Genomic DNA, 42,261 nt, shown 5'->3' with positions numbered 1-42,261 from the left:
TTTGGAGCGGGAAACGAGACTCGAACTCGCGACCCCGACCTTGGCAAGGTCGTGCTCTACCAACTGAGCTATTCCCGCATCACCAAGTAACTTTGTTAATCACATGATTTTGTTATCGTCTGGCAATCAGTGCTGCCGTTCGATGCGTTGCATTCTACTTACCTGACGCAATGAGTCAACGATATTTTTCACCACTTACGATCGTTTGCTGAAATTTGCGTCGAAACGATCACTGATCAAGCAAATCTCCACGTGCAGCGCTCAAATACTGGAACATTGACCACAAAGTCAGTATCGCAGCAACGAAGAAAAGTGCGATCCCAGCATACTCTACCCAGATATTTGGACGCCAAAGCAGCCAGGCCAGTGCAGCCATTTGCGATGTGGTTTTCACTTTACCGATCCAGGATACGGCTACGCTACTGCGTTTACCCAGTTCGGCCATCCATTCACGTAGTGCAGAGATGATAATTTCACGCGCGATCATTGTTGCGGCAGGGAGCGTCACCCACCAGCTGTGGTAATGCTCGGTCACCAGGACCATCGCGATAGCCACCAGCACCTTATCAGCGACCGGATCGAGGAAGGCGCCAAAACGCGTGCTTTGGTTCCAGCGGCGTGCCAGAAAACCGTCAAACCAGTCAGTGACCGCTGCGATACAGAAGATCAGCGCACAAACAAAGGGAGCCCAGGTGAATGGCAGGTAAAAAGCCAATACAAAGAATGGGATCAGGATGACGCGAAACAGCGTGAGCAACGTAGGGATATTAAATCGCATATGACGGATAACTATCTGTTGTCAGTGAAATTACCCCTATGTTGCTACAGAGGGCCTAATGTTTCAACGAGTAGAAGATCTTTTCTGCCAGAGCTTGCGAAATACCCGGCACTTTTGCAATTTCTTCGATACTTGCGTTACGAAGACCTTGCAAACCTCCCATATATTTCAACAACGTCTGGCGACGCTTTGGCCCGACACCTTCGATGGTCTCAAGCGTGCTGGTGCTTTTCACTTTCGCCCGCTTTTTACGATGCCCGCTAATCGCATGATCGTGAGATTCATCGCGGATATGCTGGATAACGTGCAATGCAGGCGAATCCGGTGGCAGGCTAAAGCCCTCACCTTCCGGCTCAAAGAACAGCGTTTCCAGACCGGCTTTACGATCGGCCCCTTTTGCCACCCCCAGCAAGAGTGGGTGCTGCTTGTCCCAGGGAACGTCCAGCTCAGCAAAAACGGCTTTCGCCTGCCCTAACTGACCTTTCCCGCCGTCGATCAATATGACGTCCGGAATCTTACTTTCTTCAATCGCCTTCCCGTAACGCCGACGTAAGACCTGATTCATCGCCGCATAATCATCTCCCGGCGTAATACCGGTAATGTTGTAGCGGCGATACTCTGCACGCAGCGGACCATTGTCATCAAAGACCACGCAGGAGGCTACCGTCTGCTCACCCATCGTATGGCTGATGTCGAAGCACTCCATACGCTTCACCGCAGGTAACTTCAATACGGAGGCCAGCGCCGTCAGACGTTGTGTAATCGTCGACTGCTGAGAAAGTTTCGTGGTGAGTGCCACTGCCGCGTTGGTTCGCGCCAGCTTCAGATAACGCGCGCGATCCCCTCGCGGTTTCGTCTGCACGTTAATCTTCCTGCCGGCCAGTTCAGACAGAGAGTCTGCCAGCAGAGTTTTATCGCTAAGATTAAAATCGAGCAGGATCTCCCCGGGTAAGGTACGCATCTGGCTCCCCTGCAGATAAAACTGCCCGACAAAGGTTTCGACGACCTCGCCGAGTTCCGTGCCACCGGGTACTTTCGGGAAATAGCTGCGGCTGCCCAGCACTTTACCCTGGCGAATAAACAGAACGTGCACACAGGCCATACCGGCGTCAAACGCCACGCCAATGACGTCCAGATCGTCTCCGGTATTAGAGACAAACTGTTTTTCTGTCACGCGGCGTACGGCCTGGATTTGGTCACGAATGCGCGCAGCCTCTTCAAACTCGAGATTTTGGCTGGCCTTTTCCATACGGGCGATCAGCTGCGTTAATACCTGATCGTCTTTTCCGGACAGGAACAGACGAACATACTCGACCTGCTGAGCATACTCTTCCTCACTCACCAGACCCGCAACACACGGACCGAGACAGCGGCCAATCTGATATTGCAGACAAGGTCGAGAACGGTTGCGATAAACGCTGTTTTCGCACTGGCGGATAGGGAATATTTTCTGCAACAGCGCCAGCGTTTCACGCACCGCATAACCGTTCGGGAACGGTCCAAAGTACTCGCCTTTGGCATGCTTTGCCCCACGATGCATCGCCAGACGCGGGTGGGTATCGCCGCTAAGGAATATAAAAGGGTAGGATTTATCATCGCGCAGCAATACGTTATAGCGCGGCTGATACAGCTTGATGTAGTTGTGCTCAAGCAATAACGCTTCGGTTTCGGTGTGCGTTACCGTGACATCAATCTGCTGGATTTGCACGACCAGCGCTTCGGTCTTGCGCGACGCAAGATTACTACGGAAGTAGCTGGAAAGCCTTTTTTTCAGATCTTTCGCTTTCCCGACATAGATAACCGTCCCGGCGGTATCGTACATACGATAGACGCCGGGCTGACTGGTCACGGTTTTCAGGAACGCTTTGGCATCAAACTGATCGGTCACTGGCTTGTTAATGTCTCCGCATTACACAGGCCATGGCGAATTGCCAAGTGAGTCAGCTCTACATCGCCATGAATGTTTAATTTACTGAACATTCGATAGCGATAGCTGTTCACCGTTTTAGGACTAAGATTCAGTTGCTCTGAGATCTCATTGACCTTCTGACCTTTGGTGATCATCAGCATAATCTGCAACTCGCGCTCAGACAAACTGGCAAACGGGGTTTCCGTTTTCTCAGGCTCAATCTGGCTGAGCGCCATTTGCTGAGCGATATCGGAGGCAATATAACGCTGCCCGGAAAAAACCGAACGAATCGCACTCACTACTTCCTGGGGGGCGGCGCCTTTGCTGAGATACCCTGCGGCCCCTGCCTGCATAACTTTTGCAGGTAATGGGTTTTCGGTGTGTACCGTCAGCATGATCACTTTAATGTCTGCCGTGGAACGCGCAATTTTGCGGGTTGCTTCCAGACCGCCAATACCGGGCATATTCATATCCATCAGCACAACGTCAACGGAATTTGAGCGGCACCATTTTACCGCATCTTCACCGCAGCACGCTTCGCCGACAACTTTTATGCCTTTTATATCTTCCAGAATGCGTCGTATCCCTGCGCGCACCAGTTCGTGGTCATCAACAAGAAAAACGTTGATCAAAGGAATATCTCCAGAATAGGGATAACGCTACCGATAGTTAATCGGTCCTATGTTAACGGGTTTTATCTCAACTTTGAAATGTAAAAAACGCCCGACTTTCGATTTTGCTCTCGTTTTCGGAAATTAGATTGTACGACGAGTGGAAACTTGCAGTCCTGACAGCCTTCTGCCACGGTTATATCTGCATAGCTGTTTCAGAATAGTGACAAAAAATTCATATTCCCCCGCTGAATGCAAAATAGGCAGTCAAAGTTGTAACAATAATTAACGAGGAAAATACTCGAAATAAACAACATGTGAAGAAAATATATGCACTGCAACATGTTGTTTATTTTAATGTCCACAACATTAGTCCGCGCAAAAAACAACCACAGATATTTTTAGCCTCGCTTATGGTATACTCCGCCGCCTTAGATTTGACATCGCACTTTTTCATTGAAACATAACGAGGAAAATAAATGAGTACGCCTGACTTTTCCACTGCTGAGAATAACCAGGAACTGGCCAATGAAGTCACCTGCCTGAAAGCCATGTTAACGCTGATGCTGCAGGCAATGGGCCAAGCCGATGCAGGCCGCGTGATTCTTAAAATGGAAAAACAGCTCGCGCTGATTGAAGATCAATCACAGGCTGCGGTATTTTCCAACACGGTTAAGCAAATTAAACAAGCTTACCGCCAGTAATAAGAAACCGGCTGATAGCAATGCTCTCAGCCGGTTTTGCGTCTGACACTCAGAACGATAATTTACTCAGATAAGCCCGGTTGCCGCGGCATAACAGGCTATCTGCGTTTTGTTTGGCGCATTGAATTTCTTTTGCATATTCTTCTGGTGGAAGTTCACTGTATTTTCGGAAATCGACAGAATGATGGCTATCTCTGAAGAGGTCTTCCCCTCTGCCGTCCATTTCAATATTTCCTTTTCCCGCTTGCTAAAACGCATCTCTGGCGCCATAACCATGTCATCTTCCAGCCGCGTCAGTACAGACAGACTTTCCCGTACCAGAAGCTGCATCCTGAGCTCCACTTCATCGTTTGCAAAGCGACTATTACGGATACTCGCCCGCGATACCGATAAAAAACCCAACGCCCGATTAGGCAACATTAGGCATTGCGTCATCCCTTTGCGTAAACCGTGATTGCGTGCGGCGTCCCACAAAGGTTGCGCATCGCGAAACAGAGTATCGTTCCAGGGTAAATGCCCCTGACTGAAGTTTTCAGGTTTCAGCACCGGATCAATGGCGAAATAATTTTCGGACTGATAATGCGCCACCCATGCTTTGGGATAGGTCGTATGAAGTGACGTTTTAGGTCGGGTAAAAGGTACCGGATGACGAACACAAAGCGCGTAAAAATCAAACTCTAAGTGCTGCGTCTGCTGCTGTAATTCATTATAGACATCCTCTGCCGCCGCCATTTCCTGAAAGCGTAACAGCATGCTCCGTCGCCAGGTGAAGAAATCATGATCCTGCATACTAAGTGGTAATGCCCCTGAGATTGATAATCATCCAAACATATGAAACAAGCTAACACATAAATGTATTTTATATATGCAAATTATCGGACAAATGAACAATTACTTGAGTATTACTCAACAGCGGAAGGAAGTAACAGAATCAAATGCTAATAATAAAGCAATAATTATAAATAGTTATGCGAAGAGCACTCGCCAGAAACAATCCCGGCGAGCGCTATATGCACTATTTATTGCATCAAAAACTTTTCAAGAAACTGACGGGTACGCGGCTGCTGCGGATGCGTGAATAAGGATTTTGCGGGTCCCTGCTCTACAATCCGTCCTTGATCCATAAATATCGCTCTATCGGCAACATCGCGAGCAAAGCTCATTTCATGCGTCACAATTACCATGGTGCGTTTTTCCTGCGCCAGTTGGCGGATGGTATTAAGTACCTCACCAACCAGTTCAGGATCAAGTGCGGAGGTCGGTTCATCAAAAAGAATAACCTCAGGTCGCATCGCCAGCGCCCGGGCAATCGCTACGCGCTGCTGCTGTCCACCCGATAAACGCCGCGGATAGCTGGTTTCTTTGCCCGCCAGCCCGACTTTCGCCAGCAGCTCACGCGCACGAGCTGTCGCTTCAGCTTTTGGTTCACCTTTGACTATCACCGGCCCTTCAATAATGTTTTCCAGCACCGTCCGATGGGGGAACAAATTAAAGTTCTGGAATACAAAACCGACGTGCTGACGTAACTGACGAATCAGCCCTTTCTGCTGAGTCAACGAACGCGCGGTATCAATGGTAATCTCACCCACTTTAATGGTGCCCGCCTCCGGTTGCTCCAGCAAATTAATGCTACGCAGCAGCGTGGTTTTGCCCGATCCGCTCGGCCCGATAATGGCTACTACTTCACCAGGTTTGACGTCAAGATCGATCCCATGCAGCACCGTTTGCCCATGAAATTTTTTGACCAGGTTTCTGACTTCGATAGCACTCATTTCGGCTCTCTCTCCTGGCGGTTCAGTTGTTCTTCAAAATAGTTTTGCAGCGCAGAAAGCACCGTCGCCATCACCCAGTAAATCAACGAGGCCGCCAGATACATCGTAAAGACTTCCAGCGTACGCGAGGTAATCAGCTGCGCCTGACGGAACAGTTCCGGAACCTGGATAGTAGCGGCCAAAGAGGTATCTTTCACCAGACTGATAAAGCTGTTGCTCAACGGCGGTAGCGCAACGCGTGCAGCCTGCGGCAGGATTGCCCGGCGCATGGTCTGCCAGCGAGTCATACCAATACTGGCCCCCGCCTCCCACTGCCCTTTGTCGATGGAAGATATTGCCGCACGCAGGGTTTCCGCAGCGTAGGCTGCCGTATTCAGCGACAAGCCAATCATCGCTGCCGGGATGGGATCTAGCTCAATACCAAACTGCGGCAGACCGTAATAGATCATGAACAGTTGGGCAATCAGCGGTGTTCCGCGAAAAATAGAGATATAAAAACGCGCCAGCCAGCGCACAGGCAGCAGCGGCGACAGACGCATCAGCGCCAGGATAAACCCCAGCACGAGGCCAAAAAACATCCCGCCGATACTCAGTTGCAGCGTAAAAACCGCGCCTTTGAGCAGATACGGCAGAGAATCAATTACCAGTTGGATACTTTCATGCATTAGCGTTTTTCGACCTGGTTGTTACACATGAGGATGGTAGGCAAACAGTGCAGGTGCCCCACCGGTATGAATAAAGAGGATTGGCCCTTCGTCTTTGAAGCGTTTCTGGCTGATACCGTCAATCAAACCCGCCATCGCCTTACCGGTATACACCGGATCCAACAAAATGCCTTCCAGGCGCGCCAGCAGTTTTACTGCCTCCATGCCTTCTTCGTTTGGCGTACCGTAGCCCGGCGCAAAATAATCGTCCCATAACAGAATATCCGCTGAGGCCGTCAGTTCCAGTTCACGGGCAATATCCTGCTGCAACGTTACAACTTTAGGCTTTTGATCGGCGACGCTGCGCGAGACGGTCACGCCGATAAGCTCGATATCTGGCATCAGTTGTTCCAGGCCCACGGCAAGTCCGGCATGCGTTCCCGCACTGCCCGACGCCACTACTACGGAAGAAAGCGCAACGGCCCCTTCACACTGCTGGGCAATTTCCAGCGCGCTTTCCACATAACCCAATGCGCCCAACGCGTTAGAGCCACCAACAGGGATCACATACGGGCGGAACCCCTGTGCTTCAATGCGCGTCGCCAGTTCCTGAAGTTGCGCATTCGGGTCGGTCAGCGCATCGCACATTTCGATCTGCGTATTAAACAGGTCCAGCAGCAGACGATTGCCATTGGTGAGATAGTTTTCCGCCGTGGTGCCAATCGGATTTTCCAACAGCGCCACGCAATGCAGGCCAAGCTTAGCCGCTACCGCCGCCGTCTGACGAACGTGGTTAGACTGGATGGCACCTGCGGTTATCAGCGTATCAGCGCCTTCACGCAGCGCATCAGCGGCCAGGAACTCCAGCTTACGCAGCTTATTGCCGCCCATGGCCATCGGCGTGACATCATCGCGCTTGATGAAAATATCGCGCCCGAGGTAGTCGGAGAAGCGTGGAAGATATTCGAGCGGCGTTGGCGCGCCAATAAATTCCAGACGTGGAAAGCGCGTTAAGTTATGCAGCGGCATACAGCCTCCGGTATTCGTTGTTGTGATGTTCTTTTTATTATGCACGTTCAGGCGCAATGAAATAAAAAAAGGCGCTGTTAAAGGCGCCTTTTTTTCAGCGGAAGACGATTATTTCGTCACATCCGCTCCAAACCATTTTTCAGACAGGGCTTTCAGCGTACCGTCTTTCTGCATTTCAGCAATGGCCGCATCAACCGCTTTCAGCAGATCTTCATTGCCTTTGCGCAGCGCCACGCCGGACTCCTGGCGCGAGAATGCTTCACCGGTTACAGCCAGCGTATCCTTGGTTTTCTTGACCAGATCCAGCGCCGCCAGACGGTCAACGAGAATGGCGTCGATACGGCCTACACGCAGATCCTGGTATTTAGTCGGGTCATCATCATAGGTACGAATATCCACGCCCTGCACGTTCTGGCGCAGCCACTCTTCATAGTTGGTGCCCAGGCCAACGCCGACTTTTTTACCTTTCAGATCGGCAGCAGTCTTAATAACACCTTCATTACCTTTTTTCACCAGCGCCTGAATACCAGAAACCGTATACGGGGTGGAGAAATCGTATTTTTTCTTACGTTCGTCAGAGATGGTCACCTGGTTGATGACCACGTCAATGCGCCTGGAATCAAGAGAGGCCAGCATACCGTCCCACTTGGTCGGCTTCAGGTTAGCTTTCACCCCAAGGTGCTTGGCCAGTTCCTCAGCGAACTCCACTTCGAAACCGGTCAGCTTGCCATCATCGCCCTGAAAACTAAACGGGGGATAGGTCCCTTCCAGGCCCACCAGCAGCGTGCCACGCTCTTTAACTTTATTTAACAGACCTTCATCTGCATAAGTTTTTACGCTCATTCCAGCGACAAGTGCAACAGCCATTACACCCATCAGAGCCTGACGTCCCAGAAGTGCTAATTTCATAGTTACCCCGAATATTGTCATTAGTGACTGCTATTTATGAGCATAGTGTAGAGCGCTTGTCGTGATCCACAAACACCACTCTGTTACACCTTATTCTTTTTTAATATATATCAGAACTGGCTGTCCAGGAGGATTTCTGCATATGTCCCATATGGGTATGGGCTTTGAACTGCTCATACTTACGCAAGGCGATGCGGTAATTGTTGGTGCTGGTTTCCGGCAGCCACGGGGCAAGGTTTTCGTCGAGGAACCCTTCCTGCAGCAGATCGTGAGAGATATTTTGTTCGGTCAGGTGATTCCCAAGGCGACGCAGGCGGACAACGTATTCACGTACCGTGCCGTGACTCATTTCGGTCTGCTCAAATAAAAACTGTTTAAAACCTATAATATCGAAAAAGTCGCTCTGCTCTTTGCAATGCAAATCACCGCAAAAACGACACAGTGCCACCCACTCTTTTTTCTCCTGCTCCCACTCGGCTTCATCCAACAAAGTGTCCAGGCGGGCGATGGCGATTTTATTCACAATTTGCCCGTGACGAACCAGCGTGATCCGGTCGAGCAACTTAAAGCAGTGGGCGCAATGCGTCTGGCTGTGTTTGAAATCTTTGAGGTAGCGGCTTAGAGGCCGTCTTTTTGATTGCTGCACCGTCATGAGAACTCCTGGTAGTCAATTCGTAATGCGGCATTGTTCAGGGGTAATGATGTACCCCTATAGCTTACCCAGCTTGGTGCGTAGACGTTTGATGGCCTGACTGTGCAACTGGCTAACCCGTGACTCCCCGACTTCCAGTACCGCGCCAATCTCTTTCAGATTGAGCTCTTCCTGGTAGTACAGCGTTAACACCAGCTTTTCACGCTCCGGCAACGCCTCGATCGCGTCCATCACGCGCTGGCGGAGGTTACCCTCAAGAAGCTGTTGTAACGGGTTTTCCTGCTGATGTTCTTCTGTCACCAGCTCAATACTATCGCCATGCTCTTCCCGCCACTCGTCATAAGAGAAGAGCTGGCTGTTATTGGTATCGAGCAACATCTGACGATACTCTTGCACAGGAATAGCCAGACGCGCCGCCACTTCTGTTTCCGTCGCGTTGCGCCCTAATTCCTGCTCCAGTTGTCCCATCGCCTGTGCCACTTCGCGAGCATTGCGCCGAACGCTACGCGGCACCCAATCCCGGCTACGTAGTTCGTCCAGCATTGCTCCACGAATACGCTGCACTGCGTAAGTGGTAAATGCCGTTCCTTGCAAAGCGTCATATCGGTCAACGGCATTCAATAACCCGATGCCGCCCGCTTGTAGCAGGTCATCCAGTTCTACGCTCGCCGGCAAACGCACCTGAAGGCGCAATGCTTCGTGACGCACCAACGGTACATAACGCTGCCACAGCGAGTGTTTATCCATTACACCTTCAGCGGTATACAGTGAATTCACGATAAACAGCCCTGCGTTAAATGAGTTATCGGCATGATTATCCGTTTCTGCAGGGGTTTTAATCGGGTGAATAGTGGGTGAAATGAGGGGTTATTTGGGGGTTACGGGTAAAGCTAAATATAAAAAACCCCGCCGGAGCGGGGTTTGTGTAGTAAGCGTAAATTAACGCAGCAGAGACAGAACGTTCTGCGGAACCTGGTTGGCCTGTGCCAGTACAGAAGTACCTGCTTGTTGCAGGATCTGTGCTTTAGACATGTTGGACACTTCGGTCGCGTAGTCAGCATCTTCGATACGGCTACGTGCAGAAGTCAGGTTGTTAACGGTGTTACCCAGGTTGGTGATGGTAGAGTCGAAACGGTTCTGTACCGCACCGAGGTCACCACGTAAGGTATCAACCTGAGCCAGCGCGGTATCAATCAATTTCAACTGGTTACGTGTTGCTTCGCTTGCCTGGCTTTGTTTAACCAGAGAAGCATTTGCAGTGCCTGCATTTTTAACGAAAGTGGTTTCGCCGCCTTCACTAACAACACCGTTAGCGTCAACTGTGTAATTGGTAGCACCGATAGCTAAAGCCCCACCCGTTTTAGTTGCTTTTGCCGCAACCAGGTCAGACTCTTTTGCTGCAACGTTGGTTGCATGAGTGGTCAGTTTGTTACTACCCGCAGCGCCCTGCTCATAAATGCTGCCACCAGAAAGCGTCATGGTACCACCGGTACCAGTTGTCGCTCCAGAAATGTCCATAGTAATGGTGGTACCATCAATAGTAGCGGTGAACTTACCGTTACCGTCAGTATTTGCTGTGTTTGTTGCAGCAGCAGTCCATTCGGTACCTTTAAAGGTAAATTTAGCGTTAGGACCGCCTGCAGTTACTGCAGAAGCGGCAGTAGCAGCTGCGTCAGCAGTAGCTGCTGTTCCTGGGTTAACTTGCGTGTTTGTAGAGCTAGCGGTCAATTTACCATCCGCAGCCCCAACAAAAGCCGCAGCAAATGTACCAGTGGTACCAACATCAATTTTGACAGCGCCCGATTTTACATCAACAGAATAGCTGTCAGCAGCCAGCTTATAGTTCATGGTACCCGTCGCGCCGAAATCTTTAACCATTTGGTCAGCAGTAACCGCTTTGTCGCCTGTTACGCTGAAAGTATTCAGGCCCAGCGTGCTGCTGGTGATTTCTTTCAGGTTAATGGAGATAGTTTCGTTATCGTTAGCACCAACCTGGATTTTCAGGGTGTTATCACCCGCCAGTACTTTCACGCCGTTGAACTGAGTCTGGCCGGATACGCGGTCGATTTCGCTCAGACGCTGAGTGATTTCAGCCTGGATGGAGCTCAGGTCGCTATCAGAGTTGGTGCCGTTAGATGCCTGAACGGACAGTTCACGTACACGCTGCAGGTTGTTGTTGATTTCGTTCAGCGCACCTTCAGTGGTCTGCGCGATGGAGATACCGTCGTTGGCGTTACGGGAAGCCTGAGTCAAACCTTTGATGTTAGAGGTAAAGCGGTTTGCGATCGCCTGACCGGCAGCATCGTCTTTCGCGCTGTTGATACGCAGACCAGAGGACAGACGCTCGATAGCGGAGCTCAGAGTAGACTGAGATTTGTTCAGGTTGTTCTGGGTCAACAGCGACAGGCTGTTTGTATTGATGACTTGTGCCATGATCTTTTCCTTATCAATTACAACTTGATGTTATTGGGCTGTTGCCCACGGTTTCTCACCGTAACCCATGTATCGGCACCTTAATTTCGAACTTTAGAAAATTTTTACTTTCTGTCGTTTTTTTTCTTAGCCCCTGAAATACCCTCTTTATATGCCATTATTCTGCGCATTATTTTTACAAAACTATCATTAAACTTTGCGCGCAGATTGCCGATAACCCGCTTAACTACTGTTTGCAATCACAAGGAATTAGGCATGCCTTCATTTACTTCATTGGGCGTCGGCTCAAACTTACCACTGGACACATTGCTAACAAACCTGACTACTGCTGAAAAAAAACGCTTAAACCCAATTACCCAACAGCAGAGTACGAATACGGCCAGATTAACCGCCTACGGCACGCTAAAAAGCGCGCTGGAAAAATTCCAGACGGCAAATACAGCGCTCAACAGCGCCGATCTGTTTAAAAGCACCACCGTAACCAGCAGTACAGAAGACCTTAAAGTATCGACCTCTGCCGGTGCCGCACCAGGGATCTATACCGTTAGCGTTACGCAACTGGCGCAGGCGCAATCATTAAGTACGAAAAGTGGAATCAGCTCAACGAAGGAAGCGTTGGGTGATACCTCCTCCGAAAGCCGCACCATTAAAATTGAGCAAAAAGGCCGTGAAAAACCGCTGGAAATTAAACTCAGCAAAGACCAAACGTCGCTGGAAGGGATCCGTGATGCCATTAACGACGCCGACAGCGGTATTTCCGCCAGTATCGTTAAAGTAAAGGAGAATGATTATCAGCTGGTATTAACTGCCGACAGCGGTGTCGATAATAAGATGACCATTTCCGTCAGCGGCGACAGCAAGCTTAATGACTTACTGGCCTACGACAGCACCGCCGGCAGCGGAAATATGAAACAGCTGGTGGAAGCCAAAAATGCACTGTTGAAAGTTAACGGCATTGATATTGAACGCCCAAGCAACACCATTACCGATGCCCCGCAGGGCGTAACGCTGAATCTGACTAAAGAAGTAACCGATGCGCGGATCACCGTCACCAAGAGCAATGATAAAGCAACAGAAGCGATCAAAGGTTGGGTGGACGCCTATAACTCGCTGCTGGATACATTCTCAACGCTGACCAAATACACTGAAGTTGATCCAGGAGCCGAAGCGCAAGATAAAAATAACGGCGCACTGATCGGCGACAGCGCGGTACGTACTATTCAGATAGGCATTCGCGCCCAGTTTTCCAACGGTGCCAGCGACGGTGCATTCAAAACGTTGGGTGAAATCGGTATTACCACCGACGGTACCTCTGGCAAGCTGAAAATTGACGATACTAAGCTCGAAAAAGCGCTGAAAGATAATACCGCGGCGACTCGCCAATTACTGGTTGGTGATGGTAAAGAAACCGGTATTACCACCAAAATCGCCACCGAAGTAAAAGGCTACCTGGCCGATGACGGCATTATTGACGTTGCCCAGGACAATATTAACGCCACGCTGAAAAAACTGACCAAACAGTATCTGGCCGTAAGCAACAGCATCGACGATACCGTCGCGCGCTATAAAGCGCAGTTTACGCAGTTGGACACCATGATGAGCAAGCTGAACAGCACCAGTAACTATCTGGGCCAGCAATTTACGGCGATGAGTAATTCCTGATAACACGAGGTAAGCATGTATACCGCGAGCGGTACCAAAGCCTATGCACAGGTCAGCATAGAGAGTGGCGTGATGAGCGCCAGCCCACATCAGCTGATTGAAATGTTGTTTGATGGCGCGAACAGCGCCCTCGTGCGCGCTCGCCTGTTTATGCAGCAGGGTGATATCGTCGCCAAAGGCGAGGCCATCAGTAAAGCCATTAACATTATCGACAATGGTCTGAAGGCTGGGCTGGATCAAGAGAATGGCGGCGAAATCGCCGCTAACCTGTCTTCGCTGTATGACTATATGATTCGCCGTTTACTGCAAGCTAACTTGCGTAATGATTGTCAGGCTATTGAAGAAGTCGAAGGGTTGCTCGGCAACATTGCAGAAGCCTGGAAACAGATCTCACCGAAAGCATCTTCCCAGGAGTCTCGTTAATGACCTCAGCCGTGGAGTTTATCAACCGTTGGCAGCGCATTGCGCTGCTCAGTCACTCACTGCTGGAACTGGCGCAGCGCGGTGAATGGGACCTTTTACTGGAACAGGAAGTTACCTATCTGCAAAGTATTGAAGTGGTCATGGAAGAGCAAACTCCACCAGGCATTACGCGAAGTATTCAGGACTTAGTGGCCGGGTACATTAAACAGACGCTGGATAACGAACAGTTACTGAAAACATTGTTGCAGCAGCGTCTGGATGAACTCAGCAACCTCATCGGTCAGTCGACGCGTCAAAAGACGTTGAACAACGCCTATGGCCGTCTTTCCGGCATGCTGTTAGTCCCCGACGCCCCCACTGCCCCATAATAATTTCCCGTCTCGTCTGAATAATCTTCCATACTCCAGAGGTCGGCCAAACGACTTCTGGAGCACGGAAGATGAAAAATCCCACGTTATTGCAGTACTTCCACTGGTATTACCCTGATGGCGGTCAACTCTGGCCCGAACTTGCCGAACGTGCAGGCGGACTGAATGACATCGGCATCAATATGGTGTGGTTGCCTCCCGCCTATAAAGGTGCGTCCGGCGGCTATTCCGTTGGCTATGATTCCTACGATCTGTTTGATTTGGGCGAATTCGACCAAAAGGGAACCGTCGCCACCAAATACGGCGATAAAAACCAGCTGCTGGCGGCGATAGACGCGCTGAAACACAATGATATTGCCGTACTGCTGGACGTGGTGGTTAACCACAAAATGGGCGCAGATGAGAAAGAAAAGATCCGCGTCCAGCGGGTTAACGCCGAGGATCGTACGCAAATAGATGATGAGATTGTCGAGTGCGAGGGCTGGACGCGCTACACCTTCCCTGCCCGCGCAGGCCAGTATTCACAATTCATTTGGGATTTTAAATGTTTCAGCGGCATTGACCATATCGAGAATCCCACCGAAGACGGCATTTTCAAAATCGTTAACGACTACACCGGCGAAGGCTGGAACGATCAGGTTGATGATGAGTTGGGTAATTTTGATTATCTGATGGGCGAAAACATCGATTTCCGCAATCACGCGGTGACTGAGGAGCTCAAATACTGGGCGCGTTGGGTAATGGAGCAAACCCAGTGCGACGGCTTTCGTTTAGATGCCGTGAAACATATTCCGGCATGGTTTTACAAAGAGTGGATTGAACACGTGCAGGAAGTCGCCCCCAAGCCACTGTTTATCGTTGCGGAATACTGGTCCCATGAAGTCGACAAGCTGCAAACCTACATTAATCAGGTGGAGGGGAAAACCATGCTGTTCGACGCCCCTTTGCAGATGAAATTCCACGAAGCCTCCCGTCAGGGCCGCGATTATGACATGAGCCAGATTTTCACCGACACGTTAGTGGAGGCCGATCCGTTTCATGCCGTCACGCTGGTGGCCAATCACGACACCCAGCCCTTGCAGGCACTCGAAGCCCCAGTCGAACCGTGGTTTAAGCCGCTGGCCTATGCGCTAATCCTGTTACGCGAAAATGGCGTACCGTCGGTGTTTTACCCTGACCTCTACGGAGCGCATTACGAAGACACCGGCGGCGATGGCGAAACCTATCCTATCGACATGCCGATCATTGAGCAGCTTGATGAACTGATCCTCGCGCGCCAGCGCTTCGCGCACGGGGTACAGACGCTCTTTTTCGATCACCCTAACTGTATCGCTTTTAGTCGCAGCGGAACGGACGAAGATCCCGGCTGCGTGGTGGTGTTGTCTAACGGCGATGACGGGGAAAAGACCATCAATCTCGGCGCCAATTATGGCAATAAAACCTGGCGTGACTATCTGGGAAATCGTGCAGAAAGTGTGGTCACCGATGAAAACGGTGAAGCGACGTTTTATTGTAACGGCGGGAGCGTCAGCGTGTGGGTGATTGAAGACGTGTTGTAATGTTCAACCCCGGTGGCCGGTGGCTACCGGGGCGTACAGTTTATGGCAGCGGTGTGGCCAGAGGCGTTTTCTTTAACGCGTCGGCACATTCCTGCGTCGGGCGATCCACCCGCTGCAGCGTCATACCGTCATATTCCAGCGTATTGCCTTCGCGCTCAATCTCGTACAGCTCCCGTTTCACCGTCACGTTGGTGAGATCGCCAGAGAGCATCGTCAGTTTCCCCGGCAGCGCGATCACCCGCTGCCACTGGCGACAATCCAGCGTATCGCCCTCTTTCGTTATTACCAGGCTGGCAATGGCTTCCGGGCTTACCAGACTGCGTTGTGGACCTTTTGACTGCCAGTATCCTTCCAGACCGGCTGGCGCTGGCGTTTTCACCACGTCGTTATAATTTTCTACTTCGGCGCATCCGGTAAGCGCCAGAAATACACCAACGATTGCTAATTTTTTCATCATTCATCCTGCATGCGAAGAAAATGGGATTGTGGCATTAAAGGCCTGATGTCGCCAGCCTTTCGGCAGCGTTGAGAAAGATTGATCCAGACGGTGTTACCTCTTATTACTCATAGTCAAAAATTCTGAACGGTGTAGTATCCACACTTCTTGTTACATACCTTCTGAGTTCAGAGGCACAACGCATGTCATGGCAACACTTCAAACAGGCCTGGTTAATTAAATTTTGGGCCCCCACCCCTGCGGTCATCGCAGCGGGTATTCTCTCCACTTATTATTTCGGCATTACGGGAACCTTCTGGGCCGTTACCGGTGAATTCACTCGTTGGGGTGGGCAAATCCTACAACTGTTTGGCGTGCACGCCGAAGAGTGGGGATACTACAAGCTGATCCATCTCGAAGGTTCGCCCCTGACCCGCATCGACGGCATGATGATCCTCGGTATGTTCGGCGGCTGTTTTGCTGCCGCACTGTGGGCCAACAACGTCAAATTGCGCATGCCGCGCAGTCGGGTGCGCATTATGCAGGCGATAGTCGGCGGGGCGATCGCCGGATTCGGTGCCCGGCTGGCAATGGGCTGTAACCTGGCCGCATTCTTCACCGGCATTCCGCAGTTCTCATTACACGCCTGGTTTTTTGCGCTGGCCACGGCCATTGGCTCATGGTTTGGCGCACGCTTTACCCTGCTGCCAATGTTTCGTATTCCGGTCAAAATGCAGAAAGTCTCTGCCGCTTCGCCGTTAACGCAAAAGCCGGATCAGGCCCGTCGCCGTTTCCGCCTTGGTATGCTGGTGTTTATCGGCATGATCGGCTGGGCGCTGCTCACCGCGATGGATAAACCCAAACTCGGTCTGGCGATGCTGTTCGGCGTTGGGTTCGGGCTGCTGATCGAACGGGCGCAAATCTGCTTCACCTCCGCCTTCCGCGACCTGTGGATTTCCGGTCGCACCCATATGGCAAAAGCGATCATCTTCGGGATGGCGGTCAGCGCCATCGGTATCTTTAGCTATGTGCAACTGGGCGTCGAGCCTAAAATCATGTGGGCGGGTCCAAATGCGGTGATCGGCGGCTTACTGTTTGGCTTTGGCATCGTTTTAGCGGGCGGATGTGAAACCGGCTGGATGTACCGCGCCGTTGAAGGCCAGGTGCATTACTGGTGGGTTGGTCTGGGCAACGTTATTGGCTCAACCATTCTGGCTTACTACTGGGATGATTTTGCTCCCGCGCTTGCCACCAACTGGGACAAAGTGAATCTGCTCAACACCTTCGGTCCGCTCGGCGGTCTGCTGGTGACCTATGTGCTGTTGTTTGCCGCGCTGATGCTGATTATCGGCTGGGAAAAACGTTTCTTCCGTCGCGCAGGGCTGACGCCTGCCAAGGAGTCTGTATGAAAAATATCGTACCTGATTATCGCCTCGATATGGTCGGCGAACCGTGTCCATACCCGGCTGTAGCCACGCTGGAAGCGATGCCGCAATTGAAGAAAGGTGAAATTCTGGAAGTGGTGAGCGATTGCCCGCAGTCAATCAACAATATTCCACTGGATGCGCGTAATCACGGCTATACGGTGCTGGATATTCAGCAGGATGGCCCAACGATCCGCTATTTGATTCAGAAGTAACTGGTTGCCGGATGACGCTACGCTTATCCGGCAAACATTCTCTGCACGTTGTCCCTACACCTGCATCGACATCACTTCCTGATACGCCGACACCAGTTTGTTACGCACCTGAATACCCATCTGCATCGATACCGACGCTTTTTGCATATCGGTCATCACATCGTTCAGCGCAATACCCGGCTCACCGAGGGTAAATTTCTCAGCCTGGGTACGGGACGCGGTTTGCACATCGCTAATCCTGTCTAACGCCGCATGCAGTTGTCCGGCAAAACTCACGGTCGGTTGTGGCTGCATATCCTGCATTTTTGCTGACATCGCCGTGGCCTGTAACTGGCTGATGACCCCTTCAATCCCCTGTATTGCCGACATTCTGATCCCCTGGATGATTTTTTACGTAGCTGAGATTACCAGTTAGTCAATAAGATAAAGGCGTTAAATAACGATAAAAAACCACGGTTTTTAACGCATAGAAAAATTCGAAACCGCAAATAATGAGACCGTCAATTTTTCGAGTTTGCTGACCCGGGAGTGAGTCTTGTTCCACTTTGCAAAAAACGCCGTCCACGATAAGCCACGAGGTGCGAGATGAGTGCGACAGCATCGACTGCAACCCAGCTTAAACCTCTCGAGTGGTTAAACCGCCTGCGCGCGAATCCCAGAATTCCTTTGATTGTGGCGGGAGCCGCTGCCGTCGCTATCATCGTGGCGATGGTCCTGTGGGCCAAAGCGCCTGACTATCGCACGCTGTTCAGCAATCTTTCCGATCAGGATGGTGGCGCGATTGTCACCCAACTGACGCAGATGAACGTTCCCTATCGTTTTACTGAGGGAAGCGGTGCTATAGAAGTTCCTGCCGATAAAGTCCACGAACTGCGCTTACGTCTGGCACAACAAGGCCTGCCGAAAGGCGGCGCCGTTGGTTTTGAACTGCTGGATCAGGAAAAGTTTGGTATCAGCCAGTTTAGCGAGCAGGTCAACTACCAGCGTGCGCTGGAAGGTGAATTAGCCCGTACCATTGAAACCCTGGGACCGGTAAAACGCGCCCGCGTGCATCTGGCAATGCCGAAACCGTCGCTGTTTGTGCGTGAGCAAAAAGCGCCTTCGGCCTCCGTGACCGTGAATCTTGAGCCGGGTCGCGCACTGGATGAAGGTCAGATCAGTGCAGTTACGCATCTGGTTTCCAGCGCTGTCGCCGGGTTACCGCCGGGCAACGTTACGCTGGTCGACCAGGCGGGTCATCTGTTAACTCAGTCAAACACCAGCAGCCGCGATCTTAACGATGCGCAGTTGAAATACGCCAGCGATGTCGAAGGCCGCGTTCAGCGTCGTATCGAATCGATCCTGTCGCCGATTGTCGGCAACGGTAACGTACATGCACAGGTCACCGCGCAGCTGGATTTTGCTAATAAAGAGCAAACCGAAGAACAGTACCGTCCAAACGGTGATGAGTCCCAGGCCGTGCTGCGTTCACGCCAGTTAAACGTCAGCGAGCAGATCGGGAGCGGAGCGCCGGGCGGTGTACCGGGCGCGTTGTCCAATCAGCCAGCACCGGCTAATACCGCGCCAATCGCTAACCCACCGGCTAATCAGCAAAATGCGCAAACCACGCAGACGGCAAATAACAACAATAATGCCGGTCCGCGCAGTACGCAGCGCAATGAAACCAGCAACTATGAAGTCGACCGTACCATTCGCCACACCAAAATGAACGTCGGCGATGTGCAGCGTCTCTCGGTGGCTGTGGTGGTCAACTATAAAACGTTGCCGGACGGCAAACCGCTGCCGTTAACCGCCGATCAGATGAAACAGATTGAGGACCTGACCCGCGAAGCGATGGGTTTCTCCGACAAACGTGGCGATACCCTGAACGTGGTGAACTCGCCCTTCACGGCGACCGACGATTCCATTGGCGAGCTGCCGTTCTGGAAACAGCAGGCCTTTATTGAACAGTTGATGACCGCTGGCCGTTGGTTACTGGTTCTGCTTGTTGCCTGGATCCTGTGGCGTAAGGTTGTTCGCCCGCAGTTGGTTCGCCGCAGCGAAGAAGCAAAAGCGGTACAAGAACAAACGCGTATCCGTCAGGAAACCGAAGAAGCGGTAGAAGTTCGCCTCAGCAAAGACGAGCAGACCCAGCAGCGTCGTACGAATCAGCGTCTGGGTGCAGAAGTGATGAGCCAGCGTATTCGTGAAATGTCAGATAACGATCCGCGCGTCGTGGCGCTGGTCATTCGCCAGTGGATGAGTAACGACCATGAGTAATCTTAGCGGTACCGATAAAAGCGTCATCCTGTTGATGACCATTGGCGAAGATCGCGCGGCGGAGGTGTTTAAGCACCTTTCCACGCGCGAAGTTCAGGCGCTCAGTACAGCGATGGCGAACGTACGCCAGATCTCCAACAAACAGTTGACGGAAGTGCTGGCCGAGTTTGAGCAGGAAGCAGAACAGTTTGCCGCGCTGAATATCAACGCCAACGAATATCTGCGCTCCGTGCTGGTGAAAGCGCTGGGCGAGGAACGCGCCTCCAGCCTGCTGGAAGATATTCTGGAAACCCGCGATACCACCAGCGGCATTGAAACACTCAACTTTATGGAGCCGCAAAGCGCCGCCGACCTTATCCGCGACGAGCATCCGCAGATTATCGCCACCATTCTGGTGCACCTCAAACGGGGCCAGGCTGCCGATATCCTGGCGCTGTTCGACGAGCGTTTACGTCACGACGTGATGCTGCGTATCGCCACCTTCGGCGGCGTGCAGCCTGCCGCGCTGGCAGAACTGACCGAGGTACTGAACGGCCTGCTCGATGGCCAGAACCTCAAGCGCAGCAAAATGGGCGGCGTGAGAACGGCGGCCGAAATTATCAACCTGATGAAAACCCAGCAGGAAGAAGCAGTTATTACCGCCGTACGCGAATTCGACGGCGAACTGGCGCAGAAAATTATCGACGAAATGTTCCTGTTCGAAAACCTGGTGGACGTCGACGATCGCAGTATCCAGCGCCTGCTGCAGGAAGTGGATTCCGAATCGCTGCTGATTGCCCTGAAAGGTGCCGAACAGCCGCTACGCGAGAAGTTCCTGCGCAACATGTCGCAACGTGCTGCCGATATTCTGCGCGACGACCTTGCCAACCGCGGCCCGGTGCGTTTGTCGCAGGTGGAAAACGAACAGAAAGCAATTCTGCTTATTGTGCGTCGTCTGGCGGAAACCGGCGAGATGGTGATCGGCAGCGGCGAGGATACCTATGTCTAACGAACTGCCGTGGAAAGTCTGGACCCCGGACGACCTCGCCCCACCGATGGCAGAGTTCGTGCTGGCCGACCACAGCGAAACGCCGCTGTCAGAAGAGACGGAAGAGCCCGAGCTTTCCGCAGAGCAACAGCTTGAACAACAGCTTGCGCAGCTGCAAATGCAGGCCCATGAGCAAGGGTATAACGCGGGGCTGGCAGAAGGTCGACAAAAAGGTCACGAGCAAGGTTATCAGGAAGGTCTGAGCCAGGGACTGGAGCAAGGCCAGAACCAGGCGCGCGCGCAGCATGCGCCGATCCATGCCCGCATGCAGCAGCTGGTGAGCGAGTTTCAGAATACGCTGGACGCACTGGACAGCGTCATTGCCTCACGCCTGATGCAAATGGCGCTGGAGGCGGCGCGTCAGGTGATTGGTCAGACGCCTATCGTGGATAACGCTGCGCTGATTAAGCAGATCCAACAGTTATTGCAACAGGAACCGCTGTTTAGCGGTAAACCGCAGCTACGCGTCCATCCGGACGATCTCCAGCGTGTGGAGGAGATGCTCGGTGCCACTCTCAGCCTGCACGGCTGGCGGCTGCGCGGCGATCCGACGCTGCATCACGGCGGTTGTAAAGTCTCAGCCGACGAAGGCGATCTGGATGCCAGCGTCGCCACACGCTGGCAAGAACTCTGCCGTCTGGCAGCGCCGGGAGTCGTGTAATGACCACTCGCCTGACTCGCTGGCTCAATACGCTGGACAACTTCGAAGAGAAAATGTCGCTGCTGCCTGCAGTGCGTCGTTACGGTCGCCTGACCCGCGCAACCGGGCTGGTGCTGGAGGCTACGGGATTACAGCTGCCGCTGGGTGCCACCTGCGTCATTGAACGCCAGGATGGCAACGAAACCCAGGAAGTTGAAAGCGAAGTCGTGGGTTTTAACGGTCAACGTCTGTTTCTGATGCCGCTCGAAGAGGTCGAAGGCGTTCTGCCCGGCGCGCGAGTTTACGCAAAAAACATTGCCGGAGAAGGTCTGCAAAGCGGGAAGCAATTACCGCTTGGCCCTGCTCTGCTGGGTCGGGTGCTGGACGGTAGCGGCAAACCGCTCGACGGACTGCCCGCCCCGGATACCACCGAAACCGGCGCGCTGATTACACCGCCGTTTAACCCGCTGCAACGTACCGCAATAGAACACGTCCTGGATACCGGCGTACGTCCCATCAACGCGTTGTTAACCGTAGGTCGCGGCCAGCGTATGGGACTTTTCGCAGGTTCCGGCGTCGGTAAAAGCGTCCTGCTCGGCATGATGGCGCGCTATACCCAGGCCGATGTTATCGTCGTGGGCCTGATTGGCGAACGTGGCCGCGAAGTTAAAGATTTTATCGAAAACATTCTCGGTGCTGACGGTCGCGCACGCTCGGTAGTGATTGCCGCTCCGGCGGACGTCTCGCCGCTGCTGCGTATGCAAGGCGCGGCCTATGCCACGCGCATCGCCGAAGATTTCCGCGATCGCGGGCAGCACGTATTGCTGATTATGGATTCCCTCACCCGCTATGCGATGGCGCAACGTGAGATAGCCCTGGCGATCGGCGAGCCACCGGCAACCAAAGGTTATCCGCCGTCAGTATTCGCCAAATTACCGGCGCTGGTTGAACGGGCCGGAAACGGTATCCACGGCGGCGGTTCAGTCACCGCGTTTTATACGGTACTGACCGAGGGCGACGACCAGCAGGACCCGATTGCCGATTCCGCGCGCGCGATTCTTGACGGCCACATTGTGCTGTCTCGTCATTTAGCCGAGGCGGGTCACTATCCGGCCATCGATATTGAAGCCTCGATCAGCCGCGCCATGACCGCGCTCATTAGTGAAAAACACTACGCACGGGTGCGCAACTTTAAACAGTTGCTATCCAGCTTCCAGCGTAACCGCGATCTGGTCAGCGTGGGGGCGTATGCTAAAGGCAGCGATCCGATGCTGGATAAAGCCATCGCCTTATGGCCACAGCTGGAAGCATTCTTACAGCAAGGCATTTTTGAACGGGCTGACTGGGAAGATTCTCTACAAGCTTTGGAACTGATTTTCCCTGGTGTGTGATTAAGCAGGAGAGCATAGGTCATGGCACAACATGGTGCGTTAGCAACACTGAAAGACCTGGCTGAAAAAGAGGTAGATGACGCCGCTGTCTTATTAGGAGAGATGCGTCGTGGCTGTCAGCAGGCGGAAGAACAGTTAAAAATGCTGATCGATTATCAGCATGAGTATCGCAACAATCTGAATGCCGATATGGGCCAGGGTATTACCAGCAATCGCTGGATTAACTACCAGCAATTTATTCAGACGCTGGAAAAAGCGATTGAGCAACACCGCCAACAGCTCAATCAGTGGACGCAAAAAGTGGACATGGCGTTGAACAGTTGGCGCGACAAAAAACAGCGATTACAGGCGTGGCAGACGTTGCAGGACAGACAAACCTCGGCAGCGTTACTGGCTGAAAACCGTCTGGATCAGAAAAAAATGGATGAATTTGCTCAGCGCGCAGCTATGAGGAAACCCGAATGATTACTTTACCCCAACTGATTACCACCGACACCGACGTAGCCGCAGGTCTTCAGTCAGGCAAAGCGGTAGATTCACCCGAGGATTTTTTAGCGCTGCTGGCTGGTGCATTAGGTGCGGGCGACGCGCAGGGTAAAGATGCTCCTCTGTCGTTTGCCGACTTACAGGCGGCCAGCAGTAAGCTGCAAAAAGGGTTACTGCAAAAAAATGGTGATGCCACACAGTCGGTCAAATTAACCGATCTGCTGGCGCAACAGGAGCTGAAAACCGAGGCTTCTCTTGCCGACATGACGGACGCTCAGCAATTGTTGTCCGCCCTCACGCCTTCACTGAAAGCTAATGCTTTGACGACTCTGGGCAAAGTCGCTCAGCAGGACGAAAAAAATACTACGCTGAGTGATGACGATCTCGCCAACCTCAGCGCGTTGTTCGCCATGCTACCAGGACAACCGCCGGCTACGCCTGCCGTCGACAGCGCTCCAGCCCCAGTTGATGCCACACTTTCAGCGTTATCACGTGGCGCTGTACAGGGCGCGGCGACTGATAATGCAGACGAATTACTGCCGGGTGATGCCAAAAAAGGCAAAGCGGATGTCACGATTGCTGGCGGTGGTGCTAATCAGGCAAACAATCCAACATTAACCCCGCTGACGGCGGCGGTGAACGCCAGAGCTGAAATCGACAGCACCCCATCACCGACCAGCGTTGGTATGACTGCGGCCCCGCTAAGTGGTCCACCAACACACGCACAACCGTTACCGACGGCCGCGCCAGTGTTAAGCGCTCCGTTAGGTAGCCATGAATGGCAGCAATCGCTGAGTCAGCACGTCACATTGTTCACGCGCCAGGGTCAGCAAAGCGCAGAACTGCGTCTGCATCCGCAGGACCTGGGTCAGGTACATATTTCGCTCAAGCTGGACGATAACCTCGCGCAGCTGCAGATGGTATCACCGCACAGTCACGTGCGCGCCGCACTGGAAGCCGCATTACCGATGCTGCGTACGCAGTTGGCTGAAAGCGGGATCCAACTGGGGCAAAGCAACATCAGCAGTGAAAGCTTCGCTGGCCATCAGCAGTCTTCCGGACAGCAACAGCAATCTGGTCGTGCTCAAGGACAAGACATTTTTGCCGCTGAAGATGACGCAATACTGGCAACCCCAGCCTCGCTGCAAGCCGCTGCCCGCGGCGATGGCGCAGTAGACATCTTCGCCTAACGCCAGAGGTAGCATGATTATCCGCGTCTTTTCCACGCTTTGTCGTGGAGAGGACACGGGATAATCAGCCCATAAGCTGTACCGAAACAGGAAGCCCGTATCTGATGACTGACTCCGCGATTAACAAAAAAAGTAAACGCGCTATTTGGATCCCTCTGCTGGTATTAATTACCCTCGCCGCCTGCGCAACTGCGGGTTATAGCTACTGGCGCATGCAGCAGCAGCCGTCCGCCAGCGTCAAAGCGGAACCGGCTCCACCGCCAGCCCCGGTGTTCTTTGCGCTGGATACCTTTACCGTCAATCTGGGTGATGCAGACCGTGTACTGTATATCGGTATCACGCTGCGCATGAAAGATGAGGCGACACGTTCACGTCTTAACGAATATCTGCCGGAAGTGCGCAGCCGTTTGCTGCTGCTGTTTTCTCGTCAGAATGCGGCCACACTCGCCACTGAGGAAGGTAAGCAACAGCTGATTACCGCCATTAAAGAGACGCTGGCGACTCCGCTCGTTGTTGGACAGCCGAAACAGGTTGTCACCGACGTTCTTTATACAGCTTTTATTCTGCGGTAAAGACATGGGCGACAGTATTCTTTCTCAGGCTGAAATCGACGCATTGCTGAACGGCGATAGCGAAACCAAAGACGAACCCATTTCAGGTATCGCAAAAGAAAGCGATATTCGTCCTTATGATCCCAACACTCAGCGTCGCGTGGTACGTGAGCGTTTACAGGCGTTGGAGATCATTAACGAACGCTTTGCGCGCCAGTTCCGAATGGGATTATTTAACCTGTTGCGCCGTAGCCCGGATATTACCGTGGGTGCGATCCGTATCCAGCCATACCATGAATTTGCGCGCAACTTACCGGTTCCGACCAACCTGAACTTAATCCACCTGAAGCCGCTGCGCGGTACGGGTTTGGTGGTGTTCTCACCGAGTCTGGTATTTATCGCCGTAGACAACCTGTTTGGCGGTGACGGTCGTTTCCCAACGAAAGTCGAAGGACGCGAATTTACGCACACGGAACAGCGCGTTATTAACCGCATGCTGAAGCTGGCGCTGGAAAGCTACAGCGACGCGTGGAAGGCCATCAACCCGCTGGAAGTGGAATACGTTCGTTCCGAGATGCAGGTGAAATTTACCAATATCACCACCTCTCCGAACGACATTGTGGTGAACACCCCGTTCCACGTTGAAATTGGCAACCTGACCGGTGAATTTAACATCTGTCTGCCATTCAGCATGATTGAACCGTTGCGTGAGCTGCTGGTGAATCCGCCGCTGGAAAACTCGCGTAATGAAGATCAGAACTGGCGCAATAATCTGGTGCGTCAGGTTCAGCATTCTGAGCTGGAGCTGGTGGCAAACTTTGCCGACATTCCGCTGCGGCTATCCCAGATTTTAAAACTGAAACCCGGCGATGTACTGCCGATTGAGAAACCCGACCGCATTATTGCTCATGTGGACGGCGTGCCTGTGCTGACCAGCCAGTATGGCACCGTAAACGGTCAGTATGCGTTACGCGTAGAACATCTGATAAACCCGATTTTGAATTCGCTGAATGAGGAACAGCCCAAATGAGTGATATGAATAATCCGTCCGATGAGAACACTGGCGCATTGGACGATCTGTGGGCTGACGCGTTAAACGAGCAAAAAACCACGCCCACCAAAAGTGCGGCCGATGCAGTATTCCAGCAGTTAGGTGGCGGCGACGTCAGCGGTGCTTTGCAGGACATCGACCTGATCATGGACATTCCGGTCAAGCTGACCGTCGAACTGGGCCGTACCCGCATGACCATCAAAGAGCTGCTGCGTCTGACGCAGGGTTCGGTTGTCGCACTGGATGGTCTGGCAGGCGAGCCGCTGGATATCCTGATCAACGGTTACCTGATTGCCCAGGGCGAAGTCGTCGTGGTCGCGGATAAATACGGTGTGCGTATCACTGACATTATCACCCCGTCTGAACGTATGCGCCGTCTGAGCCGTTAATCATGAATACCCAGGCTACCGTTTCTCAACCCGCCGCCGTTCCTGGCTCACCGCTGGTGCAGGTAAGCGGCGCGCTGCTCGGGATCATCATCTTGATCCTGGCGGCGGCCTGGGTCATTAAACGTCTGGGGTTTGCCCCCAAAAGTACCGGTACACGCGGGCTGAAAGTCACGGCCAGCACCTCATTAGGTCCACGTGAGCGCGTGGTGATTGTCGAGGTCGAAGATGCCCGTCTGGTACTGGGTGTCACAGCCTCACAGATTAACGTCCTGCACACCCTGCCCCCGGCACCTGCCGATGCAGAAGAAAAAACGGCCTCCCCTGCGGATTTCCAGGCCATGATGAAGAGTTTGCTGAAGCGTCCTGGGAGATCCTGATGCGCCGTTTGTTATCCCTCACGCTGGCAGGCTTGTGGCTTTTCAGCCCCGTTGCCCTCGCCCAACTCCCGGGTCTGGTCAGTCAGCCGTTGCCGGGCGGCGGACAAAACTGGACGTTGCCCGTGCAGACGCTGGTGTTCATCACCTCGCTGACGTTCCTGCCTGCAATTTTGCTGATGATGACCAGCTTCACCCGCATCATCATCGTTTTCGGTCTACTGCGAAATGCGCTGGGTACCCCCTCTGCACCGCCTAACCAGGTGCTCCTGGGCCTGGCGCTCTTTTTGACCTTTTTCATCATGTCGCCGGTGATCGATAAAATCTACGTTGACGCTTACCAACCGTTCAGCGAAGAGAAGATCTCCATGCAGGAAGCCATGGAGAAAGGCGCCCAGCCGCTGCGTGAGTTTATGTTGCGCCAGACCCGTGAAGCCGATCTGGCACTCTTCGCGCGCTTAGCAAACAGCGGCCCGTTACAGGGACCAGAAGCCGTGCCGATGCGAATTTTGCTGCCTGCTTATGTCACCAGTGAGCTGAAAACAGCATTCCAGATAGGTTTTACCATTTTTATTCCGTTTCTGATTATCGACCTGGTGATTGCCAGCGTGCTGATGGCGCTCGGGATGATGATGGTACCGCCAGCCACAATCGCGTTGCCGTTCAAGCTGATGCTATTTGTGTTGGTAGATGGTTGGCAGCTACTTGTCGGCTCGCTGGCACAAAGCTTTTACAGTTAGAGGCGCGAAATGACTCCTGAATCGGTCATGATGATGGGCACAGAGGCGATGAAAGTCGCCCTGGCCCTTGCCGCGCCTTTGTTGTTAGTCGCTCTCGTCACAGGTCTTATCATTAGTATTCTGCAGGCGGCGACCCAGATTAACGAAATGACGCTGTCCTTCATTCCCAAAATTGTCGCGGTGTTTATTGCCATCATTGTTGCTGGCCCGTGGATGCTTAACCTGCTGCTCGACTACGTGCGTACGCTGTTCAGCAATATCCCCTATATCATCGGGTAGACAACGTTATGTTGCAGGTGACCAGCGTTGAGTGGCTCCATTGGCTGAATTTATACTTCTGGCCTTTGCTGCGCATACTGGCGCTCATCTCAACGGCTCCCATCCTCAGTGAACGAGCCATCCCTAAACGGGTAAAGCTGGGGCTGGGGTTGATGATAACCGTCGTTATCGCCCCGTCGATTCCCGCCGTTGACGTTCCCATCTTTTCTGTTGGCGCGCTATGGCAGGCAATGCAACAAATCCTGATCGGTATCGCTTTAGGCTTCACCATGCAGTTTGCGTTTGCCGCAGTACGTACCGCCGGGGAATTAATTGGCCTGCAAATGGGCCTTTCCTTCGCGACGTTCTTCGATCCCGGTAGCCGTCTGAATATGCCGGTTCTGGCACGACTGATCGACATGCTCGCCATGCTGCTGTTCCTGACCTTTAACGGCCATTTATGGCTGATTTCGCTGCTGGTAGATACTTTTCATACTCTGCCCATCGGCGGCAATCCGGTGAACAGCAATGCGTTTCTCGCGCTGGCACGGGCAGGTAGCCTGATTTTCCTCAACGGACTAATGCTGGCCCTGCCGGTAATGACGCTACTGCTCACGCTGAACCTCGCACTTGGTTTGTTAAATCGCATGGCGCCACAGCTGTCGGTTTTCGTCATCGGCTTTCCTCTCACTCTGACCGTAGGTATTTCACTGATGGCGGCGCTAATGCCATTAATTGCGCCATTCTGCGAACGATTATTCAGTGAAATTTTTAATTTACTGGCCGATATCGTCAGCGAAATGCCAGGAAAATAATAACCCTTAATTTTTATCCTGTTTTACTAAGGATTGTCCTAAATTTAAAAAGTGACAACATCCACCAGGATATCTCTGTCGCGGTTTATTTGTTTTTGCCTCACTCACATAACGCAACATTCACTTTACTTTAAGATGTTTCCTGGCAAATTATACGCAACTTTACGGGATAGTAAATTCGCCTGAAAAACAGCGAAAGCGTCATCTTGGGTCATTATTATTCCGTTTAGTTGTGATGAAATAATCAGGTAAGGGGAATTATCGTTACGCATTGAGTGAGGGTATGCCATGTCAACGATTATTATGGATTTATGCAGTTACACCCGACTAGGGTTAACCGGATATCTGGTAAGTCGGGGGGTGAAAAAAAGGGAAATCAACAACATTTCCAACGTTGATGAACTCAGTCTCGCCTGTGTCTCTCAACAACCTGCTGTGGTGTTTATTAATGAGGACTGCTTTATCCACGATCCTGCTAATAGCCAGCAAATAAAGCAAATCATTAATCAGCATCCCAGCACATTATTTATTGTGTTTATGGCAATTGCCAACGTGCATTTTGATGAATATCTACTCGTCAGAAAAAATTTATTGATTAGCTCTAAATCGATTAAACCTGACTCACTGGATAAACTACTTGGCGATATTCTGAAAAAAGAAGTAGATATTGCTATTGATGTGAATCTGCCGACATTATCATTAAGTCGAACCGAATCCAGCATGCTGCGAATGTGGATGGAGGGCCAGGGAACAATACAGATATCGGATCAAATGAATATCAAAGCCAAGACGGTGTCATCCCATAAGGGGAATATAAAACGAAAGATTAAGACGCATAATAAGCAAGTTATCTATCACGTTGTGAGGCTTACGGATAACGTCACCAATGGTATCTTTGTGAATATGCGCTAAAACGTTCTGACTGGTGGCGACTCCACCAGTCAGAATCAAACAGCGGAACTCATGTCACTCTACTTTTTCCACAAAGATACCATCCTGATGACCTGACTCATTAAAGAACCAGATACCGAGCGGGTAGTCTTCCAGCGAAACCAGGTACATGGTGCCTTCACTAAACTCTTCGATTGCCAGTACCACGCCCGGTCGACGAGGACCGCCGTCCGTTTTGACTGTGACCCGATCATTCACCTTCATAGTTTTCCTCCTGTGGCTTTGTGCCAGTGTAGAACAATTTCCTTTTTCTGGCAGCGCTGTGCACGCGCGATTGCGGGTTTTATCGACGGTCTATACTTAAGTTGTGCGTATTCGATGTTTGGGTACGCTCCCCCGGTATCCTTAACGCTTGAGAGGTATGAGGATGAAAACCGCGAAAGAGTACAGCGATACGGCCAAACGTGAAGTCAGCGTCGATGTCGACGCGCTGCTAAAGGCAATCAACGAAATCTGCGAGAGTGAAATTCATCGCAGCCAGGATGACCCGGAGCGCGTGAGCGTCGACGGGCGAGATTACCATACATGGCATGAACTGGCCGATGCGTTCGAGCTTGATATCCATGACTTTAGCGTGTCGGAGATCAATCGCTGACTGAGGGCGAAAAAAATCCCGGCCCTTATCGGGTCGGGATCAAGCTTGCTTATGCAAGAAGCACTTGTAAATTCGTTACACCAGAAAATCTGATGTGAACCAAACCTTATCTGCAATTTTTTTGCCTGACAAGTAAATAATTCTCACCGGAATGATAAATATAACTAATAGGTGAGAGATCACCTGGTTACGGTCGAGCAAATGTTCAGGCATCCTGACAGAGCTGTCTTCGCTCGCCCGGCACCACCAGTTCATCTTCACGGAATGCTTCCCGTTTAACGCCAAAGCCGTCGTACCAGCGACACTCCACCATTCCGCTGGCATACCCGGTAACGATCATACGTGGGCCACCCTCTTTGGAGGTGACTTCCTCACTGACAGAAAAGACCATACCTGCCTCCTGTATCAAGAGAAACCTTTACACCTTAGATGACAAAGAGGCGTTTTGCGTAATCAGTCCTGTAACAATTAGTGCGAAACTCCGCGCAGTCTGGCGACAGCTTTTGCCAGCAGAACGACAATCCCGCCGATGATAAATCCGAGCACCAGGTTAAGCAGGGTCGGAAGCATTAGCGAAATCAATGTACTTTGCTGCTGAGCAAAATGTTCAATCGCATGATGCAGCGGCGATATTCCGTGTACCACAATGCCGCCTCCCACCAAAAACATCGCCAGTGTGCCGACCACAGAAAGTGTTTTCATAAGCCAGGGGGCAACCACCAGCAACCCTTTCCCCAGAGACTGGGCAAGCAGGCTGCGCTTTTCTGCCAACCAGTACCCGATGTCATCAAGCTTAACGATAATCCCGACCAGGCCATATACGCCCACAGTCACCACTAACGCGATACCTGATAACACCAACACCTGATTCAGCAAGGGTGCGTCCGCGACAATACCCAGCGTAATCGCGACAATCTCGGCAGACAAAATGAAGTCGGTACGTATTGCCCCTTTGATTTTATCTTTCTCAAAGGTGAGTGGATCCTGTGCGGCCAGAGCAGTCAGACGCTGCTGACGCTCTTCCGGGCTTTCTTTGTGCTTACGCGCCTCCAGGGTATGCAGAACCTTTTCCACCCCTTCAAAACAGAGAAATGCCCCGCCTACCATCAATAAGGGGGTGATCGCCCAGGGAATAAATGCGCTTATCAATAATGCCAACGGCACCAGAATAACTTTGTTAACAAACGATCCTTTCGCCACGCTCCAGACTACCGGGAGTTCGCGGTTAGCCCGCACGCCCGATACCTGCTGCGCATTAAGCGACAGGTCATCTCCCAGCACGCCCGCGGTTTTTTTCGCGGCCAGTTTTCCCATCACTGAGATATCATCCAGCAGCGTGGCGATATCATCGAGTAAGGTTAGTAAGCTACTTCCTGCCAAAATTTTTACCCTCAATATTATTTTTTTGCAGTCATAAGTATGAAGTAAAACACGCCATGCTGAAACTGACCTTTCTGGTCAACAAGTTTTTAACATCGACACGTAATTATAAATCTCGCCAGTAAGATAGTTTTGACGTTTACTATGTTGCACCTTTTTATTTCTACCGTGAGGGATTATGCGTTTCAGGCAATTGTTACCGCTTTTCAGTGCGCTATTCGCGCTGTACATCATTTGGGGTTCCACGTACTTCGTTATTCGCATTGGCGTTGAAAGCTGGCCGCCGTTAATGATGGCAGCCGTACGTTTTCTCTCCGCGGGAATTTTATTAACAAGTTTCTTACTTATTCGCGGGCATAAGCTGCCCCCCTTACGCCTAATCCTGAACGCCGCGTTAATTGGTATCCTGCTGCTGGCTGTGGGTAATGGGCTGGTCACCGTCGCAGAACATCAAAATGTCCCTTCCGGTATTGCCGCCGTGGTGGTCGCCACCGTCCCGTTATTTACGCTGTGTTTTAGCCACTTTTTTGGCATCAAAACGCGCAAGCTGGAATGGTTGGGAATAGCGATTGGGCTAGCAGGGATCATCATGCTGAACAGCGGAGGCAATTTAAGTGGCAATCCGTGGGGCGCTATTTTAATCCTGATCGGTTCGATAAGCTGGGCGTTTGGCTCGGTGTACGGTTCACGCATTACGCTACCCGTTGGCATGATGGCCGGAGCCATTGAAATGTTAGCTGCTGGTATTGTGCTGATGTGCGCGTCGCTACTCTCTGGAGAAAAACTGACCACCATGCCAACATTTTCAGGCTTTATGGCGGTGGCTTACCTGGCCCTGTTTGGCTCCATTATTGCCATTAATGCGTATATGTTCCTGATCCGCAATGTCAGCCCGGCGCTAGCCACCAGCTATGCCTACGTCAATCCGGTTGTTGCCGTGCTGTTAGGGACCGGTCTGGGGGGAGAAAGACTGGCCCCTATCGAATGGCTGGCGCTCGGCGTGATCGTGTTTGCTGTGGTGCTGGTAACATTGGGGAAATACCTGTTCCCTGTTAAAGCGGACGCCGTTGCGGCCCCGTCGGAATAGACGTTACAATAAATGAATACCGAGAGTGTCGATCTGCGCGGTGTCGCCACCGCCGCAGATCCACTCGATGACTCGTTCAGATAACGCTTCATCGTCCAGCTTTTCGCGACCGCGCAGGGCGCACTCCCAGACAATCAGTACCCGCCAGCCCAAAACCCGCAACTTTTCACAATCCCGCGCATCACGTTGGACATTTTTGCCTATTTTTTCCAGCCAGAATTCCGTTCGTGTCGCGGGGACTTTGAAGAGATAACAGTTGTGATGATGCCAGAAGCAGCCATGGGTAAAAATCACACAATGATAATCATCCACCACAAAATCGGGGCGACCGGGTAACGTCGCATCCTGCACGCGAAACGTTACCCCCTGCTCTGTCAGCACGCTGGCAAGGCGTTTTTCAATTGCGGTATCGCGGGTAGCTATCGCCCGCATATTTTTACTGCGTGTTGCTTTATCGTGAACGTCTGCCATGCAGGTTCTCTTTCTCACGAATAGCAACCGCCTGTTTGATTTTCGGCTCCAGCAGCCTGGCCACCGCCGCAAATGCCGGAACGACCACCGAATTACCAAACTGGCGATAAGCTTGAGTATCTGACACCGGGATCCTGAACTGATAGCCCTGCGGAGATTCAAACCCCATCAGACGCGCGCACTCTCTGGGCGTAAGTCTGCGTGGGCGGTGTCGTTGATTCTGCGGATCGTCAAAATCTTTTTCACCCAGCGCCATATCCCAGCCACGGTCAATCAGGATCTCCGCCCCATCCTTATAATAACGCGCAGATAATGTGCGCGTTACGCTATCAGGGTTACCGGGATACACCATGCCATAACCAAATCCATTTCCCCGCGCCTGATGTTTTTTCGCATAACGATAGAGGTATTTCCACAGCACCGGCGTCAGTATATATTTCGCATCAACGGTCGGCTCAAGCAGTTCCGCCAGCGTCGTACGTCGCCGCGGATAACGCGTGACAATATCCCGCAGCGTGAAGTCTGATTTCAAATTCAGATCGCGCCGGAAGCCGACAAGCACGATACGTTCGCGATGTTGAGGCAAAAAATGTTGCCCATCGATAATTTTCGGATCGTCCGGACCGTTATCCGCCGCATCCGCCACGTCATAACCCAGTTCGTCCAGCGTTTGCATAATAATGCGAAACGTTTTGCCCTGATCGTGACTCTTCAGGTTTTTGACGTTTTCGAGCACAAATATGGCGGGCCGACGCGCGTCGATGATGCGCACCACATCAAAAAATAGTGTGCCTTGCGTATCACAGGCGAAACCATGGGCCCGCCCTAACGCGTTTTTCTTTGATACACCAGCCAGAGAAAATGGCTGACATGGGAATCCGGCCAACAGCACGTCATGTTCAGGTACATGCTGGCGAATATGTTCTGCCGCCTGCTGGTCACTCACCCCGTCATGATGGCTGAGTGTGATATCACGAATATCTTCATTAAAGCGGTGCTGGAGCGGATCGCAGTAATTGTTCGCTTTATAGGTGCGCACCGCATGCTTGTTCCACTCACTGGTAAACACGCACTGCCCACCAATCGCTTCAAAGCCGCGACGAATGCCGCCAATGCCGGCAAAAAGATCGATAAAGCGAAAAGCATAGTGCGGATGATGCGCAGGTGGTTTCGGCAACAAAGTATTCAGATGAATAAGCTCGCGGTCGCTGAGGCGATGCCATGTTTCATTAGCAACTACTCGCTTAAAGATGGCCGGGCTCCAGCGGTTCTCGCCAACGCCATTCAGATGAGCAACCAGCGTTTTCACGTCATATATTTCAAGCAACTTGGCCAACACCACCTGCACGTCGGCCTCGTTTTCATCTGTCATTGGGTTCATGGAGCCTGCTACTGAAAAATTATCCTGCATACATTTAACCGGCAGAAATGGATAACCGACAGATTAACATAAATTAGCACGGTTGACGTTTCAGCCGTACTGGCGACTAGCGTGCTTTAAAGGGTTGAATCGCGTCAAGATCCAGCATTTCGTATTCTCCTTTTAGCTCCGCACTCAGCTTCGCCATATACGTCAGTAAAAAATCCGCATTATGTTGCGCCAAATGCCGCCCTTGTTCGGTTTGCATCGTCAACGGCAACGTCAGTAACTTGGTCTGGAAGTGATCGAGCGCGTACTGTTTATCGTCAAGGCTACGCTTTCGGGCAAACGGATCTTCCGCATCAAACAGCGCACCCCCCAACGCCCCTGAAACGGCAAAGACGCGCGCTAAACCGATTGCACCCAGCGCCTCAAGCCGGTCTGCATCCTGCACGATTTTGGCTTCAAGGGTTTCTGGCGCAATTTTGGCGCTAAAACTGTGCGCCTCAATGGCATGACACACTGCCGATAACCGCTGTCGTGGAAAATCCGGAAAATCGCGCATCAAAACGCGACGTGTTTCCAGAGCTGCCAGTACCGACGAACGATGACGCTCAGGATGGTTCTTCGGCAGGCTGACGAGATCGTGGAAGTAGCATGCGGTCAGCACCACCAGCCAGTCCACAGTTGCATCTGTACTCAGCTTTTGCGCCGTCATCCACACACGTCGAAAGTGAAAGATGTCATGTGCAGCATCTTGTCCGGAATGGTTATCAGCTAACCAGGCTTCAAATTGCGACTGCCAGTCGTGCAGTTCCATGCTATCTCCCTTGGTAGAAAGAAAATCACCTTAGCAACAATTTTCATTGCAAACCACTGCCTGCCCCATTACATAATTAATTTTTATTATCACAACGAAAACAAAACCCTCATGAATTTATAAAACCCATAATTTCAATATCAACAACAACATTATATAAATAACAAAAACAAATTCCTCACACAAATAAAATACACATTATAAATAAATGATACGATATACATAACGCATTGATTAAAAATGATTTACACGACAAATGTCAATGTAACACACATACATTCATGGTTATAAAAGGACAATTTAGAAATATTTAGAAATATTTTAAATATATTTGTTACATGTTATATTTTAAATTAAATGAACTTCATAGATAGTATCAAAATGTAGTTACTTGGATAGTACTACATATTCATTTTAATTATCATGCAAAGGGAATACATAATGAAAAGAAAAGTATTGGCACTGCTTCTCCCTGCTTTATTAGCTGCAGGCGCAGCAAATGCGGCTGAAATCTATAATAAGAACGGCAATAAACTGGATCTGTACGGTAAAGTCGATGGTCTGCGTTATTTCTCTGACGATGCTAGCAGCGATGGTGATCAGACCTATGCACGTCTGGGCTTCAAAGGTGAAACCCAGATCAACGATATGCTCACCGGCTACGGTCAGTGGGAATATCAAATTATGGCCAACGGCACCGAAAGTGACCATGGTGATTCCTGGACTCGTCTGGGCTTTGCCGGCTTAGGTTTTGGCGAAAACGGTACCTTCGACTACGGTCGTAACTATGGCGTGGTCTACGACGTAGAAGCCTGGACCGATATGCTGCCAGAATTTGGCGGTGACTCCTACACCCAGACTGACGTGTATATGACTGGTCGTGCTAACGGCGTGGCCACCTACCGTAATAACGGCTTCTTTGGTCTGGTTGATGGCCTGAACTTCGCCTTGCAGTACCAGGGTAATAATGAAGGTAGCAGCTTAGGCCAGGAAGGTTCTGGTAACAGTGCAAACCGTAAACTGGCGAAAGAAAACGGCGACGGTTTCGGTATGTCCACCTCTTATGACTTCGACTTCGGTTTAAGCCTCGGTGCGGCGTACTCCAGTTCTGACCGTACTAACGAGCAAGTTGCTGCTGGTCGTGGCGATCGTAGCTATGCTAATAAATATGCTGGCGGTGAAACAGCGGATGCCTGGACCGTGGGTGCAAAATATGACGCCTATAATGTTTACCTGGCAGCCATGTATTCTGAAACCCGTAACATGACAGCATACGGTAGCGGAAAAAATAATGATGGCTCAGCAAAAGGCGGTATTGCTAACAAAACGCAGAACTTTGAAGCCGTTGCTCAGTACCAGTTCGACTTTGGTCTGCGCCCTTCCATCGCTTACCTGCAATCTAAAGGTAGCGATTTAGGTGGTCAGGAAGTCAGTCGTGGTAACTGGCGTTATGTCGACAAAGACCTGGTCAAATATGTTGATGTGGGCATGACTTACTACTTCAACAAAAACATGTCCACCTATGTTGATTATAAAATCAACCTGCTGGACGAAGACGACAGCTTCTATGAAAGCAATGGTATCGCAACAGACGACATCGTTGCCGTCGGTTTAGTCTACCAGTTCTAATTGACGCAAAAACAAGCAAGCCCGCTTCATATGAAGCGGGCTATTTTTGCGATGCTAAAGTGGAATAGAAGCTTTAAGGTAAAGCTGGGATCCTTCAGGCCGGTTGCGCACATCCATTTCTTTCTGCCATTTCAACGTCAGTAGCCAGCCCCTGTCGTTGGCATAACGGACAGAAGGACCGATTGAAAAGGCCTGCGATTTTGCTGAAGCTGAGTTTGGCCCATCATCATTGGTTGTCTGCATGAATGCGTAACCCCCAATTCCAACCACCCAACCATTTCCCACAGCCCATCCTAGGGCATAATCGGCATGAAAAGCCTGGCCTGACCGTGTATGACTCTCCTCGTTACGGAAATTAAAGTCATACATCATTTTGATATCCGCATTTACGCCCTTTTGTGGGATATAGCTAATTGCCCATACCGGCTGCACAGCCCAATAGTTTCGCCCCAGGCTTGAGGGATCATACCGGTCGTAATCACCTGTTGGCGCAAACAGATCCATCCCCAACACAAAGTGAAGATTGGGGGAAGGATGAAAACCCAATGCTGAACCCAGCGTGATATCCCCCAGTCCCTGGCTGGTATATTTTCGTCCATACGATTTAGCCGTGACATCAAGCAGCGGCAGGATAGAATGAAAAGCCAACTGTCCCCCCAGAAGATGCTGCTCCGTGACCCAAATAATGCGCGGCGCCAGGATATTAACGTTCATACTGAAGCCCGGCCCTGAAATATCATGTCCGTTGTTATCGCGCACGTGATCATACCTTGCGCTGCCTCCATACAGCAGAACATGTACGCCTTCGGCAGGAAGAGCCCCTGACATATAGTTTTCCAGACCATCAGGATAAATACCTGGCCCGTTTCCCTCGGTGGCAACCACCGAAGGTGCTGCGAGCAGAAAAGCCACGCCTGGCAAAATCCTTTTCATCCTCTTTATCATTTTGCTATCCATTAATACTGTTTACCTGAAGGAAATGCGGATCAATACCGATGCATACTGGTGATAACTGGACAAACTCATCTAAAACCCAGATTCTTATCCGCTATCTCTCACACCAGTTTTGGTAAAATATTCAGTACATTACCAAACCAACAGAAGATCACGACAATACCAAAAAGAATAACTACGGCAGGGATAATCCGACCTCCCCATACAGTAAATATTTGATTAGGGAATTTTTTCCTTGATTTCAATGCCAGCACCGCCGGAATAATAACAGCCCAGATCGTTGCACATAATCCAGCTCCACCGATCCCATAGATAAAGCCGTTAGGGAATAACAGATAAAGCAACGTTGGCGGTAAAAATGTCAGCATTACTGTTTTAAATCGTCCAAAATGAGAATTGTCGAACTTGAACAGGTCAGCAAGAAAGTCAAATAATCCTAATGTAACACCAAAGAAAGAACTGGCCACGGCTAAATTAGAGAAGACGAGCAAACAAAATTCAATTAAGCCACTCTGATTTGTTCCCAAAAAGGATCCCACCAAAGCATCAACATTGCCACCAGAAGCAATAATACCCTTGAAACTCTCACGAGGGATGTTACCCATCGTGCAGTATAGCCAGAACAAATAGATAACCAGTGCCAGAAAAGAGCCCAGTACAACACTTTTAATCAGTTTATCTTTTTTCTTTCCGTAGCAGATGATCAGACTGGGAATATTACCATGAAAGCCGAAGGAAGCCAGACATACAGGGATAGCCATAAATATGTAAGGAAAAAACGAACGACTCTCTTCGTTTACTTCACTCACACCACTTAAAATTGAGTAATCGACCTGGAAGAAAAGCGAACCAAAAACAATAACAAAAGCAAGAATTTTTATCCCAAGGAACAATGATGTAATTCGACTAGCGGCCAATGAACTAAACCATAATACAGCTGCTACAAACAGCGCAGTGCACACACCTATGATCCTTGGATTAACCTGGCTATCCGAATGCATAGATATCGTTTCACTAATAATGGCACCGTTTGCTGAAATATAGGCATAAGTCAATATGTACAAAACAAAGGCAACCGTCGCACCGCTGATTACATTCCATTTATTGCCAATCAAATCTTTCGTAATAGTATTAAAGCTAGAACCGACAGGATAATTTAAGTTTGCTTCCAAAAGTAATAATCCTGAATGCAACATTGAAAACCAGGATATAATTAGTATAAATGCGCCCCAAAAAAACCAGGCACCGGCAAGATCAACAGGTAATGCAAACATCCCTCCGCCAATTACGGTGCCGGCTATCACCATAATCCCCCAAAAGGATGAATGCTTTGAACTGGCATTTTCTTCCATACGAGCCTCTTATCATAAATTGTATATGTTCACTATCATATTATTTCTATAAAAACGTGAGCCATGAATGGCTATGGAATACAGCCATTCATGGCAAATAATTAACTATCAGATTTCTTTTAATTTGGCAGTAAAGTGACGCAGAACTTTAGGTTCATATGTAAAAGTTAATCCTTTAATATTTTTGGCATTTTCTTTCACATGGCTAAAGGCTTCAATAATGAAATCCATATGCGATTGGGTATATGTCGCACGCGGAATGGTTAAACGTAACAGCTCTGCCGGACACGGTAGCTGAATCCCCGTTTTAGGATCCCTGCCCAGTAAAAATGAGCCAATCTCTACTGCGCGAATGCCAGCGACTTTGTAAAGCTCGCATGCCAGAGCCTGTGCCGGGAATTGTTCAGCAGGAATATGCGGTAGTAATTTTCCTGCATCCACGAAAGCCGCATGCCCACCGGCTTGCTGACAGGTCACCCCAATGGCTTCAAGACCATCAACCAAATACTGAATTTGTGCAATACGATAGGCCAGCCAGTCCTGATTCATACCATCAGTTAGACCAACTGCCAGACGTTCCATTGCTCCGCCTTCCAGACCACCATAGGTAGGGAAACCCTCCTGCACCACACAAAGCGTACGGCATTCAGTATAGACATCAAAATAGCTGTCATCTTTAATACAGAGCAGTCCCCCCATTTGCACCATCGCATCTTTCTTCGCCGACATGGCCAACATATCGGCATATTTATAGGTCTCGCGGGTAATCTCCTCAATGCTCCAGCCTTTATAAGCAGCTTCCCTTTGCTGAATGAAATATGCGTTTTCAGCAAATCGGGCAGAGTCCATCACTACGGGAATATCGTATTTCTTCGCCAGTTGATACGTCGCCTTCAGGTTTGCCAGTGAAACCGGCTGGCCCCCCGCAGAGTTACACGTGATCGTAGCGACAATATAAGGAACGTTATTTGGCCCTACCTCCTGGATACCTTCCTCCAGTTTATCCAGGTCAAAATCCCCCTTAAAATCACAACGTACCGCTGTATCAAATGCCTCTTTGGTATAAACATTACGAACGGTACAGCCATTAATTTGACTGTGTCCCTGAGTTGTATCGAAGAAATAGTTTGAGAATACAACCATTTTACTTCTGTCCAACCCTTTTTCCTGCTCACGTTTACGGATCAGCACAGGAATATAAATCTGCTCGGCACCTCGTCCCTGGTGAGTTGGGATAGTGTACTGATATCCAAAAATATTTTTAACCGCATCAGCAAGTGCATAGTAGCTACGACTTCCGCTATATGCTTCATCTCCCCTTAACATTGCTGCTTGCATATTTTGGGTGATAGCGCCAGTACCGCTGTCTGTCAACAAATCAATAAATACATCTTCACTATCAAGCAGGAACGGGTTCATGCCAGAATTAACAATCGCATTTTCACGGTGCTCCCGTGTTGTGCGTTTTACGGGTTCAATAACACGAATGCGGAATGGTTCTGGTAAATGTTTAAAGTTATTCATGGAATATTTCCTGTATTAGATATACACATATCACGCCTGCAGCAACTCAAAAAAAATGAATTACCGAAGCATCTTTAAATATTGATGAATAGACCATATAAATATTATCCGTACATCTCCATGACCGTAGACCTACGCCTGTATTTACGCGCAAGAAAGGTATAGTAAGATTGTACAGTCAATAAATTATGGATTATTCAGAGCATACAAAAAGGACAGAAAACCAACCTATTCCTGTGCAAGTTGTATGAAAAGGAAAGGAGAAAAAATTATGGGCGATGATTGACAATCATCGTATCGATGTTGAACCACTTAGAAGTCAGATATGTATTAAATAAGCTAATCATTAGGTATCAACTCTTATTAAACATAACCCATCATTATAGTATGGCGATTTTTTGTCTATTAGCAGTTAAAGTTATTGTGATTAGAATCACGATAAATTAGTGTTGAATAACCTGGCTAATGTAACGTTCAGGGTGAGTGAGTTTGTGGATATAAATCCTGAATCATATTCAACGAACCGTCGTTTACATGCTGCATCTTTGCCGAATAAAATTTCCTGAATCAGATCACGCTTTTCCTACCCTCATATATCATTGTCAACTCTACGTGTTAATGTTAATGACGTAAGTTCCCTCCTACTAAACCTAAGGCTCTGATACTGGAAATTTTAATCATCTGATAGTCAGCAACCGACCTTCAGGTTGAACTGATTCTCAATGTGCCCAAATCGAATGCGGACACTGCTAGTGTGTTTGCAGGTTTTGCTCATGATGATCAAACAGGTTTTCCGGTATGAATTTATCTCATCAACGCATGAACAATCAGCAGCAAAACCGTAATAATTCACAGAAACTTCATAAGAAGGATTTTATGGACATCAACGCCATTATTTCCACCACTGGTCGCATACAACTCCTCGCTGACGAGGACAAAATTCCCTGGGATGAACCAGACTTTAGCCAGCGCATGCTGGAAAACCATTTATCCCAGGATCATGACTGGGCCAGCCGTCGACAGAGTGTAATTGAACAGCAGGTAACCTGGATTTCCAGGCAGTTGGCTACGGGAGCACGAGTACTGGACCTGGGCTGCGGTCCTGGCTTATATACCAACCAGTTAGCCAGACTCGGTTTTACCTGCACAGGGGTCGATTTCTCGCCTGCATCAGTCAATTGGGCCAAAAAGCTGGCGCATGACGCTGGTTTGGAAATCAACTACGTCCAGCAAGATGTTCGTCATTACTCGCCGGAAGAGTCATTCGATTTCATTATGATGACATTTGGAGAACTCAATGTTTTCAGTGCCGCGGATGCCAGAGCACTGATCGCAAACTGCGCGCGTTGGCTCACGCCAGGCGGGAAATTGCTGGTTGAAGTGCACACCTTTGCTGAAGTGAAACGCCAGGGGATGGCAAGCCCCGACTGGCAACGCTG

46 protein-coding genes, 1 tRNA gene and 3 pseudogenes (1 of these 50 only partly in view) are annotated in these 42,261 nt (G+C 50.6%); 26 read left to right on the top strand and 24 right to left on the bottom strand.

The features are described from left to right. Positions 1-2: 2 nt before the first annotated feature. From OGY83_RS25130 to uvrY, 4 genes are all read right to left on the bottom strand, one after another. A tRNA-Gly gene (locus OGY83_RS25130) sits at positions 3-78 on the bottom strand. 151 nt (positions 79-229) lie between these two features. After that, positions 230-778, bottom strand: a complete 549-nt coding sequence (pgsA, locus tag OGY83_RS25125) for a CDP-diacylglycerol--glycerol-3-phosphate 3-phosphatidyltransferase (RefSeq protein WP_286637153.1) — start codon at positions 776-778, stop codon at positions 230-232. 55 nt (positions 779-833) lie between these two features. Then, positions 834-2,666, bottom strand: a complete 1,833-nt coding sequence (gene uvrC / locus OGY83_RS25120; protein ID WP_286637152.1) for an excinuclease ABC subunit UvrC — start codon at positions 2,664-2,666, stop codon at positions 834-836. Then, complete coding sequence (uvrY, locus tag OGY83_RS25115; protein ID WP_003834023.1) at positions 2,663-3,319, bottom strand: UvrY/SirA/GacA family response regulator transcription factor; 657 nt, start codon at positions 3,317-3,319, stop codon at positions 2,663-2,665. Before uvrY ends, uvrC begins: the two co-directional genes overlap by 4 nt. Before the next feature lie 296 nt (positions 3,320-3,615). Between uvrY and OGY83_RS25355 the strand changes: the two are divergent. Together OGY83_RS25355 and OGY83_RS25110 are read left to right on the top strand one after the other, a co-directional pair. After that, a pseudogene (locus tag OGY83_RS25355) lies at positions 3,616-3,693 on the top strand (hypothetical protein); the annotation flags it as partial. Between the two features lie 84 nt (positions 3,694-3,777). After that, complete coding sequence (locus OGY83_RS25110; RefSeq protein ID WP_003030482.1) at positions 3,778-4,002, top strand: DUF2594 family protein; 225 nt, start codon at positions 3,778-3,780, stop codon at positions 4,000-4,002. Between the two features lie 66 nt (positions 4,003-4,068). Here the strand turns inward: OGY83_RS25110 and sdiA are convergent, their stop codons facing one another. From sdiA to OGY83_RS25070, 8 genes are all read right to left on the bottom strand, one after another. Beyond that, positions 4,069-4,791, bottom strand: coding sequence for a quorum-sensing transcriptional regulator SdiA (sdiA, locus tag OGY83_RS25105; protein ID WP_032934487.1), 723 nt, complete (start codon positions 4,789-4,791; stop codon positions 4,069-4,071). A gap of 230 nt (positions 4,792-5,021) precedes the next feature. After that, complete coding sequence (gene tcyN / locus OGY83_RS25100; RefSeq protein WP_003030477.1) at positions 5,022-5,774, bottom strand: L-cystine ABC transporter ATP-binding protein TcyN; 753 nt, start codon at positions 5,772-5,774, stop codon at positions 5,022-5,024. After that, positions 5,771-6,439 (bottom strand): cystine ABC transporter permease, encoded by a 669-nt coding sequence (gene tcyL / locus OGY83_RS25095; RefSeq protein ID WP_003030474.1) that lies wholly within the window; start codon positions 6,437-6,439, stop codon positions 5,771-5,773. The genes tcyN and tcyL overlap by 4 nt, the downstream gene beginning before the upstream one ends. Positions 6,440-6,460: 21 nt before the next feature. Then, positions 6,461-7,447: a D-cysteine desulfhydrase gene (gene dcyD, locus OGY83_RS25090; protein ID WP_267393139.1), complete on the bottom strand. Its 987-nt coding sequence runs from the start codon at positions 7,445-7,447 to the stop codon at positions 6,461-6,463. A 108-nt stretch (positions 7,448-7,555) separates the two neighbouring features. Then, positions 7,556-8,356 (bottom strand): cystine ABC transporter substrate-binding protein, encoded by an 801-nt coding sequence (gene tcyJ / locus OGY83_RS25085; RefSeq protein WP_123267421.1) that lies wholly within the window; start codon positions 8,354-8,356, stop codon positions 7,556-7,558. Between the two features lie 100 nt (positions 8,357-8,456). After that, the gene (gene fliZ, locus OGY83_RS25080) at positions 8,457-9,008 is read right to left on the bottom strand and encodes a flagella biosynthesis regulatory protein FliZ (RefSeq protein ID WP_286637151.1); all 552 of its coding nucleotides are present in this window, start codon (positions 9,006-9,008) and stop codon (positions 8,457-8,459) included. Between the two features lie 57 nt (positions 9,009-9,065). Then, on the bottom strand, positions 9,066-9,785 hold the full coding sequence (locus tag OGY83_RS25075) for an RNA polymerase sigma factor FliA (protein ID WP_003030465.1): 720 nt from the start codon (positions 9,783-9,785) through the stop codon (positions 9,066-9,068). A 162-nt stretch (positions 9,786-9,947) separates the two neighbouring features. Further along, positions 9,948-11,441 (bottom strand): flagellin N-terminal helical domain-containing protein, encoded by a 1,494-nt coding sequence (locus tag OGY83_RS25070; protein ID WP_286637150.1) that lies wholly within the window; start codon positions 11,439-11,441, stop codon positions 9,948-9,950. Between the two features lie 255 nt (positions 11,442-11,696). Between OGY83_RS25070 and fliD the strand changes: the two genes are divergently transcribed. The 4 genes from fliD (at position 11,697) to amyA (ending at position 15,453) form a co-directional block, all read left to right on the top strand. Then, entirely contained in the window at positions 11,697-13,103 is a 1,407-nt protein-coding gene (gene fliD, locus OGY83_RS25065; RefSeq protein WP_286637149.1) for a flagellar filament capping protein FliD, read from the top strand. A gap of 15 nt (positions 13,104-13,118) precedes the next feature. After that, entirely contained in the window at positions 13,119-13,526 is a 408-nt protein-coding gene (gene fliS / locus OGY83_RS25060) for a flagellar export chaperone FliS (protein WP_003844198.1), read from the top strand. After that, positions 13,526-13,894, top strand: a complete 369-nt coding sequence (gene fliT / locus OGY83_RS25055) for a flagella biosynthesis regulatory protein FliT (protein ID WP_123267426.1) — start codon at positions 13,526-13,528, stop codon at positions 13,892-13,894. The genes fliS and fliT overlap by 1 nt, the downstream gene beginning before the upstream one ends. Before the next feature lie 71 nt (positions 13,895-13,965). After that, positions 13,966-15,453: an alpha-amylase gene (gene amyA, locus OGY83_RS25050; RefSeq protein WP_123267427.1), complete on the top strand. Its 1,488-nt coding sequence runs from the start codon at positions 13,966-13,968 to the stop codon at positions 15,451-15,453. Between the two features lie 40 nt (positions 15,454-15,493). Here amyA and yedD read toward each other — a convergent pair whose 3' ends face one another. Next, on the bottom strand, positions 15,494-15,907 hold the full coding sequence (gene yedD, locus OGY83_RS25045; protein WP_003030454.1) for a lipoprotein YedD: 414 nt from the start codon (positions 15,905-15,907) through the stop codon (positions 15,494-15,496). 185 nt (positions 15,908-16,092) lie between these two features. On the opposite strand from yedD, the gene yedE reads away from it, so the two are divergent. Both yedE and yedF read left to right on the top strand, forming a co-directional pair. Then, positions 16,093-17,298 carry a selenium metabolism membrane protein YedE/FdhT gene (gene yedE, locus OGY83_RS25040; RefSeq protein ID WP_286637148.1) on the top strand — a complete coding sequence of 402 codons (1,206 nt, stop codon included), beginning with the start codon at positions 16,093-16,095 and terminating at the stop codon, positions 17,296-17,298. Next, positions 17,295-17,528, top strand: coding sequence for a sulfurtransferase-like selenium metabolism protein YedF (gene yedF / locus OGY83_RS25035; RefSeq protein WP_000790504.1), 234 nt, complete (start codon positions 17,295-17,297; stop codon positions 17,526-17,528). Before yedE ends, yedF begins: the two co-directional genes overlap by 4 nt. 54 nt (positions 17,529-17,582) lie before the next feature. Here yedF and fliE read toward each other — a convergent pair whose 3' ends face one another. Then, complete coding sequence (fliE, locus tag OGY83_RS25030) at positions 17,583-17,897, bottom strand: flagellar hook-basal body complex protein FliE (protein WP_003030448.1); 315 nt, start codon at positions 17,895-17,897, stop codon at positions 17,583-17,585. A 216-nt stretch (positions 17,898-18,113) separates the two neighbouring features. On the opposite strand from fliE, the gene fliF reads away from it, so the two are divergent. From fliF to rcsA, 14 genes and pseudogenes are all read left to right on the top strand, one after another. After that, positions 18,114-19,787 carry a flagellar basal-body MS-ring/collar protein FliF gene (gene fliF, locus OGY83_RS25025; protein ID WP_286637147.1) on the top strand — a complete coding sequence of 558 codons (1,674 nt, stop codon included), beginning with the start codon at positions 18,114-18,116 and terminating at the stop codon, positions 19,785-19,787. After that, positions 19,780-20,775, top strand: coding sequence for a flagellar motor switch protein FliG (gene fliG / locus OGY83_RS25020; protein ID WP_048211311.1), 996 nt, complete (start codon positions 19,780-19,782; stop codon positions 20,773-20,775). The genes fliF and fliG overlap by 8 nt, the downstream gene beginning before the upstream one ends. Further along, positions 20,768-21,475: a flagellar assembly protein FliH gene (gene fliH / locus OGY83_RS25015; RefSeq protein WP_003834049.1), complete on the top strand. Its 708-nt coding sequence runs from the start codon at positions 20,768-20,770 to the stop codon at positions 21,473-21,475. The genes fliG and fliH overlap by 8 nt, the downstream gene beginning before the upstream one ends. Continuing rightward, positions 21,475-22,845 (top strand): flagellar protein export ATPase FliI, encoded by a 1,371-nt coding sequence (gene fliI / locus OGY83_RS25010; RefSeq protein ID WP_003030440.1) that lies wholly within the window; start codon positions 21,475-21,477, stop codon positions 22,843-22,845. Before fliH ends, fliI begins: the two co-directional genes overlap by 1 nt. A 21-nt stretch (positions 22,846-22,866) precedes the next feature. Continuing rightward, positions 22,867-23,310, top strand: coding sequence for a flagellar export protein FliJ (gene fliJ / locus OGY83_RS25005; protein WP_079939973.1), 444 nt, complete (start codon positions 22,867-22,869; stop codon positions 23,308-23,310). Then, positions 23,307-24,521, top strand: a complete 1,215-nt coding sequence (fliK, locus tag OGY83_RS25000; RefSeq protein WP_286637146.1) for a flagellar hook length control protein FliK — start codon at positions 23,307-23,309, stop codon at positions 24,519-24,521. Before fliJ ends, fliK begins: the two co-directional genes overlap by 4 nt. Positions 24,522-24,625: 104 nt before the next feature. Next, entirely contained in the window at positions 24,626-25,093 is a 468-nt protein-coding gene (fliL, locus tag OGY83_RS24995) for a flagellar basal body-associated protein FliL (protein WP_003030435.1), read from the top strand. Positions 25,094-25,097: 4 nt separating this feature from the next. Continuing rightward, the gene (gene fliM, locus OGY83_RS24990; RefSeq protein ID WP_003030434.1) at positions 25,098-26,102 is read left to right on the top strand and encodes a flagellar motor switch protein FliM; all 1,005 of its coding nucleotides are present in this window, start codon (positions 25,098-25,100) and stop codon (positions 26,100-26,102) included. After that, complete coding sequence (gene fliN, locus OGY83_RS24985) at positions 26,099-26,512, top strand: flagellar motor switch protein FliN (protein WP_003030433.1); 414 nt, start codon at positions 26,099-26,101, stop codon at positions 26,510-26,512. The genes fliM and fliN overlap by 4 nt, the downstream gene beginning before the upstream one ends. Further along, positions 26,512-26,889 (top strand): flagellar biosynthetic protein FliO, encoded by a 378-nt coding sequence (gene fliO / locus OGY83_RS24980; RefSeq protein ID WP_286637162.1) that lies wholly within the window; start codon positions 26,512-26,514, stop codon positions 26,887-26,889. The genes fliN and fliO overlap by 1 nt, the downstream gene beginning before the upstream one ends. Then, positions 26,889-27,626 carry a flagellar type III secretion system pore protein FliP gene (gene fliP, locus OGY83_RS24975; RefSeq protein ID WP_003834056.1) on the top strand — a complete coding sequence of 246 codons (738 nt, stop codon included), beginning with the start codon at positions 26,889-26,891 and terminating at the stop codon, positions 27,624-27,626. The genes fliO and fliP overlap by 1 nt, the downstream gene beginning before the upstream one ends. 9 nt (positions 27,627-27,635) lie before the next feature. Continuing rightward, on the top strand, positions 27,636-27,905 hold the full coding sequence (gene fliQ, locus OGY83_RS24970; protein WP_003030425.1) for a flagellar biosynthesis protein FliQ: 270 nt from the start codon (positions 27,636-27,638) through the stop codon (positions 27,903-27,905). An 8-nt stretch (positions 27,906-27,913) separates the two neighbouring features. Next, positions 27,914-28,709 (top strand): annotated as a pseudogene (gene fliR / locus OGY83_RS24965) (flagellar biosynthetic protein FliR). Between the two features lie 278 nt (positions 28,710-28,987). Continuing rightward, on the top strand, positions 28,988-29,611 hold the full coding sequence (rcsA, locus tag OGY83_RS24960) for a transcriptional regulator RcsA (protein WP_003030421.1): 624 nt from the start codon (positions 28,988-28,990) through the stop codon (positions 29,609-29,611). Positions 29,612-29,665: 54 nt separating this feature from the next. On the opposite strand, the gene dsrB is transcribed toward rcsA, so the two are convergent. Then, a complete protein-coding gene (gene dsrB, locus OGY83_RS24955; protein ID WP_003030419.1) occupies positions 29,666-29,854 on the bottom strand; it encodes a protein DsrB in 189 nt (62 codons plus the stop codon). Positions 29,855-30,017: 163 nt separating this feature from the next. On the opposite strand from dsrB, the gene yodD reads away from it, so the two are divergent. Further along, positions 30,018-30,245, top strand: coding sequence for a YodD family peroxide/acid resistance protein (gene yodD, locus OGY83_RS24950; protein WP_003030417.1), 228 nt, complete (start codon positions 30,018-30,020; stop codon positions 30,243-30,245). A gap of 205 nt (positions 30,246-30,450) precedes the next feature. On the opposite strand, the gene OGY83_RS24945 is transcribed toward yodD, so the two are convergent. Both OGY83_RS24945 and OGY83_RS24940 read right to left on the bottom strand, forming a co-directional pair. Next, entirely contained in the window at positions 30,451-30,636 is a 186-nt protein-coding gene (locus tag OGY83_RS24945) for a YodC family protein (protein ID WP_003030415.1), read from the bottom strand. Positions 30,637-30,713: 77 nt separating this feature from the next. After that, entirely contained in the window at positions 30,714-31,628 is a 915-nt protein-coding gene (locus OGY83_RS24940; RefSeq protein ID WP_286637161.1) for a DUF808 domain-containing protein, read from the bottom strand. 175 nt (positions 31,629-31,803) lie between these two features. Here OGY83_RS24940 and yedA point away from each other — a divergent pair, with 175 nt between their 5' ends. After that, on the top strand, positions 31,804-32,712 hold the full coding sequence (gene yedA, locus OGY83_RS24935) for a drug/metabolite exporter YedA (RefSeq protein ID WP_286637145.1): 909 nt from the start codon (positions 31,804-31,806) through the stop codon (positions 32,710-32,712). 3 nt (positions 32,713-32,715) lie between these two features. On the opposite strand, the gene OGY83_RS24930 is transcribed toward yedA, so the two are convergent. From OGY83_RS24930 to OGY83_RS24920, 3 genes are all read right to left on the bottom strand, one after another. Then, positions 32,716-33,183: a very short patch repair endonuclease gene (locus tag OGY83_RS24930; RefSeq protein ID WP_079939978.1), complete on the bottom strand. Its 468-nt coding sequence runs from the start codon at positions 33,181-33,183 to the stop codon at positions 32,716-32,718. Continuing rightward, positions 33,164-34,594 carry a DNA cytosine methyltransferase gene (locus OGY83_RS24925; protein WP_286637144.1) on the bottom strand — a complete coding sequence of 477 codons (1,431 nt, stop codon included), beginning with the start codon at positions 34,592-34,594 and terminating at the stop codon, positions 33,164-33,166. Before OGY83_RS24925 ends, OGY83_RS24930 begins: the two co-directional genes overlap by 20 nt. Positions 34,595-34,670: 76 nt before the next feature. Beyond that, on the bottom strand, positions 34,671-35,363 hold the full coding sequence (locus OGY83_RS24920; protein ID WP_286637143.1) for a phosphohydrolase: 693 nt from the start codon (positions 35,361-35,363) through the stop codon (positions 34,671-34,673). Between the two features lie 441 nt (positions 35,364-35,804). Here OGY83_RS24920 and ompC point away from each other — a divergent pair, with 441 nt between their 5' ends. Then, complete coding sequence (gene ompC, locus OGY83_RS24915) at positions 35,805-36,992, top strand: porin OmpC (protein ID WP_286637142.1); 1,188 nt, start codon at positions 35,805-35,807, stop codon at positions 36,990-36,992. 54 nt (positions 36,993-37,046) lie between these two features. On the opposite strand, the gene OGY83_RS24910 is transcribed toward ompC, so the two are convergent. The 4 genes from OGY83_RS24910 to tnaC all read right to left on the bottom strand — a co-directional run bounded on the left by OGY83_RS24910 (position 37,047) and on the right by tnaC (position 41,169). Continuing rightward, on the bottom strand, positions 37,047-37,949 hold the full coding sequence (locus OGY83_RS24910) for a SphA family protein (protein WP_286637141.1): 903 nt from the start codon (positions 37,947-37,949) through the stop codon (positions 37,047-37,049). Positions 37,950-38,047: 98 nt separating this feature from the next. Then, positions 38,048-39,298, bottom strand: coding sequence for a low affinity tryptophan permease TnaB (gene tnaB, locus OGY83_RS24905; RefSeq protein WP_191228528.1), 1,251 nt, complete (start codon positions 39,296-39,298; stop codon positions 38,048-38,050). 108 nt (positions 39,299-39,406) lie between these two features. After that, on the bottom strand, positions 39,407-40,822 hold the full coding sequence (gene tnaA / locus OGY83_RS24900) for a tryptophanase (RefSeq protein ID WP_123267437.1): 1,416 nt from the start codon (positions 40,820-40,822) through the stop codon (positions 39,407-39,409). A 269-nt stretch (positions 40,823-41,091) separates the two neighbouring features. Next, positions 41,092-41,169: a tryptophanase leader peptide gene (tnaC, locus tag OGY83_RS25235; protein ID WP_103771344.1), complete on the bottom strand. Its 78-nt coding sequence runs from the start codon at positions 41,167-41,169 to the stop codon at positions 41,092-41,094. Positions 41,170-41,698: 529 nt separating this feature from the next. On the opposite strand from tnaC, the pseudogene OGY83_RS24895 reads away from it, so the two are divergent. Beyond that, a pseudogene (locus OGY83_RS24895) lies at positions 41,699-42,261 on the top strand (class I SAM-dependent methyltransferase) (its annotated part continues 271 nt past the right edge of the window); the annotation flags it as partial.

The organism is Citrobacter sp. Cpo090, assembly GCF_030332665.1.
Taxonomy (GTDB): Bacteria; Pseudomonadota; Gammaproteobacteria; order Enterobacterales; family Enterobacteriaceae; genus Citrobacter; species Citrobacter portucalensis.
This window is presented reverse-complemented; position numbering and strand designations above follow the sequence as displayed.

Bases quoted from the DNA above. Each gene is read 5' to 3' on its own strand.
- pgsA (WP_286637153.1), bottom strand. From the start codon at position 778: ATGCGATTTAATATCCCTACGTTGCTCACGCTGTTTCGCGTCATCCTG.
- fliI (WP_003030440.1), top strand. From the start codon at position 21,475: ATGACCACTCGCCTGACTCGCTGGCTCAATACGCTGGACAACTTCGAA.
- amyA (WP_123267427.1), top strand. From the start codon at position 13,966: ATGAAAAATCCCACGTTATTGCAGTACTTCCACTGGTATTACCCTGAT.
- OGY83_RS24945 (WP_003030415.1), bottom strand. From the start codon at position 30,636: ATGGTCTTTTCTGTCAGTGAGGAAGTCACCTCCAAAGAGGGTGGCCCA.
- dsrB (WP_003030419.1), bottom strand. From the start codon at position 29,854: ATGAAGGTGAATGATCGGGTCACAGTCAAAACGGACGGCGGTCCTCGT.
- fliQ (WP_003030425.1), top strand. From the start codon at position 27,636: ATGACTCCTGAATCGGTCATGATGATGGGCACAGAGGCGATGAAAGTC.
- tcyJ (WP_123267421.1), bottom strand. From the start codon at position 8,356: ATGAAATTAGCACTTCTGGGACGTCAGGCTCTGATGGGTGTAATGGCT.
- tnaC (WP_103771344.1), bottom strand. From the start codon at position 41,169: ATGATTAGCTTATTTAATACATATCTGACTTCTAAGTGGTTCAACATC.
- dcyD (WP_267393139.1), bottom strand. From the start codon at position 7,447: ATGCCGCTGCATAACTTAACGCGCTTTCCACGTCTGGAATTTATTGGC.
- fliP (WP_003834056.1), top strand. From the start codon at position 26,889: ATGCGCCGTTTGTTATCCCTCACGCTGGCAGGCTTGTGGCTTTTCAGC.
- fliK (WP_286637146.1), top strand. From the start codon at position 23,307: ATGATTACTTTACCCCAACTGATTACCACCGACACCGACGTAGCCGCA.
- fliJ (WP_079939973.1), top strand. From the start codon at position 22,867: ATGGCACAACATGGTGCGTTAGCAACACTGAAAGACCTGGCTGAAAAA.
- fliZ (WP_286637151.1), bottom strand. From the start codon at position 9,008: ATGACGGTGCAGCAATCAAAAAGACGGCCTCTAAGCCGCTACCTCAAA.
- rcsA (WP_003030421.1), top strand. From the start codon at position 28,988: ATGTCAACGATTATTATGGATTTATGCAGTTACACCCGACTAGGGTTA.
- OGY83_RS24925 (WP_286637144.1), bottom strand. From the start codon at position 34,594: ATGCAGGATAATTTTTCAGTAGCAGGCTCCATGAACCCAATGACAGAT.
- fliE (WP_003030448.1), bottom strand. From the start codon at position 17,897: ATGTCGGCAATACAGGGGATTGAAGGGGTCATCAGCCAGTTACAGGCC.
- tnaB (WP_191228528.1), bottom strand. From the start codon at position 39,298: ATGGAAGAAAATGCCAGTTCAAAGCATTCATCCTTTTGGGGGATTATG.
- fliH (WP_003834049.1), top strand. From the start codon at position 20,768: ATGTCTAACGAACTGCCGTGGAAAGTCTGGACCCCGGACGACCTCGCC.
- fliF (WP_286637147.1), top strand. From the start codon at position 18,114: ATGAGTGCGACAGCATCGACTGCAACCCAGCTTAAACCTCTCGAGTGG.
- fliG (WP_048211311.1), top strand. From the start codon at position 19,780: ATGAGTAATCTTAGCGGTACCGATAAAAGCGTCATCCTGTTGATGACC.
- OGY83_RS24910 (WP_286637141.1), bottom strand. From the start codon at position 37,949: ATGGATAGCAAAATGATAAAGAGGATGAAAAGGATTTTGCCAGGCGTG.
- yedA (WP_286637145.1), top strand. From the start codon at position 31,804: ATGCGTTTCAGGCAATTGTTACCGCTTTTCAGTGCGCTATTCGCGCTG.
- yedF (WP_000790504.1), top strand. From the start codon at position 17,295: ATGAAAAATATCGTACCTGATTATCGCCTCGATATGGTCGGCGAACCG.
- sdiA (WP_032934487.1), bottom strand. From the start codon at position 4,791: ATGCAGGATCATGATTTCTTCACCTGGCGACGGAGCATGCTGTTACGC.
- fliS (WP_003844198.1), top strand. From the start codon at position 13,119: ATGTATACCGCGAGCGGTACCAAAGCCTATGCACAGGTCAGCATAGAG.
- yodD (WP_003030417.1), top strand. From the start codon at position 30,018: ATGAAAACCGCGAAAGAGTACAGCGATACGGCCAAACGTGAAGTCAGC.
- OGY83_RS25070 (WP_286637150.1), bottom strand. From the start codon at position 11,441: ATGGCACAAGTCATCAATACAAACAGCCTGTCGCTGTTGACCCAGAAC.
- fliT (WP_123267426.1), top strand. From the start codon at position 13,526: ATGACCTCAGCCGTGGAGTTTATCAACCGTTGGCAGCGCATTGCGCTG.
- OGY83_RS25110 (WP_003030482.1), top strand. From the start codon at position 3,778: ATGAGTACGCCTGACTTTTCCACTGCTGAGAATAACCAGGAACTGGCC.
- ompC (WP_286637142.1), top strand. From the start codon at position 35,805: ATGAAAAGAAAAGTATTGGCACTGCTTCTCCCTGCTTTATTAGCTGCA.
- fliN (WP_003030433.1), top strand. From the start codon at position 26,099: ATGAGTGATATGAATAATCCGTCCGATGAGAACACTGGCGCATTGGAC.
- OGY83_RS24930 (WP_079939978.1), bottom strand. From the start codon at position 33,183: ATGGCAGACGTTCACGATAAAGCAACACGCAGTAAAAATATGCGGGCG.
- tcyL (WP_003030474.1), bottom strand. From the start codon at position 6,439: ATGCATGAAAGTATCCAACTGGTAATTGATTCTCTGCCGTATCTGCTC.
- tnaA (WP_123267437.1), bottom strand. From the start codon at position 40,822: ATGAATAACTTTAAACATTTACCAGAACCATTCCGCATTCGTGTTATT.
- fliL (WP_003030435.1), top strand. From the start codon at position 24,626: ATGACTGACTCCGCGATTAACAAAAAAAGTAAACGCGCTATTTGGATC.
- yedD (WP_003030454.1), bottom strand. From the start codon at position 15,907: ATGAAAAAATTAGCAATCGTTGGTGTATTTCTGGCGCTTACCGGATGC.
- fliD (WP_286637149.1), top strand. From the start codon at position 11,697: ATGCCTTCATTTACTTCATTGGGCGTCGGCTCAAACTTACCACTGGAC.
- fliM (WP_003030434.1), top strand. From the start codon at position 25,098: ATGGGCGACAGTATTCTTTCTCAGGCTGAAATCGACGCATTGCTGAAC.
- tcyN (WP_003030477.1), bottom strand. From the start codon at position 5,774: ATGAGTGCTATCGAAGTCAGAAACCTGGTCAAAAAATTTCATGGGCAA.
- yedE (WP_286637148.1), top strand. From the start codon at position 16,093: ATGTCATGGCAACACTTCAAACAGGCCTGGTTAATTAAATTTTGGGCC.
- OGY83_RS24920 (WP_286637143.1), bottom strand. From the start codon at position 35,363: ATGGAACTGCACGACTGGCAGTCGCAATTTGAAGCCTGGTTAGCTGAT.